Below are 56,008 nucleotides of genomic sequence, written 5' to 3'. Positions count from 1 at the left end.
GCCCGACGGCACCCCCGTCTTCGACGGCCTCGACCTCACGGTCGGCCCCGGCCGCACCGGCCTGATCGGCCTCAACGGGTGTGGCAAATCCACCCTCCTGAAGCTCATCGCCGGCGAACTCCGGCCGCTCGACGGCCGGACCGCCGTCACCGGCACGGTCGGCTACCTCCCCCAGGGCATCGCCCTCGACTCCACCGCCGCCGCCCTCCGCGTGGACCAGGTGCTCGGCATCGCCGACACCCGGGCCGCCCTGCACGCCATCGAGGCGGGCGAGGCCACCGAGGCGAACTTCGCCGCGGTCGGCGACGACTGGGACGTCGAGGAGCGGGCGCACGCCGCGCTCGACCGGCTCGGTCTGGGCCGGATCGGGCTGGACCGCACCGTCGGGGACCTCTCCGGGGGCGAGTCCGTACTGCTCCGCATGGCCGCGCTGCTGCTCGCGCGGCCCGACGTACTCCTCCTCGACGAGCCCACCAACAACCTGGACCTGCGGGCCAGGCGGCGGCTCTACTCGGCGGTGGACTCCTGGTCCGGAGTGATGGTCGTGGTCAGCCACGACCGTGAACTGCTGGAGCGGGTTGACCAGATCGCCGAGCTGCGCGAGGGCGAAGTCCGCTGGTACGGGGGCAACTTCACGGCGTACGAGCAGTTCGTCGCGGCCGAACAGACCGCGGCCGAGCGGATGGTCCGGGTCGCCGAGGCCGACGTACAGCGACAGAAGCGCGAACTGGCGGAATCACACATGAAGTCGGCCCGCCGGCAGCGCTACGGAAAGAAGATGGAGGAGAACGGCCGCGTCCCTCCGATCGTGGCGGGCAACCGCAAACGGTCCGCGCAGGAGTCGGCCGGCAAGCACCGCACCCTGCACACCGAGCGGCTGGCCGAGGCGCGCGAGCGGCTCGACCAGGCGGTCGAGGCGGTGCGGGACGACGACGCGATCCGGATCGAGCTGCCGGCCACGGCGGTGCCCACGGGCCGGCGCGTACTCACCCTGAGCAAGCTGGAACTCGCGCACGCGGGCGGCGTACGGGCTGTCCCGGGCGAGCTGGACCTGCGCGGACCGGAGCGGATCGCACTGGTCGGGCGGAACGGGTCGGGCAAGACCACCCTGCTCCGGACGATCGCCGGGCTGCTCGAACCGGTGGCGGGCGAGGCGGTCACCCATGTTCCGGCACGATTCCTGCCGCAGCGGCTGGACCTGCTGGACGACGGACTGTCGGTGGTGGACAACGTGGCGCAGTTCGCGCCCGAGGCCACCAACAACCGGATCCGGGCGCGCCTCGCGCACTTCCTGTTCCGGGGCGCACGGGCGGAGCAGCCGGTGGGCACGCTCTCGGGCGGTGAGCGGTTCCGGGCGACGCTGGCGGCACTGCTGCTGGCGGATCCCGCGCCCCAGCTGCTGATGCTGGACGAGCCGACGAACAACCTGGACCTGGCGAGCGTGGGCCAGCTGACGGACGCGCTGGAGTCCTACGAAGGGGCGCTCGTCGTGGCCAGCCATGACGTGCCGTTCCTGGAGTCGATCGGCATCACACGGTGGCTGCTGCTCGACGGCGGCCTCCGGCCGACGACGGCGGAGGACGTACGGGCCTCCCTGTGGGACGCCTGACGGAGGTGGCAACACACGGCAACCAAAGGGTGACCACATGACGTAATCGGTGGACCGGACGGGCGCGTCTCATTTTCGCCCGTCCGGACGCCCCCTCACCTGCATACATAACAGAATGTAAAGGGACATAGCGGTGGGCCGGACTTGGCCGCCCTTGACGCCATGCTTAACCTACGGGTTCGTAGGCTACGGAACCGTAGGTAATTCGCTTGTCCCCCCAGGAGCACCCGTGACGATCACTTCTCCCCACCTCGGCAGCTCGGAGGCGTGGACCGACGCGAAGCTTCTGTACGCGCTCGAAGAAGTGGTGGAGAAGGAGCTCAACCGGCACCTGCAGATCACCAAGGACTGGATGCCGCACGAGTACGTGCCGTGGGGCGACGGCCGCAACTTCCCCGGGTTCTTCGAGGACGGCGAGGCCTGGGACCCCAGCCAGTCCAAGGTGACCGAGATCGGCAAGATCGCCCTCGTGGTGAACCTCCTCACCGAGGACAACCTGCCCAGCTACCACCACGAGATCGCCACCCTCTTCGGCCGCGAGGGCGCCTGGGGCACCTGGGTGCACCGCTGGACCGCCGAGGAGGGCCGTCACGGCATCGTGATGCGCGACTACCTGCTCGCCTCGCGCGCCGTGGACCCGGACAAGCTGGAAGCGTTCCGGATGCAGCACATGTCGGAGGGCTTCGAGTCCGACAACCGGCACTCGATGCTGCACTCGATCGCGTACGTGGCCTTCCAGGAGCTCGCCACCCGCATCTCGCACCGGAACACCGGCCACCAGTCCGGCGACCCGGTCTGCGACCGGATGCTGGCGCGCATCGCGGCCGACGAGAACCTGCACATGATCTTCTACCGGAACCTGCTCGGCGCGGCCTTCGAGATCGCTCCGGACCTGACCATGCAGGCCGTCCGCGACGTGGTGGTCAACTTCCGGATGCCCGGACACGGCATGCCCGGCTTCGAGCGGATGGCCGCGCAGATGGCCATCGGCGGCGTCTACAACCTGCGCATCCACCACGACGACGTGCTGGCGCCGGTCCTCCGCTTCCTCAAGGTCATGGAGATCCCCGACCTCGGCCCGGAGGGCCGGCAGGCCCAGGACGAGCTCGGGCTGTACATGGACGGCCTGGACGCGGAGGCCACGAAGTTCGACGAGAAGCTGGCGGCGCGCCAGGCCCGTCTGGCGGCCCGCAAGGGCTGACGACTCCTTCACGCCTCGCTTCACCCGGTGTGACGCTTCACCCGGTGTGACCTGGCCGAATCCCCGTCCCCCTTGGGGGTGACGGGGATTCCGCCGTCCGGCCGTAGCTCTGCCAGGCTTCACCGCCATGACCACTCTCCGGGCGGACTACGACCAGCTCACCCGTTTCACCCAGTCCCTGGACACCTCCCTGACCGCGCTGCGGGACGCACGCCGCGCCCTGGACCACGTCCGGGACGACCAGCTGGGCACGGCCAAGCTGGACGCGGCCTGCGACCGGTTCCAGAAACGGTGGGCCTACGGCGCGAAGCAGCTCTCGCAGCGGGTGAAGGCCGTCCGGGAGGGCGTGAAGGGCAGCGCGGCGGAGTACCGGGCGCTGGACACGGCCATCCGCGACGCCTTCGTACGCGCCTCCGCGGCAGGGCGGGCCGAGCATGGGTGAGGCGCTCGGCTTTGACCCGGCCCCGGGTTCCCCGCCGGCCGTACTGGCCCTCGCGGCGAAGCTGCGTACGTCGGCCTCGTCGCTGGGCGAGGCGGCGCGCGTGGTCGACGCGCTGGTGTCGCGGAGCGACGGATGGCAGGGCGAGGCGGCGACGGCCTTCCGCGAGGTCCTGTCCGACGACCTCCCCCGCTACCTGCGCTCGGCACACGATTCCCTGGCCGAGGCGGGCCGGCGCCTGGCCTCCTGGCACGACGCGCTGGCCGCACACCAGGCGCTGGGCGCGCGCTACGAATCCATGGCGGCCGCGGCCACCACCCCGGACGAGCTGGCCGATGCACGCCGACTGGGCCAGGAGCTCCGCGGCCAGCACGCGGCGGACGCGCGGCGGGTCGCCGAAGCACTGGATTCGGCCACGGACCGGCTGGCGCCGAAGGAACCGGGCGCGCTGCAGCGGATCTGGCGCGAGATCGTCGACGATCCGGCGGACACGTTGTCGAACCTGTCCGCGGTCCTGGGCTTCGTCAGCGCGGGCCTCGCCTTCGTCTGCCCGCCCGCTGCGCTGGCGGTCATGCTGGTGGGCAGCGGCCTGAGCCTGGCCGCGCTGGCCATGCACACGTCGGACCCGAAGTTCCGCAAGCCGTTGAAGGACGGCTTCACCAAAGGGGAATTCGACGCGGACTTCTGGAAGAGCGGCGTGACCCTGCTGGGCGACAGCCTGGGCGCGGTCCCGGGCGTCGCCGCGATCGCCACCGGCGCGAAGGCGGGCGTGGCGGCAACACGCGCGGGCATGGCGGTGCCGGAAGCGAGTGGCCTGACGGCGTTCGGGGACGGGGCACGATCGTTCACCCGAACGACCTGGACCGAGGGCGAGACGATCCGGCGGGTTGAGAACCCGCTGAGCCAGTGGGCCTTGAGGAACGCGAGCTCCGGCACGAAGGACTTCGTCAGTGTCGCCGTTCCCGCTACAGGTGCCCTAACGGCTGGCGGCGGCTACATCCTTGGCCCGAAAGATGCTGTTGAGCAGACGTCCACAACAGTGGACGGGACGCGAGGAGTTCTGGAGGACGCTCCCGCCGCCGCAGCAAAGGCCTCGACCGCGTGGGCAGTAATGAGGGGCTTGTGAACGACGCCTTCCCGCCTCTCTGGTTCAGACTCCCACCGGGCTTCTACGACATTGGACCGGATGATCGCCCCGCCCTGGAAGGGACGGCAGCGCTGGCAAGCGGCCTGGCACAACTGCAAGTTGCACAGCTACTTGAGCAACTGGATTCTCTTGCACAGCAGCAGGTCCTGCATACTGCGATCGGCTTACATCCTGACGATACTTCCGGCCTCTGCAGTTCACTGTTCTCTCTGTCCTGTCGGCGCACGCCTGCTGGAAACGCCCAGCTCGCCGTGGCACGCATCGCGCTTGGCATTGCGAAGTCGCCACTCTGGGAGGAATCGACTTGCCGCTTCGTCGATCTCCCGTTGTCTCCTTCCTGTTGCCTGGCAACCGGAACATTGGCGCTTAAACAACTGGAACGCGCCGTATTCCAATCCCGAGCGGCGCTGGCACATCCTGACGGCCAACACGTGCTGATCTTCGACCTGACAAGCGCCTCCACGGAGTACAAAGAGGCATATACCGACATGCTTGAAGCCATCATCCACACAGCCTCGTTCACCGACCCAACACCGATCGCTCAAACCTCACGCATCTCGGAGCTGCTGCTTTGATGCTCCCTCTCGTCAAGACAGCGTGGGATCACCCTCCCACTGCTGACGGCTATGCCAGGCTGGCACGTCGTCGTGCCATGTGGCTGATCACAACAACCGGTGCTGCTATCGCAGCATGCACCCTGCTGCCCTTCGCGCTTCCTGCAGTCGTCGACATCGCTTGTCTGGGCATCATCATGTCCGCAGTCGTCTTCGCACCGGCGGTGGTGACGGCATTTCTTCGGCGCCAAAGGGTTGCATCCGTGCTCCAGAACTACCCCTGGAATGAGGTTCCGTACGAAGTCCTGCCCCACAATGCTGGCAACCCCACGCTCGTCACCATTATCTTTCGGGACGACTACACCCCGACCTTCCGGGTGTTCCCGTTTCCGGTCACCTTCGATGGGCCCCGCATCTGGTTTGCGGGAGACGCCCGCTACGGCGGGGTCGTGTCGCCCATCGGAGGGCACGCCCCCGTGCGGGTCGTGCCGCACAGGATGCCCGCAGGGCATTGGGGTGGGGGGAACGGCGGCGAGCCCGATGCGCTGGCGGTGCGCGTCGGGCTCGTGCGGCGGCGTAGTGGGAAGGGGACTCAGACCTAGCCGGGAGGCGGGGTCAGCTGCGGCGGGGGCGGAGCAACGAGCGCTCACGCTCCGAGAGTCCGCCCCACACGCCGAAGCGTTCGTCGTTCGCGAGGGCGTACTCCAGGCAGCCGGCTCTTCCCTCGCACGCCCCGCACAGACGCTTCGCGTCCCGGAGGGACGTCCCCGGCTCCGGGAAGAAGAAGTCCGAGCCGGTCTCGGCGCACAGGGCGAGTTCGTACCAGGCAGTGCGTGGCGCTGCCTCCGCAGCGGTCGTGTTCATCGGCATACCCAGATGCTCGCCGCCATGGATGTACGTCTCATCAACGTCTGATCAACAGCCGTCCATCACCCGGACGACCAGCACGCCATCAGCCATCCGGATCAGGGGCCCGCCTGCGGTGTGGCGGTGGCTATCACTGCGAATCGTGCCCCGTTCGGGTCCGCCAGCTTGGCGAAGCGGCCCGCGCCCTCCATGGAGACGGGGGTGAGGCGGACCTTGCCGCCGAGTTCCTCCGCGTGCGCCGCGGTCGCGTCGCAGTCGGCGACCTCGAAGTACGGCGTCCAGTACGGGCGCCCGGTGTCCTCCGCCGGGTCGGCGTGGACGGACACGATGCCGCCGAATCCCGTGTCCGCGGTCGGGGCGGAACCGGCCGGTCTGGCGAACGTGTACGTGCCGCCCTCCAGCTCGGCCTCGGTGATCTGCCAGCCGAGGACCGCACCGTAGAACCCGGCCGCCCCGGCCACGTCCGGCGTGTACAGCTCCGTCCACGACAGCGCGCCCCGATCCACCACCGCGTCCAGGCCCTTCGTACGGCCGGGCTGCCAGATGCCGAAGGCGATGCCCGCCGGGTCGGTGAGGACGGCCGCCCGGCCGTGGTCCGCGACGTCCATCGGCGCGATCAGCACCGCACCGCCCGCGCGCATCGCCGCGGCGGTCGTCGCGTCCGCGTCCCGGCTCTGGAAGTAGACCGTCCAGGACGCTTCGGCCGCCGCATCCTCGGGCAGGGTCATGCCGCCGGCGACCCTGCTGCCGTACAGCCTGAACGTGCCGTAGCCGTCGATCTCCTCGCCGCCCTGGTGGAACTCCCAGCCGAAGAGCTCCCGGTAGAACCCGGCGGCCCGGGCGATGTCCGGCGCGGTCACGTCGACCCAGTTGGGCGCGCCGTCCTTGTAATCCGTGGTCAGCATGATCCGCTCAGCTCCTTCCCGAGTCCCTTCCCGAGTCCCTCCCGAGCACCTCCCGGGCCTTTCCTGAGTCCTTCCCGAGCCAGTCCCCCCGCCCGCGTCCCCTTACGCCCCTCCTATGAGCATGGCACTCGGGACTGACAATGGGGTGGGTCGCGGGTGCGCGGGCCGTGGCCGCCTCAACAGAGTGAACGACCGTGCGTTCGGTAAGATGTCCACATGGCAGACGGACGCGTGGAGCGCGGGAACCAGACCCGGCGGACCGTGCTGGAGCGGACGATGAGCATCGCGTCCGTGGACGGCCTGGAGGGGCTCTCCCTCGGGAAGATCGCCACCGACCTCGGGCTGAGCAAGAGCGGCGTGTTCGCCCTGTTCGGATCCAAGGAGGACCTGCAGCTCGCGACCGTCCGGGCGGCCGTGGAGGTGTTCGTCGGCCAGGTGGTGCGGCCCGTACGCGAGGAGCCGGCCGGACTGTCCAAGGCGTGGCGGCTCTGCGAGCTCTGGCTGGACTATTCCAGGCACCGGATCTTCCCCGGCGGCTGCTTCTTCTACGGGGTCTCCGCCGAGTACGACGCGCGCCCCGGCCCCGTCCGCGACGAGATCGCCAAGGCCCGCACCGATTGGACCCGCTACATCGAGCGGGTGCTGGACGAGGCCCGTACGGCCGGTGACCTCCGGCCGGGGCTGGGCCCGGACGAGCTGCCGCAGACGGCCTTCGAGATCATCGCGCTGATGGAGCTGGCGAACGCCCACTCCGTGCTGTTCGAGAACGGTGCGGCCTACGAACGGGCCGAGCGGGGAATCCTCGCCCGGCTCCGTTCGGTCGCGGCCGCCCCGGACGAGCTGCCGGTCATGCCCGACCGGCCGCAGGGGCCGACTGCTGCCTGATCCCTACGGTCGCGTCGACCACCCCCGCGCCCGTCCCACTCCTCCTGCCCGTCCCACTCCTCCTGCCTGTCCAGCCGCCCGTCCCGGTCTCATCGAGAGGCCGACGGCCGCCGCGGCGAGCGCGGATACGGCGGTCATGAGGAAGACCGGCTCCCAGTGGTCGTCGCGGCCGCCGGTCAGCAGGCCGGCCATGGCGGCGATGCCCAGTGCCCCGCCGAGCTGGCGGGCCGTCATCAGCAGGCCGGTGCCCGCGGCGAAGCGCTGGGGCGGCAGGGTCGCGGAGGCGGCGGTGGACAGGGCCGTGAGGGTGATGCCGATGCCGAGACCACCGAGCAGCCCGGCGGGCAGGAACACCTGGGCGTAGGAGGTGGACGCGTCGGCCCACCCCCACAGCAGCAGGGCGTTGGCGGCGAACAGGAGTGCTCCGGTGGTCACGGCCGCGCCCTGCAGCCGGGCGGGGACCCGGCGGCCCACCACCAGGGCACCCGCCATCGCCAGGACGGCGCCCGGGGTGACCCCGAGCCCGGCCTGCAGGGCGGAGTGGTCCCAGCGGGCGATCAGGTACGAGGGGCCGGTCAGCAGCCACGCGTACATCGCCGCGCCGAACAGCAGGGCGGTGAGGTTGGCGCGGACGAAGACCCGGTCCCGCCACAGGTCGCGGTCGACGGCCGGAGCCGGGTGACGGCGGGAGCGGGTCAGGGCGAGCGCGGTGCACAGCACGCCGGCGCCGAGGAGCCCGAGCACGGCCGGGTCGGTCCAGCCCCAGTCCTCGCCCTGGGTGAACCCGGCGACGGTTCCGCCGATGCCGAGGACCAGGGCGAGCGTGCCGACGGGGTCGGGCAGCCGGTGGGGCGGCCGGGGTTCGCGCGGCAGGATCCGGGCGGCGGCCCAGAGGATGGCGAGGCCGATGGGGAGGTTGACGAGGAAGATGGCCCGCCAGCCCTGGAGTTCGACGAGCAGCCCGCCGGCGCTGGGGCCGACGGCGGCCGCGAGTCCACCGGCGGCACCCCAGGTGCCGAGTGCGGCGGCCCGGCGGGCGGGCGGGGTGTGGGCCAGTACGAGGCCCAGCGCGGCGGGGATCATCCCGGCCGCGGCAGCGCCCTGCAGGGCACGGGCGACGATCAGCAGGTCGGCGTCGGGCGCGAGTGCGGCGGCCGCCGAGGTGGCGGTGAACGCGGCCGTCGAGGCGAGGAAGAGCGTGCGCCGGCCGAGGGTGTCCGCGAGCCGGCCCGCGGCGGCGAGGAGTGCCGCGAACAGGACGGCGTAGGCGCTGACCACCCAGGTCAGCCGGGGCAGGGTGACCTGCGGGAACGCGGCGCGCAGGTCGGGGAAGGCGACGTTGACGACGGTGGCGTCGAGGAAGGCGAGGAAGGTGACGGCGGAGGCCACCGCGAGGATCCCGCCGGGCCGCACCCCCGTGCCGGCCCGGCCGGGGACGGCGCCCGCCGGCGGCGTCTGCTCCCTCGACCTGTCCTTCGACCTGTCCTTCGACCTGCCCCTGGACCTGTCCCTCGACCTGTCCCTCGACATGCCCGATCTCCGCGGCTTCTCTGACGGCCGTGGCTTCGACGGCGTGCCCGTCCTGCGCGGCTCGTGCGATTCCTCGGCCGTTCCGCGGCGTGTCGGCGTACTCATCGGGCGCCCGCCCCGGTTCGGGCTCCCACGAACTCCGCTACCTGGGCGATGACTTCGGGATCGCCCAGGATGCGGCGGTGTCCGAGGCCGGTGGTCACGACGAGGCGGGCACGCGGGCCGAAGGCGGCGGCGATGGCGCGGGACTGGTCGGCGGAGACGGTGTCGTCCTCGGTGTCGTGTACGAGCAGGACCGGTGCGGGCATGCCTTCCGGGCGCCAACAGGCGTCCAGGCGTTCCCGGATGTCGGTCTCGCCGGGCACCAGCCGGTGCCGTACGTGGTGCAGCAGGGCTTCCCGGACCCGGCTGCCCAGCCCGAGGGCGGAGCAGAAGCCGTCGAGCAGGTAGTCGAAGTGCGCCACGCCGCCGATGGCGGCGACCCGGTCGGCGCGCACGCCGTCGCGGAGGGAGAAGAAGGTGGCGAGCACGCCTATGGAGTGGGCGACGACAGCGGAGAAGTCGCCGTGTTCGGCGTGCAGTCCGCGGATGGCGGCGCGCAGGTCGAAGACGCTGGCGGCGTGGCCCCCGGAGGCTCCGTGTCCGGGGGCGTCGAAGGAGACGACGGTGTGGCCCTGGGCGCGCAGGGCCTCGATGACCCCGGCGAAGCGGGAGGCGCGCGAGGACCAGCCGTGCACCACGAGCACCGGCCGGGGTCCGTCGCCCCAGCGGTAGGTGGTGACGTCCACGCCGTTCACGGTGATCTTCCCGACGGCGGCCCGGTCCATGACCGGCTCTTCCTCTGGCCGCAACCGGGACCGGCCCAGGGGGCGGACGAAGGCGCGGAAGGCGATGCGCCCGGCGAGGGCGGGGGGAAGGCGGGAGGCGAGGTTCAGGGTGGTGCTCAGGACTGCAGCGACGGTACGCATGTCCGGCTCTCCGGATCTCCTCATAGTGGCAGGATGGCGAGATATTAGCACGATCGTTCGTGCATTTTTTGGGACACGCACTTGGGCGCTTGGGGGCATGGGCGCTTGCGCGCTCGGACGTAGCGCGCACATCGCGCCCATCGTCCCTCACGGACCCGTCCCGGCCGGTCAGTCCTTCGTCTCGCGCTTCGCGCGGCTCGGCTGGACCCGCTTGGGCTCGCCCGGCATCTTCGGGTAGTCCGGCGGGTACGGCATGTCGCCCAGGCCGTGGTCCTGCTCCTGGCGTTCGGACAGCTCCAGCGCACCGTCGAGGGTGAAGGCGTGCTCCTCCATGTCCGCGTGCAGGTCGCCCAGTTCGGCGTAGCGGGCCGGCATGGTGACGATGTCAAAGTCGCGCGGCTCCACCGAGTCGATCTCGTCCCAGCGCAGCGGGGCCGAGACCGGGGCGTGCGGGCGGGGGCGGACCGAGTAGGCGGAGGCGATCGTGCGGTCGCGGGCCGTCTGGTTGTAGTCGACGAAGATCCGCTCGCCGCGCTCCTCCTTCCACCAGGCCGTGGTGACCCGGCCCGGCATCCGCCGTTCCAGGTCCCGGCCGATGGCGATGGCGCAGCGGCGGACCTCGGTGAAGGTCCAGCGCGGCTCGATCGGAACGAACACGTGCAGCCCGCGCCCGCCGGAGGTCTTCGGCCAGCCGCGCAGGCCCAGCCCGTCCAGCAGGTCGCGCAGCTCGTGGGCGGCGGCCACCGCGTCGTGGAAGTCGGTGCCGGGCTGCGGGTCGAGGTCGATGCGCAGCTCGTCGGGGTGGTCGGTGTCCTCCCGGCGCACCGGCCACGGGTGGAAGGTGAGGCAGCCCAGGTTGGCGGCCCACAGGACGGCGGCCGGTTCGGTGGGGCAGATCTCGTCGGCGGTGCGGCCGCTGGGGAAGGCGATGTGCGCGGTGGGGATCCAGTCGGGGAGGTTCTTGGGAGCGCGCTTCTGGAAGAACGACTCGCCCTCCACACCGTCGGGGTAGCGCTCCAGGGTCGTCGGGCGATCGCGCAGGGCGCGGGTGATGCCGCCGGCCACGGACAGGTAGTACCGGGCCACGTCGAGCTTGGTGAGCCCCCGCTCCGGGAAGTACACCTTGTCCGGGTTGGACAGCCGTACCGGCCGCCCGTCCGCGTCGAGCTCGATGGCATTGCCGGCAGCACCCATGAGCGCCACGTTAGGCGGGTCCGTCGCGGCCCGCACACCGGGCGGGCGCGGAGCGAACGGCGCAGAATCGGGGGCATGGATCTGCCGGTGATGCCTCCCGTGAAGCCGATGCTCGCCAAATCCGTGGCGAAGATCCCGCCCGGCATGCAGTACGAGGCCAAGTGGGACGGCTTCCGGTCGATCGTCCACCGGGACGGCGACGAGGTGGAGCTCGGGAGCCGGACGGGCAAGTCCCTGACCCGGTACTTCCCGGAGCTGGTGGAAGCGGTCCGGGAGAGTCTGCCCGAGCGCTGCGTCGTGGACGGGGAGATCGTGATCGTGCACGACGACCGGCTCGACTTCGACCGGCTGACCGAGCGGATCCACCCCGCCGCGTCCCGGGTGAAGATGCTCTCCGAGACCACGCCCGCCTCGTTCGTGGCCTTCGACCTGCTCGCGCTCGGCGACGAGGCGCTGCTCGACACCCCGCTCGCGGCGCGCCGTACCGCCCTCGTGGAAGCCCTGTCCACCGCCATTCCCCCCGTCCACCTCGCGCCCGCGACCACCGACGCCTCGCTGGCGCAGGAGTGGTTCGAGCTGTTCGAGGGCGCCGGGCTGGACGGGGTGATCGCCAAGCCCCTGGATCTCCCCTACCGGCCCGATGCCCGCCTCATGTTCAAGGTCAAGCACGAACGTACGGCCGACGTCGTCGTCGCGGGCTACCGTTTCCACAAGAGCGGTCCGATTGTCGGATCGCTGCTGCTGGGCCTCCACGACGCGCACGGCGCGCTCCAGCACGTGGGCGTCTGCGCCGCCTTCCCCATGAAGCGCCGGGCCGAGCTCGTCGAGGAGCTCGAACCCCTCCGGATGGCCGACGCCACGGGCCACCCCTGGGCCGCCTGGGCCGACGAGGCCGCGCACGAGAGCGCCCGGCTGCCCGGTGCGCAGAGCCGCTGGACCGGGAAGAAGGACCTGTCCTGGGTGCCGGTGCGTCCCGAGCGGGTCGTCGAGGTCGCGTACGACCACATGGAGGGCGACCGTTTCCGGCACACCGCGCAGTTCCGCCGCTGGCGCCCGGACCGCACGCCGGAGAGCTGTACGTACGCCCAGCTGGAGGAGGTCGTCCGCTACGACCTCTCGGCGATCCTCGGCGGGGACGGCGCGTGAGGGACCGCGCGTGAAGGTCGGTGCGCCGCCGGACGCCCGGCGCCGCACCTTCCGCTCGCGCGCCCGGGAGCAGTCGCTCAGCAGCCCGTGAGCTTCTCCCATTCGCCGCGGCTCGGCCCGCCGGTGTTCGGGACGTAGCCGGGCCGGGCGGCCAGCCAGCGCACCACCCGGGCCCGGACGTCCGGGTCGGCATAGGCGCGTTCGGGCGACTCCAACAGGTGCCGGACGCGGGCGCGGGCCCGCATCACCTCGGGATCGTCCAGCGCGCAGTCGAACAGCGCGGCCCGATCCCGCGCCGCACCGGCCCGTACGGTCCGGGTCGTCCACCGTTCGCCGATCGCCGCGTCGGCGGTGACCTGGAAGTCGAACCAGGGCTTGACGGTGCGCACCGACCAGGCGTGGTGGTCGGCGGCGTACCGCTCCGATCCCGGGTCGAGGTGGGCGGTACGGGCGACCCGCTGCGCCGCCCACAGGGCCAGCGACATGCCCTGGCCGAGGGTCGGGTTGGTGTGGGTGAGGGCATCGCCGACCGGTACGAGCCCGCTGACCACGGGACCGTGTTCGTCGACCAGCGCGCTCCACCGGTTGTCCAGGCCGGCCGTGGCCCTTACGCCGGAGAGCGGCTCGGCGCCGAGTGCGAGCCAGGCGGCACCGGGCGGGAAGGTGCGGGCGACCGCCTCGAAGACGGCCGGGTCGCGGAGGGCGGAACGGGTCGGATCCTCCGTGTGCACGATCAGGGTGACCGCGAACGTACGGTTGTCCGCCGGGAACACCGCGCAACCGGCGAAGGTGCCTCCGGTGACCGCCCACGGCCGGCGCGGGCCCTCCGCGCGTCCGGCGGGGAGCCGGTACCAGCGGCAGAAGTAGGCGAGTCCGGTGGGGTGCCGCTCCACGACGGGCGGGCGGCAGCCGATGTCGGCGAGGCGGCGGTCGGCCGCGCCGCGGCGGCCCGCCGCGTCCACGACCAGGTCGCCGGTGTAGGAGCCGGAGGCGGTCCGCACACCGGTGACCTGGACCCGGGACGTCCCGATCCCGGACGTCCCGATCCCGGACGTCCGGATCCCGGCCGCCGGGGTCCCGGCCGCCTGGAACCCTGCAACCTGGCCCCCTGCGTCCTCACCTCCTGCGCCCCGGACCCCGGCGCCCCCGCCCTCCGCGGCCGGCCGTGCGGCGGCCGTCAACAGGCCCTCCACCGGCTCGCCGTGGCGGATGACCACGCCGTTCTCGGCCCGCAGGGCGGAGACGAGCGCGCTCTCCAGCACGATCCGCCGGGCCTGCAGCATGACCAGGTCCTCGTCGCCGGGACGGGCGGCCGGCCGCTCGTCGAACCAGTCCAGTTCGTGCCGCTCGGTCGCCCCGAGCCGGAGCATCTCGGCGTGTACGTCGGGGAGTTCGGTGCGCAGCACCTGGCGTGCGGCGCCGAGGATCACATGCGGCTGGACGGCCTGCGGGACGGCCGTCCGCCGCCAGCCGAAGAAGTCCCGGTCCAGTGCGGCGCCCGGGGCGCGGCTGTCCCGCTCGAACAGCTCGACGGTGTGTCCGTGCCGGGCGCTGAGCAGCCCGGTGGCGAGCCCTCCGACACCGCCTCCGATCACCAGCACGTGTGCCATGGCGTCCCCCCTGTCCCCCTGGGCGTCCCCGGGGCCGTACGACGATCCGACCGCCAGAGCCTGCGCTCCGCCACCGTGGCCGAAACCCGCGAGTGCGGGTCCGGCCGTACGGCACCCCTCCCGGCCCGGCGGGGCGGAGCGTCCGGCGGCTCACGCGCGGCGGAGGGCGGAACGTATCGCGAACGCGCCGACCAGCTCCGCGACGCCGAGCAGCAGCAGCCACAGGCCCAGCAGCCGGGTCAGGGCGACGGCGGACTCGATCGGCAGGCACAGCACGACGATGCCCGCGACGACGCCGAGGAGGGCGATGGCGAAGGTGAAGCCGCGGTGCGGGAGGTCCTTGTTGACGACCGCCCGGCAGGCGCCGAGCATGCCGGAGACCAGCCACACCACGCCGACGAGGAGGGCGAGGAAGGTGATGGTCTGCTGGGGTCCGCGCAGGCACAGCACTCCGGCCACGACGAACACCACGGCCGCGAGCAGCGTCGGCCACCGTTCGCCGTGCTCCCCCCGGGAGAACGCCGACACGAACCGGAACACGCCCGCCACCAGCAGGTACAGGCCGATGAGGATGGCCAGGACGTGCAGGGTCTCGTTCGGCCAGACCAGGATCAGGATGCCGGCGATCAGGGTCACGAGCGCCGAGCCCAGGGCCCACTTCCACGAGGCCCCCAGCACCGACAGGCTGTCGAGCGGGTCGGTCCGTACGGCCTCGGCCACTTCCTCGAAGGCGCGTTCGGGCGGCGGTTCCGGTCCCTGACCGGGCTCCGGTTGTCGAGGCATGGACATGGTTCCTCCTCCGTCGTGGATGTCAGGCCGTCAGTGGGACGAACGGGTGCAGTGAGTCCTGGCCCTCGTGCACGATCCCGTAGCTGTGCTCCGGCACCTCGTTCCAGGCGCCGGGAAGGTCTCCGAGGGGCTCGGAGACGACGAGCCGGCTCTCGTCGGACACTTCCTGGAGGATCGTGGCCTCGGGGTGCAGGGCGCGCAGGGAATCCACCCTGGTGCTGTAGAAGAGCGAGCGGGCGGTGCCCTCGCTGGCGTAGCGGAAGGCCCACAGCGTCGTGCCGTTCGTCACGGCCACGGTCATCTGCATCGGGGCGGGGATCCCGTGCTCGCGGCCGGTGCGCTCCACCAGTCCGACCATCTTGGCCACCGCCGTCGGCGGGTCGTCCTCCAGGCCGAAGGTCAGGGCGAGGAAGAACATCAGCTCCGAGTCCGTGGTGCCCTCGATGTCCAGGAAGAGGATGGGGCTGACGGCCAGGCAGAGTTCCCTGCGCATCTCGTGGAAGCCGGCGATGGAACCGTTGTGCATCCACATCCAGCGGCCGTGCCGGAAGGGGTGGCAGTTCGTCTGCTGCACCGCCGTGCCCGTGGAGGCCCGGATGTGTGCGAAGAGCATGTGGGACTTCACGTGCTGGGCGATCTCGTGCAGGTTCCGGTTGTTCCACGCGGGGCCGATCTCGCGCATGATCGCCGGGGTGTCGTTGCCGGACTCCGGCGCGTACCAGCCGATGCCGAACCCGTCCCCGTTGGTCGTCTCGACGCCCATGCGGGCGTGCAGGCTCTGGTCGATCAGGGAGTGTTTCGGCTGGTAGAGGAGCATGTCGAGGAGCAGGGGTGTCCCCGAGTAGGCGAGCCACCGGCACATGGTCGATCACTCCTCTTCCGTGGTCGTGAGGGGCATGAAGGCCGCGAGGGTCGTGCTCCGAGCATCGGCGTGGGCCCGGGGCCGTGCATCACCCGCCGAGGGTGATCCCCCACCGATGGGCCCGTGCCTACGCTCGTGGCCGTGTGAGGCGCCCCGGTGTCCTTCCGGGCCCTGCGACAGGAGCTGACGTGACCAGTGAAACCACCGACCCGCTCCACGAGGTGGGTCCCATCGACTACCTGGTTGTCGAGTTCCCGGGCAGCCACCTGACCGGTGAGGGAATGCCGCTGCTGATCGACCTGGTCGACCGCGGCATCATCCGGATCCTCGACCTGGCCTTCTTCATGAAGGACGAGGACGGCTCGGTGCGCGGCCTGGAACTCGCCGATGTGAACGGCGACGGGCAGCTCGACCTGACCGTCTTCGAGGGCGTCGCCTCCGGGCTCATCGGCGACGACGAGCTCGACGAGGCCGGATCCCTCCTCCAGCCGGGGGACTCCGCGGCCGTGCTCCTCTACGAGAACCTGTGGGCCGCGCCCCTGGCCGCCGCGCTGCGCCGGGCCGACGCCAGGCTGATCGCGAGCGGGCGCGTTCCGGTCCAGGACGTGATCGAGGCCCTGGACGCGCTCGAGGCCGCGGGCTGACGCGCTTCTGCGGGCGCTGCCCCCTCCTGACGGGGCTGACACCCTCCCTGACGGGGCTGACACCCTCCCTTCCGGGGCAGACGCCCTCCGTAATTGATTCCGATCCATCCGCTCCGACCAAGGCAGGCAACCATGCCCGGACTCCTCCGCGGCGTCGCACGCACCGCCGTCGTCGCCGGAACGGCCACCGCCGTCTCCAACCGTGTATCCCGCCGGCAGGCCGGCCGCTGGTCGCAGCAGGCGGCCGAGCAGTCCGCTGCCGCCGCCCCGCCTCCCCCGCCCCCTCCTCCCCCGCCCCCCGCTCCCGCCGCGGTCGGCATGGACGACAAGATCGGCCAGCTGAAGGAGCTCTCCGAGCTCAAGGACCAGGGCATCCTCACCGAGGAGGAGTTCGCCGCGCAGAAGGCCCGCATCCTCAGCAGCTGACCGGCCACGAGCGGCCGGAACCAGGCCGCGAGCGGCCGGCCCGGCACCCGCGCGGTTGACACACCCGCTTGCCGGAGTGGCAAATGGGATCATGGCTGATGACGAGGACGACGCACGGGACGAGGGGTTCGCCGAAGTCCTGACCGGCGTGGGGCCGCGGCTGCGGGCCCTGCGCCGGGCGCGCGGCACCACCCTCGCCCGGCTGAGCGAGGCCACCGGCATCTCGCTCTCCACCCTGTCCCGGCTGGAGTCGGGGCAGCGGCGTCCCACCCTGGAGCTGCTGCTGCCGCTCGCCAAGGCGCACCGGGTCGCGCTGGACGAGCTGGTCGGCGCCCCCGAGACGGGGGACCCCAGGGTCCGGGCCAAGCCGGTCGTCCGCAACGGCCGCACCCATGTGCCGCTGACCCGCAGCCTGGGCGGGATGCAGGCGTTCAAGACGATCCTGCCGCCGACGCCCCCTGGCACGCCCCTGCCCGAGCAGCAGGTGCACGAGGGGTACGAGTGGCTGTACGTGCTGTCCGGGCGGCTGCGCCTGCTGCTGGGCGAGCACGACCTGGAGCTGAGCGCCGGCGAGGCGGCCGAGTTCGACACCAGGACCCCGCACATCTTCTTCAACGCCGGGGCACAGCCGGTGGAATTCATCAGCCTGTTCGGGCCGCAGGGCGAGCGCATGCACGTCCGGGCCCGGCCGAAGGACCGCAACCGCAGGGAAGGACCCGGACCCCGATGACGACCGAACCGCCGCACCCGGAACGCCAGCGCGCCGAACGGGCCGACCCCACGCCGCACGCCGTGGTGGGGGTCGGCCTGATCGTGCTGGGTGCCGACGGCCGTGTGCTGCTCGGCCGGGCCCACGACGGCCGCTGGGAGCTGCCGGGCGGCAAGGTGGACCCCGGGGAGGGCTTCGAGCAGGCCGCCGCCCGCGAGCTCGCCGAGGAGACCGCCCTGCGCGTGGACGCGTCGGCGGTCCGGGTGCTCGCCGTGCGGATCGACTCGGTGGCCGGCATCACCCGGGTCACGGCGGCCGCGGTCACCGAGGCCGCCGAGGGCACCCCGGCCGTGACCGAACCGCACAAGATCGCCCACTGGGACTGGTTCGCACCGGAGGACATCCCGCACGCCCTGTACGCCCCCTCGGCGGGCGTCCTCCGCACCTGGCGCCCGGACCTGACCGCCCTCCCCGAGGTGCCCTCGTACGGCTACCCCACCCGCTAGGTGTGTTGTCCGGACAGGTCGGTGCCGCGGGACAGGCCCTGGGCGCGCCGTCCGGGCGGCTTCGCCGCTCACCGGTTCGCCGTCGCCACCACCCTTGGCGCGAAGTTGCCCTCGCCGAGGTCCTCGGCGAGCAGCCGTTTGGCAATGGCGTCGGCCGCCGCGCGCAGTTCGGCGCTGCGCGGCCGGCCGCGGTCCTTCTCCAGCCGGTCGCCCAGCCACTTCGCCCAGGCGTCGGAGATCACCGCGGCCTCCCGCCGCCCCGCCTCCGTGAGCGAGAAGTACGTGGCCTCGTGGCTGAGGTAGCCCTCCTCGACCATCCGGTCGAAGACCGGCAGCAGGACTTCCGGCGGCACCGAGCGCCGCCCGGCGACCAGCCCGAGGGACGCGTGGCCGACGGTCCGGGTCAGCAGGTCCACCTGCATCACCGCCCAGGCGCCGGCGATGTCCAGGCGGGTGTCGGAGGAGTTCACGATCGCGCGGGCGGTGTCCGTGCCCATGCCCCGGATGAGTTTGCCGACCGCGAGCTCCAGCAGCTTCGCCGAGTCCCCGGACGCGGAGGCCGGCGAGGCGAAGCCGTCGCCCAGGTCGGTGGAGGACACCCGGGCGCTGTCGCGCAGTCTGACCTGTTTGAGGAACAGCGCGACCACGAAACCCACGACGGCGACCGGCACGGTCCACAGGAAGACGGTGTGCAGGGCGTCGGCGTAGGCGCCGATGATCGGGGCGGCGGCGGCCGGTTCCAGCGCGTGCACGCCCTGCGGGCTCTGCGCGGCCCCGGCCAGTGCCGCCGGGTCCGTCCCGGTGTTCCGGGCGGCCTCGGCGACGGCGGACCGCAGGGCGGGCTCCAGGCTGCCCGCGTACAGGGTGCCGAAGACGGCCGTGCCGAAGGAGCTGCCGAGGGTGCGGAAAAAGGTGACGCCGGAGGTGGCGGTGCCGAGGTCGGCGTAGTCGACGGTGTTCTGCACGGCGATCGTCAGGACCTGCATGGACAGGCCGATGCCGGTGCCCAGCACGAACATGTACAGGGATTCCAGCCAGGCGCTGGTGGCCGCGCCCATCAGGGACAGCAGGTAGAGCCCGAGGCCCATCACCACCGTGCCGACGATGGGGAACACCCGGTACTGCCCGGTCCGGCCGGTGACGGTGCCGCTGAAGACCGAGGCCAGCAGCAGGCCGATGACCAGCGGAAGGGTGCGTACGCCGGAGACGGTGGCCGAGTCCCCGTCCACGTACTGCAGGTACGTCGGCAGGAAGGTCATCGCGCCGAGCATGGCGAAACCGACAACGAAGCTGAGCACCGAGCAGACCGAGAACACCGGGTTGCGGAACAACCGCATGGGCAGCATGGGTTCGGCGGCCCGGGTCTCGGCCAGGCAGAACAGGGCCAGTGCCAGCACCCCGGCGGCGAGCAGGCCCACGATGACCGGGGACCCCCACGGGTACTCGTTGCCGCCCCAGCTGGTGGCCAGGATCAGCGCGCCGGACCCGATCGCCACCAGCGCGATGCCCAGGTAGTCGATCACCGGCCGGCTCGCCGACCGTACGGAGGGGATGGTCCGGGCGGCGGTGATCACCACCAGGACCGCGATGGGCACGTTGACGTAGAAGCACCAGCGCCAGCTCAGGTGGTCGGTGAACAGACCGCCCAGCAGGGGGCCGATGACGGTGGCGACGCCGAAGACGGCGCCGAGCGCGCCCTGGTACTTGCCGCGTTCGCGGAGCGGGACCACGTCCGCGATCAGGGCCATCGAGGTGACCATGAGGCCGCCGGCGCCGACGCCCTGCAGGCCGCGCCAGAGGATGAGCATCGTCATGTTGCCGGCCAGTCCGCACAGGAACGAGCCGGTGATGAAGACGACGGCGGAGACCTGGAAGACGACCTTCCGGCCGAACAGGTCGCCGAACTTGCCCACCAGCGCGGTGGCGATCGTCTCCGCGAGGAGGTAGGAGGTGACGACCCAGGACATGTGGGCGGCCCCGCCCAGGTCTGCCACGATCGTTGGCAAAGCGGTGCCGACGATGGTCTGGTCGAGGGCGGCCAGCAGGACCCCGAGCAGGATCGTGCCGAAGACGACGTTGCGCCGCCGCCGGTCCAGCACGGGGGGCGCCGCGGCGACGGCCGGGGCAGTGGTCACACCGGCACTCTCACAGCCTTCCGGCTCCGCCGCACGCGGCGCTGCGCCGTACGGCCGATGCGTACGCGGGTGTGCGGGCCGGACACCGGCGCGGGTGCGTACGCCGCACGCCGACGCCGATGCGTACGCCGGGCACCCTGCGCCGGTGCGTACGCCGGACACCCTGCGCCGGTGCGTGCGTCGGACACCGGCGCGGGGTGCGGCGGTCGGGCTCCCGCGCCCGCCCCCGTCAGCGCAGGTAGGCCAGCTCCGGGTGACCCGCCCGGTACCCGTCCAGCAGCCGTCCGGCCACCCTCACCGAGTCCACCAGCGGGTGCAGGGCGAACGCCTTGACGGCCGTGGCCCGGGAGCCGCTGCGGGCCGCCGCCAGCACCTCCCGCTCCACCGCCTTGACCGAGGTCACCAGGCCCACCGCGTGGTACGGCAGCGGTGCGACCGCCAACGGATGGGCGCCGTTCGCGTCCACCAGGCAGGGCACCTCGATCACCGCGGCCTCGTCCAGCACGCCCAGCACGGAGCGGTTGCGGACGTTGAGGATCAGGGTGGCCCGTTCGTCCCGGGCGATGGCCCGCATCAGCGCCAGGGCGACCTGCTCGTAGCCGCCGGACTCCAGGTCCTCGGCCGCCCGCTCGCCCGCGCCGGCCGTCTCCCGGTTCTCGGCCATGTACGTGGCCTCCCGCTCGGCGCGGGTGCGCTCCCAGGAGGCCAGGGCCTCGCCGGCCGCGAGGTCCGCCCGGTCCGTGCCGGCGTAGAAGGCGCCCTGCTGGTCGCGTAGGAAGGCTCCTCGGGTCTGCTCGACCTGCCGGTACGCACGGACCGTCTCGCGGTTGAAGTAGTAGTAGTGGAGGTATTCGTTCGGGACGGCGCCGAGCGAGCGCAGCCATTCCGCGCCGAACAGCCTGCCTTCCTCGAAGGACTCCAGCGCGGTGTCGTCGGCCAGCAGGCCGGGCAGCAGGTCACGGCCCCCGATGTGCAGGCCGCGCACCCAGCCCAGGTGGTTGAGGCCGACGTAGTCGATCCACGCCTCGGCGGGGCGGGCGGCGCCCAGCGCGCGGGCGATCCGGCGGCCGAGGCCGACCGGGGAGTCGCAGATGCCGATGACCCGGTCGCCCAGGGTCTCCTGCATGGCCTCGGTGACCAGCCCGGCCGGGTTGGTGAAGTTGATGACCCAGGCGTCGGGCGCGGTCCGGGCGATGCGCCGGGCGATCTCGCGGGCGACCGGCACGGTCCGCAGGCCGTACGCGATCCCGCCGGCGCCCACCGTCTCCTGGCCCAGCACGCCCTCGGCCAGGGCCACCCGTTCGTCCGTCGCGCGCCCGTCGAGTCCGCCGACCCGGATGGCCGAGAAGACGAAGTCGGTGCCGCGCAGGGCCTCGTCGAGGTCGCGGGTGGCGGTGACGGCGGGCGCGCCGGGCACTCCCCGGGCCTGGTCGGCGAGGACCCGGGCGATGGCGTCGAGCCGGGCGGGGTCGTGGTCGTGGAGGGTGACGTGGGTGACCCGGCCCTCCTCCCGGTCGCCGAGCAGGGCCCGGTAGACCAGCGGGACGCGGAATCCGCCCCCGCCCAGGATCGTCAGCCTCACGGTCCCCACCACCCTTCGTCCACAGCGGCACCAGTCTCGCTCACGCGGCGGCCGGTGAGGGTCATGATCCGCCGGACGGGACCTAGCTAGTGGTCGGCGAGCGGGGGCACGGCGCGCAGCCGGCGGTCGGTCTGCTGCTGGGTGCCGTGGGCGATCGGGGCCGGTCCGGGGGCGTTGCCCTGCGGGGTGGAGAGGACCAGGGTGATCCGGGTGAGTCCCATCGCGTCCAGCATGCGGCTGTTCTCGCACACCACCCGGCAGCGGACCACGCCGCGGCTCGGGTCGGGGTGGCGCACCGCGAGGACGGCGGCGTCGCGCTCGGCGGCCTCGGCGCCGTACGTGCTGAGCCAGTGCGGCACGCCGTAGCGGTAGGCGGCCTCCATGAACGGGTCGCGGGCCACTTCCTGGCGGATGCTGCGCAGGCCCTCGTCTTCGGGGCTCGCGGCGAGCGCGGTGGCGAACTGGGCCAGCAGCGGCACGCACCAGGAGGGCTCGTGGTCCTCCAGCACGGCGGCGGCGTCCGGGTGGAAGAGCACGAACCGCAGGAAGTTGTCGTCCGGCAGTGCGGTGGGGTGCGGGCGGACGGCCTGGAACAGCTGGTCGAAGGCGGAGTTGGTGAGGGCCACGTCCCAGCGGTGGTCGACCAGGAAGGACGGGTACGGGACGGACTCCATGAGGGCGGCGTAGTCGCGCAGGTAGTCGCGCTGCACCGGGTCCTGGGGGAGGCGGTTCTCCTCGGGGGCCCGCCAGGTCGGCGGCGGGTCGCGGTCGACCATCACGCGGAACAGCCAGAAGCACTGGCGCTCGCTCATCTCCAGCGCTTCGGCCAGGGCGAGCAGTTTGCGGTCCGTCCACTCCTTGACGAGTCCGCGCTCCCAGTTGCCGTACGCACGCACGCTGATGCGCAGGCGGGAGGCCATGTCCTCCTGGCTGAGCCCCAGTTCCTCGCGGCGTCGGCGCAGGAGCTCCTTGCGGCGTTCCAGCCGCACTGCGCCCCGTACGGGCTCGTCGCCCACGGGGATGTCCTCACCCGTCGGGGTGTGGGAGAGGCCGTTGGATGGGCTCACCGCTGCGAGATGTGGCACCGAGAGCTCCCCCTTCTCGCGGTCTGGATCTTCGTTTCCGTGTGGCGATCCTGCTACCCACGTCATTCGAGTGTCAACTATTGTGGCAATTCCAGCCCCTTGACAGCAGAATCACGCCACAGCTGTGGCAAGTTCTAGCCCTAGGATGGTTGACCGGCTAGCCTCCAGGGGCCAACCACGTGTCCGAACCGAACTCGCGCGATCTAGGAGAACCACTGGTGACAGACGGCTTCCCGGCTCCCGGGGCGGTGGCCACCGTGCCTCTGGCAGCCACCGCCGCGCGCGTCGCCGAACTCGCGGACAAACTCGGGCGCGACCAGGCCGAGGTCTTCGACCTGCGTCGGCTCTCGGAGGCGTCCGGTGTGCCGGCCGACGTGGTCAAGGCCCTGCTCGACGGCAGGACGGCCGGTGAAGCAGATCTGCAGACCCGGTTCCTGCAGCGCCTGGACCTGCTCCGGCGCACCCGGGTCAAACCCAACGGCCGCCGGTACACCCAGCAGGAGATCGCCGACGGAGCGGCGATGTCCCGCCAGCAGGCCGGCGCCCTCATCAACGGCGACCGGCGCCCCACGATGGAGCACTGTGACGCCATCCAGCGCTTCTTCGGGGTCCATGCCGGATTCCTCACCGCGCACGACGCCGACGCCCTCACCGACGCGCTGCTCCGCACCGAGCAGCAGCTGCTCCAGGACTTCGCGGACCGCGAGCGGGAGAGGGAGAGGGCGCGCGCCGCGGCCTCCGGGCCCGCGGACGACCCGCTGGCCCGCCTGCTCCAGAACCACGGGGTCCGGGGCATCGCCTGGCGGGCCGCCCAACTTCCCAGCGACAAACACCGGGACAAGGTGACCGAGTGGCTGGACCTGCTACTCGAAAGCGTCAAAACGACCGAATCCTGACCCAGTCGAACGTCTGGGTCTGATCCTTCAAATCCTGATCCGGATCCGCTCCGACGGGGAGAACGGTGAGCATAGGCAGAGAGCAGCGGCGGCTGTGCGGAGAGCTGGTTGCCGGCATCAGGCTGTCCGCCCCCGTCGAACCAGTGGACCTCTACGCCGCCCTGTGCGCGGGCATGAGCCGGCACCGCGGCCGCAGGGTGGACTTCCGGATGGCCTCGTTCCCCCCGGGCACGGCCAGTGGCCTCTGGCTCGACATGGCGGACCGGGACCTGGTCGTCATCGAGGAACGCACCGCGCCCGACCACCAGCTGGTGATCCTGGGCCACGAGCTGTGGCACATGAAGGCCGGGCACTGCAGCCACCACGTGGACGGGGCGGCCGTGGCCGCGCGCCTGCTGTCCGACGAGGCCGACATCAGCGAGACCGTCCGCCGGGTCGCCGCGCGCACCCGGGCCGACGTACGGGAGGAGACCGAGGCGGAGACCTTCGGCCTGCTCCTGGGCAGCAAGTGCCGGGCCTGGCTGGCCGGTCCGGCCTGCTACCGGGCTCCGGCGCAGCGCGACGAACTGGCCGACCGGATCGAGGCGTCGCTGGGCTACCGAGGACCCCGGGGCTGATCCTTGAAGGGCCTGGACTTCTACATTCCGGCCGTCGTGCTGGTGGTCGCGTTCACCTGCAGGCTGCCGGAACTCATCCGGCACTGGCGCGATCCGCTGGTGCGTGCCGTCAGCGTGCTCCTGCTGGTGGCCAGTTCGGTGTTCCTCTTCGCCGCCCCGCCCACCATCGGGGCGCTGAACGACCTCACCGGCATACCGAACTTCTCCGCACCGCTGGTCTACTGCATCCTCACCGCCTTCAGCGCCTCCTGCCTGCTGCTCCTGATCAACTGGCGGGGCGGACCGGACGAGCGCACCCGGCAGCTGGGCCGCTGGTGCGCGGGCACCTACAGCACCGTGATCGTGGCGCTCATCGCCCTGTTCGCGCTCGGCGACGCCCCCGTGGAGCGGCTCCGCGACTTCGACACGTACTACGCGACCACCCCCTTCGTCCGCGAGATGATCCTGGTCTACCTGCTCGCGCACACCGTCGCGGCGGTGGTGATGACCGTGCTGTGCCGGCGCTGGTCCCTCCACGTGACCGGCTCGCTGCGGTCCGGCCTGCTCCTCATGGTCAGCGGGTTCATCCTCAACCTCATCTTCGACGCGGCCAAGTTCACCGCCGTCATCGCCCGGTGGACCGGCAACGACCTGGACTTCTTCAGCACCAGCATCGCCCCTCCCGTGGCCTCGTTCTCGGCGCTGCTGATCGGCATCGGCTTCGTCCTGCCGCTGCTGGTCCAGCGGCTGTCCGTGACCTGGCAGACCTGGGTGACGTACCACCGGCTCGGCCCGCTGTGGCGGGAACTGCGCACGGTGGTCCCGGTCGGCTCCCGGTCGGTGCGCATCTCCCTCTGGTCGCCGGCCGACCTCCGGGTCACCCAGCGGGTCGCGGACATACACGACGGCTTCCTCCACCTCGACCCCTACTTCGACCACGTGCTGCGCGACCGCACCCGCGCGGCCGTACTGGCCGCCGGCGCCGACGGCCGGCTGGCCGAGGCCACCGCGGAGGCGGCCATGGTGGCCGCGGCCGTCCGGGCCCGGGCCGCCGACCCGGAAGAGCGGATCATTGGCTTGGCCGACGCCTATACGTCGGCCTCCTCCGAGGGGCCGCGCGACCTGGTGGGCATCTCGCTCGCCCTGCGCTCCCCCCTGGTGGAAGATACCCGCCGACGCGCGGCCAGTACGGAAAGCAGCACCCCATGACTGATACGCCCTGGCAGGAACAGCAGCACCTGCCGCGACCGGCCGACGCGACGCGACGCGCGACGCGGCGGCCCGGAACTGCCGGGCAGGCCGTGGTGATCGGCGGAGGTCTGGCGGGCATGCTCGCCGCGGCCGCCCTCGCCCCCCACGCGGAACGGGTCACGGTCATCGAGCGCGACCGGCTGCCGGACGGCGCCGCACCGCGGGCCTTCCTGCCCCAGGCCCGCCACGCCCACCTGATGTGGTCCGGCGGCGCCCGGGCGGTCGACGACCTGCTGCCCGGGTTCACCGACCGGCTGCTGGCCGCCGGCGGCCGGCGGATCCCGCTGACCTCCGGCATGGTGGCGCTCTCCCCCGGCGGCTGGTACCGCCGTTGGCGTCCCACCCACTTCATGCTGGCCGCGACCCGGGACCTGCTGGACGGGATCGTCCGCGACCAGGTGCTCGCCCTGGAGCCGGTACGGGTCCTGCAGGGCGCCAAGGTGACCGGCCTGGACGGCGACGGCGGCCGGATCACCGGCGTCCGCGTCCGGCTCCCGGGCACGGCGGACGGGACGGCCGGCGGGGCGGCGGACGGGGCGGCCGAGGTGATCCCGGCCGACCTGGTGGTGGACGCCTCCGGACGAGGCACCGGCAGCCCGGAGTGGCTGCGGGAACTCGGTGTGCCCGACATCCGTGAGGAGCTCGTCGACTCGGGCCTCGTATATGCCAGCCGCATGTACCAGGCACCGCCGGGCACCGAGGACTTCCCCGTGGTGAACATCCAGACCGTGGTCACCCGTGACGGGCAGCCCGGCAGGGGCGGGGTGATCCTGCCCGTGGAGGGCGGCCGGTGGCTGGTCACCCTGTCCGGCACCAAGGGCGGGCAGCCGACCGGCGACCCCGACGCCTTCGACGAGTTCGCCCGTTCGCTGCGCCACCCGCTTGTCTCCGAGCTCATGGAGTACGCCGAACCGGTCTCGGAGATCAGCACCTTCGGCAACACCGCCGACCGCCGCCGGTACTACGAGAAGTGCCGCACCTGGCCGGAGGGCTACGTGGTGCTCGGCGACGCCGTCGCCGGCTTCAACCCGGTCTACGGCCACGGAATGTCGGTGGCCGCCCAGGGTGCCCGCGCCCTCCGGGCGGAACTGGACGCCGGCGGACTGCGGAACCCGGGCCTGGGCCGGCGCACCCAGCGCGCCGTCGCCCGTCCCGTCTCGGTGGCCTGGGACCTCGCCACCGGCCAGGACGTCTTCTACCCGGGTGCGGTCGGCAAGCAGCCGACCGCCGGGGACCGGATCCTCGCCCGCTACGTCGACCGCCTGATCCACACGGCCACGGCGGACTTCGAGGTGGCCACCGCGCTCACCGACGTGATGACCCTGGAGGCGCCCAGCAGCACCCTGGTCCGCCCGGGCGTCCTGCTGCGCACCCTGCGCGGGCCCCGGCTGCCGCCGCTGACCGGACCGCCGCTGACCGAACGGGAGCTGGCGTTCACCCGGGCCGCCGACGCGGGGGCCACGGAGGTCGGCTAGCACCCGGCCGCCCGCCCGTCGGCCGTCCGGTCCCCGCCCCGGCAGCGGAACGGAGTCGGACGACCGGACGGGCGGGCGATCGGTCGGGCGGGCGATCGGGCTACAGGCCGGCGGCGGCGAGCGCGGCCGCCGGGAACAGGTCCTGGAACGGAGCCGCCGAATCGATTCCGTCCCGCCCGTAGGGTGCGTCGAAGCTCCACACCAGGAACAGCAGGAACACGATCAGCGCGGTGAAGAGCCCGGCCAGCAGCAGCTCGCGGCTCGACTTGCGGATCTGCAGCGTGAAGATCAGACCGATGGTCACCACTCCCCCGGTGAACAGCCCGAACCACACCATGCCCGGCAGCGTCCGGTCCGAGCTGCGGGAGTGCCGGGCGTCGTCGGCGGCGGCGATGTGGTCCAGCAGCGGCTGGTACGTCTGCGCCTGGAGCTCGTTGGCCGGGCTCTGGTGGGTGACGTCGGTGCGCAGCTTCGCGAGCAGCGTGGCGCCCTCGTCGGAGAGGGCCTGACCGGAGGTCAGCCGGGGCCAGTCCACGGAGACGGTGTGGGCGACGTAGGCGTCCACCTCGCCGCGGATCCGGTCACGGACGGGCCCGGGGTAGACGTCGGCGCGCTGGGTGACCTCGTACAGGGACTGGGCCTCCTGGCGCACGCTGTCCTCGGCGGCGTTGCGCGCCTCCCACACCCCGGCGATGGCGAGTCCGAGCACGATCGCGTAGACCACCCCGACCATCATCACCATGTATTCCATGACGTCGGGGGTTTCGCTGGTGTCCTCCTCCTCCGTGACCCGGCGGTGCCGGATCGCGGTGAAGGCGAGGACGACGGCGCAGCCGAGCGCCATGGCGATGGCCAGGACCAGCCATTCGGACACGGGGGAACTCCTGTTCTGGGGGTGGCCGCCGAGGTGAGGTGGCCGGGATGGGGTGGGTGGGGTGGCCGGGCTCAGGCGCCGCGGCTCCTGGAGCGCGGTCGCAGGGCCGCGGCCGCCAGCACGGCCGGGGTGGTGACGACGACCATGAGCATCACGGTGGACAGGCCGTCGGGGCCGCGGCGCTGCAGCGCGACGGAGCGGTAGTAGGGGCGCCACAGCAGCCGGGCGGGCTCTGCCGCCGACCGTGCGGGGGGCGGGGACGCCGCGGGAGCCGGTGCCTCCGGGGCCTGCGCCTCGGGCGCCGGTACGTCGGGCAGGCCGGGCAGCCCGGGGGCCGGTGCGGAGTGCGGCACCGGGCCGGGCGCCGGCTCCGGGTCGGGCGCGGGCCCTTCGGGGCGGGGCTCCGGGGAGACCGGCTGCGGGGCCGGCCGGTCGGGGACGCGCGGCGGCACCGCGCGGGGCGGGGCCACGACGACGGCCGGGGGCTGCGGACCGGGGCCGGGACCGGGACGACAGGCGCCCTCGTCCCCGGCCGTGTCCGCGTGCGTGTGCGTGTCCCGGCGCGCAACGGCGACGACGTCCGCAGCCGCGTCCGGCCCCTCGACGACGCAGACCGCCCCCTCCGGGCCGGACACGTCCACCGTCACCCGCCCGGGGGCAGGGACGGGAACCGGGACGGGGGCGGGAGCGGGCACGGCGGGGACCGGGCCGGGAGCCGGGGTGTCGTCGGCGGGGGCGCCGCAGGGCCCGGGCTGCGCCGCGGCAGCCGGGCCCGGGGAAGCCGGTGGGCCCCACACCGCCTCCGGGCCCGCCGGCACGGACGGGAACCCCGCGGCCGCCGGGCGCGGCCGGTGGTACACGAGCACCCCCCGGCCCAGGGACCAGCCCTGGTGCACCTTGTCCACCGCCACGCACGTACCGCCGGCGGGTCCGTTCGTGGACACCCGCACCCGCCCGGGCTCGACCAGGGCGGCGGTGCCGTCCGCCCGGGCGATCGGCTGGCCGGCCGGATCCCCGTCGGCTTCCGCGGCGGCCGCCGCGAACCCGTGCAGCGGGCACAGGAGCACCGCCAGACCCGTCCCGGCCCACAGCCGCCAAGCGGTCACCGCGCGTCCACCCGTCTCCTCGGATCCCCTGTCGTACGGTCCCTCCCGGTGAAGAAACGATCACGACGCCATGACGACACGCCCCGTGCCCCGGGCGGGGTCACGGCCGCGGCGTGCGTCCGCTCCGGCTCAGCCGATCGAGAAGAGCGGGCCGGTGAGCATCAGGCCCAGGTCGTGCCCGGCGTAGGCGAAGAAGGCGAACAGCACCAGGGCCGCGCCGCCCAGCGAGACGTCCTTGAGGAAGTGGATCCGGTCCGCCATCCGGTTCTGCGGGTCGCTCTCCCGCCAGAAGGCGTGCATGACCAGGGCCGTCGGGAAGCAGAACGCGGCCAGCGCCAGCGCGCCGAGGTCCGCCCAGACCCCGAGGAGCACCATCAGCCCGCCCGCCGCCATCAGCAGGCCGCTGCCGAAGGTGGCCGCCCAGGCCATCGGGACGCCCTTGGAGGCGGCGTATCCGGCCATGGCCTTGGTCTGTGTCAGGTGCCCCATGGCCGAGGCCAGGAAGAGCACGGTGAAGAGCACGCGTCCGATGAGTACGACGACGTCCATCGCAACCTCCGATGTGACCGCGCGATGTCACCGCACGTGTGCCCCGTATGCCGGATTTCATCCACCCTTCGTCGATCCGGGGCGTGCTCGGTGCGCGGAACCCTGCGGACGGGGGTGACGTAGGCTCGGGTTCGCCCCCGCCCTCCGCACCGAAGGACCGTACGCATGCCCGAACCGCCCGTCGCGCTCGGGCAGGTGCTGCGGAGCGGACCCCGCCGGTTCCTGCTGTCCGCCTGGCCGCTGCGCTGCTGGGCCCTGATGGTGTCCGGCGCGGTGGTCGGGTACGTGGCGCTGACCGTGCTGGCCGTGCTGGTCGGCCTCGGCCTGCTGCTGTCGCCGCTGGGCATCGGGCTGGTGCTGCTCACCGCGGCGGTGTCCGGCGCGGTGCCGCTCGGCGCGCTGGAGCGGAGACGGCTGCGGCTGGTCGAGCGGGAGCCCGTGCCGGACCCGCACGCCTCGCTCTCCGGGGCCGGGCCGCTGGCCTGGCTGCGGACCCGGCTGCGGGAACGGGCCACCTGGCGGGAACTGGGATACGCCGCCCTGCTGGGGCTGGTGTTCGCCCCGGCCGGCTTCGGGGTGGCCGTGCTGCTCGCGTTCTCCGGCATCCTGGTCGCCACCCCGGTGATCGTGTGGGCCCTCGCCCCGGAGCCGGTGATGCTGGTTCCCGGCCGGGCGCTCTCCGGACCTCTGGAGGGGCTGGCCGGCACCGCCGCCGGACTGCTGGGGCTGGCGGTGGCGGCGTACGCGGCCGCCCTGCTCTCGGGCGCCCAGACCGGGGTGGCGCGGATGCTGCTCGGGCCGCGCGAGGAGGACGCCCGGGTGCTGGAGCTGACCCGGTCCCGGGTGCGGCTGGTGGACGCCTTCGAGGCCGAACGGCGGCGGATCGAACGGGACCTGCACGACGGGGCGCAGCAGCAGCTGGTGGCGCTGAGCATGACGCTGGGCCTGGCGGAGCGGGAGCTGCGCGGGGTGCCGGGGACGGCCGGGGCCGCCGAGCTGGTGGCCCGGGGCCGGTCCGAGGCCAAGCAGGCGCTGGCCCAACTGCGGGAACTGGTCCGGGGCATCCATCCGCAGGTGCTGTCCGACCACGGGCTGGCGGCGGCCGTGGCGGAGGTGGCCCTCCGGCATCCGGTGCCCGTCACGGTCGACCTGGACCGGGTGCCGAGGCTGCCCGGACCGGTCGAGGCCACCGCGTACTTCACGGTGACGGAGGCCCTCGCCAACGCGGCGAAGCACAGCGGAGCGTCGCGGGTCGAGGTCGGCGGCCGGGTGGCGGGCGGCACGCTGAAGATCACCGTCACCGACGACGGGCGCGGCGGCGCGGATCCGGCCGCCGGGGCCGGACTGGCGGGCCTGGCGGACCGGTTGGCGGTGCTGCGGGGCAGACTGGTGGTGTCGAGCCCGGTGGGCGGGCCGACGGTACTGCGTGTGGAGGTTCCGTGCTCCGGCTGATCCTGGCCGAGGATTCCGTACTGCTGCGGGCGGGACTCGCGGAGGTGCTGACCCGCAGCGGTCACGAGGTGATCGCCGCCGTCGGTGACGCGGAGTCACTGGTGCGGGCGGTGGCGGAGGAACGGCCCGACGTGGTCGTCACCGATGTCCGGATGCCGCCCGGCTTCGCGGACGAGGGGCTGCGGGCCGCCCTCGAACTGCGGGCCTCGGACCCGGCGTTGCCGGTGCTGGTGCTCTCCCAGTACGTGGCGACGGCGTACGCCGCCCGGCTGTTCGGCGGCGGTACGGGAGGGCCCGGCGGGGCCGCCCCGGTGGGCGGGCTCGGCTACCTCCTCAAGGACCGGGTCGGCGAGGTCGACGAGTTCCTCGACGCGCTGGAGCGGGTGGCCGCCGGTCAGACGGTGCTCGACCCGGAAGTGGTGCGGGTGTTGATCGGGCACCGCTCGGCGGAACGGCCCCTGGCCCGTCTCACCCCGCGCGAGCGCGAGGTGCTGGCACTGATGGCGGAAGGGCTCAACAACCAGACCGTCGCGGCCCGCCTGTTCGTCACCGAGGCCGCCGTCGTCAAACACGCGAGCAGCATCTTCACCAAGCTCGACCTCGACCCCGCGGAGGGCAACCGCCGCGTCCTGGCCGTACTGGCCCACCTGCGGGGCTCCACGACCACCTGACACCCCGCCCCGGTGGGGGCAGGCGTCCCGCCCCCCGGTGTCGCTCAGCAGCCGTACCCCGCCCAGCGGATCCCCGCTCCGGCCCCGGCCCCGGCCGGCCAAGCCCCCCCCCACCGCGCACTCCGCAGGAGATGGTGCCAGGCTGGATGAAGGCGCGCCCGCCCCACAGACCGGCCGGCCACACGCGCCCACACCGCGCACACGCAGCAAGCACCTGCGCGGCGCCCCGCCTCACGCAACCCGTGGAGCAAAGCCATGACCCGTGCACGCACCACCGGCGCCACCCACCACGCCCGCCGCCTCATCGCGGCCGCCGCTCTGGCCGGCTGCATGGCCACGGCCGGACCGGCCGCGGCCGCGGCCGCGCAGGAAGCCGCCGTCACTCCGCCCCCCGCCCCGCCCGCCGCGCCGTGCCGCAGCAGCCAGCTCGTGGCCAACAGCGCCGAGAGCGTGGGCGCCACCGGGTGGCGGTTCACCTTCCTCAACGAGGGCCCGGAGGCCTGCACCCTCAAGGGCTATCCCACCCTCGCTGTCGCCGGTCAGGGCTCACCCGACCGCAACAAGCCCCTCACCGTGCGCCGCCAGGGCACCCCCCGTACGGTCAAGCTGCAGGTCGGGGGCATGACCGCGACCACCGTCACGTTCGTACCGGTGCTCGGCGAGGCCGACGGGTACTGTGCCTCCGGCGCCGATCCGACCGTCGCGCCCTCGATGGTCGTGGGCGTCGCGGGCGGCCGGTTCCAGGTGGGCCTCGACGACGGCGGCAACTTCGCGCTCTGCGGCTCCGCGGTCCGGGCCACCGCCTTCCGCCCGGCCTGACCCACAGCCCCGCGGGCGACGACGCGGGAAACGGCAGGGCTCCGTGCCCCGTCGGCCCAGCGCGCCCAGAGCACCAGCAGGACCGGGAGCGCCAGATAGCCGAACCGCCCGGCCGGAGCCAGCAGGAAGGCGACCGTCAGCCCGGCCGCGAGCCGGTCCGCCGCGGCCACCACGGTCCGCGGCGGCCGGCGCAACAGCGACAGCCCCACCGCCGCCCCGCCCAGGGCCAGCAGACCGACCGTCAGCCACCAGCCGTACGGCAGGAGTTCGGCGATCAGCCGGCCGGGCAGCGGGCTGCTCGCCGGCGTCGGTACGCCGGCCCGCCCGGTCGGGAACGCGAACACCTGGCGCACCAGCTCGTGCGGCTGCAACAGCACCGCCGGCAGCACGAGTACGGCCGTCCCGGCCACCGCCGGCACCCCGCACCGCACCGCCGCACGCCGCCCGTGCACCGCGGCCAGCAACACCACGGCGACCGGCACCGCCGGCCAGGCCGTCCACTTCAGCGCGCACACCCCGGCCAGCACGGCTCCGGCGAGCACCGGCCGCCCGGCCGCGGCAGCGGCCAGGGCCAGGCAGCACAGCCCGGCCAGCGGCAGGTCCACCCCGCTGACCGCCAGCGGCAGCGCCACCACCGGCGAGGCGACCAGCGCCGGGGCGGCGCCCCGTATGCCGGATCCGCGCGTCCCGGCCCCGTACCCGCCCAGCAGCCGGCGCCCGCCCCACATTCCGCCGAACAGCGCCGCCGCGCACCAGATCCGGGCGTCGCCCAGCAGCCGCGGCACCCAGCCGTCGGTGCCGAGCACGGCCCGGGGCAGGCCGAGCAGGGCCATGCCCGGCAGGTACGGGTCGTAGTCCGCGACCCGCTCGGGCCCGTCCACGTAGGGGCTGCCGGACTCCAGCAGCAGCCGGCCGGACCGCTCGATGACGGCCACCTCGGACTGGCCCTGCCCGGTCAGCACCAGGTACAGCAGCGGCACGGCGACGGCACCGAGCAGCGCGGACCCGAGCGCGGCCCGGGGGCGGCGCAGCACGGTCGCGCAGGCCGCGGCCAGGTATCCGGCACCCGCGCACCAGCCCCACAGACGGTGCGACGGCAGGCCCGAGACGAGGGGGAAGGACAGCGCCCACCCTGCCGCGAACAGCCAGCCGGCGACCCACCACGAGGACGACCGGGAGCAACGGGAGGAGTTCATGGGCCCATTGGAGCCGCCGGGCCCCGGCCCGGTCTGTACACCCAGGCGGACACTTCGGGGTCGGGTTTCCCCTACCCCGGTGGACTCCGGCCGGACGCGAAAGCGCAGGGGCGCGACCCGGATCCCGGATCGCGCCCCTGCTGTGGTCCCTGTTGGGGCCCCTTGCTCTGTGGTTGCTTGCTGCGGTCCCTGCCGCGTCAGCCGGCCTCGGCGCCGCCGAAGCGCTCGCGGTAGGACTCCAGGTCCTCCTCCGTGATCCGGGCGAAGAGCACCGGCGGCACGGTGAACGGCGTCCCGGCCGGGACCGCGTCCAGCGCCTTGGCCTGCTCCGGGGTCACCCAGGTCGCGGTGTCGCCGGCCAGGTCGAACGAGGAGCGCATGGCGCGCGCCGAGGCCGGGATGAGCGGCTCGGAGACCACCGAGTAGAGGTGGATGAGGTTCATGGCGGTGCGCAGGGTGAGTGCCGCGCCGTCGAGGTCGGTCTTGACCTCCAGCCAGGGGGCCTTCTCGTCCAGGTAGGCGTTGCCGGCGGACCACAGGGCGCGCAGCGCGGCCGCGGCCTTGCGGTACTGGAGGGCGTCCATGTGGCCCTCGTACTCGGCCAGCAGCTCGGCGATCTGCTCGCCCAGCTTCGCCTCGGCCTCGCCGGCGGGGCTGCCGGCCGGGACCTCGTCGCCGAACTTCTTTCGGGAGAAGGTCAGTACGCGGTTGACGAAGTTGCCGAGGGTGCCGCCGAGGTCCTTGTTGACCGTGGCGGTGAAGTGCTCCCAGGTGAACGACGAGTCGTCGGACTCGGGGGCGTTGGCGATCAGGAAGTAGCGCCAGAAGTCGGCCGGGAGGATCTCCAGCGCCTGGTCGGTGAAGACGCCGCGCTTCTGCGAGGTGGAGAACTTGCCGCCGTAGTACGTCAGCCAGTTGAAGGCCTTGACGTAGTCGACCATCTTCCACGGCTCGCGCACGCCCAGCTCGGTGGCCGGGAACATGACCGTGTGGAACGGGACGTTGTCCTTGGCCATGAACTGCGTGTAGCGGACGTCCTCGGCCTCGAACCACCAGGCCTTGTGGTCGCGGTGCTCGCCGTCGGTGGGGGCGGCGTCCGCCCACTCCTTCGTCGCGCCGATGTACTCGACGGGCGCGTCGAACCAGACGTAGAACACCTTGCCCTCGGCGGCCAGTTCGGGCCAGGTGTCGGCCGGCACCGGGACGCCCCAGTCGAGGTCGCGGGTGATCGCGCGGTCGTGCAGGCCCTCGGTCAGCCACTTGCGGGCGATGGAGGAGGCCAGCTGCGGCCACTCCTCCTCGTGCTGCGCGACCCACGCCTCGACCTCGTGCTGCAGCTTGGACTGGAGCAGGAAGAGGTGCTTGGTCTCGCGGACCTCCAGCTCGGTGGAGCCGGAGATCGCCGAGCGCGGGTCGATCAGGTCGGTCGGGTCGAGCACGCGGGTGCAGTTCTCGCACTGGTCGCCGCGGGCCTTGTCGTAGCCGCAGTGCGGGCAGGTGCCCTCGACGTAGCGGTCGGGGAGGAAGCGGCCGTCGACCGGCGAGTAGACCTGCCGGATCGCGCGCTCCTCGATGAAGCCGTTCTGCTGCAGCTGCCGCGCGAAGTGCTGGGTGATCTCGCGGTTCTGCTGCGAGGAGCTGCGGCCGAAGTAGTCGAAGGACAGCTCGAAGCCCTGGTAGACGGCCTTCTGGGCGTCGTGCGCCTGCGCACAGAAGTCGGCGACGGAGAGCCCGGCTTCCTTGGCCGCCAGCTCGGCGGGGGTGCCGTGCTCGTCGGTGGCGCAGATGTAGAGGACGTCGTGGCCGCGCTGGCGGAGGTACCGGGAGTACACATCCGCCGGAAGCATCGACCCGACCATGTTGCCCAGGTGCTTGATCCCGTTGATGTAGGGAAGCGCGCTGGTGATCAGGTGTCGAGCCATCCTCGGATGCTCCATTCATATATGCGGTGTGTTACCGGTCGCGAAGGGACTCATCGTATCGAACCGCGGGGCTGCAGCGGTCCGCGGTCCACCGGTCGGAACCGATCATCCAACGATCATCACCGAACGTAATGCCACCAGTGTTCTTCACCGCACACTCCGTGACCCCCGCGCGTTGACATGGTGGAGGCCCATGCCTCCCGTGCCCCGAGGGGAAGGTGGAACGTTGACCGATGGCGGACCGGAGGAGTCCAGTGGGGCCGTGGGTTTGCCCAGCCGGCGACAACAACGGCAGCCCATGCCCATGAGTCAGTGGCAGCCGAGCGCACGACTGTCGTACTGGGCCTTCCATACGGATCGGCGGCCCGCGTACATGAGATTCGCGTACCTCCAGCTCGGCTCGGACGCGGATGCGGAGAACGCGGTCGACGCCACATTCGAAGCGATCATGAACGAGTGGCTGCGGATGCTTCACATGGACCGACTGGAGGCTTACGCCTGGACGGTGCTCAAACACCGGATCGTCGACCAGCAACGCAAACGGGACCGGCATTCGGCGCCGATGGACATCACCGCCTTCGAGGCGGCACTGAGGGAGGCGGTCGTCGATCCGTACGAGGTGCTGACCGACACCATCCGGTTCTACTCCGCGGTGTCCCGCCTGGCCGAGCGCCAGCGGGACGCCGTACTGCTCCGGTACGGACTGCACTGCACCACCGGCGAGGCGGCCGCGGTGATGGGCGTGGAGGAGGCCGTTCTCCGCTCCCACCTCAGCCAGGCCCTGCGGCGGCTCGCACGACTGCTCGACACGCCCGGTTCCGGGGTGCGGGTCGGGGAGCGGGAGTCATGAACGACCGGTACCCGCCGCACGGCGCCCCCCGGCCACGCTCGCTCGCCGAGTTCCTGGCCCGGGCGGGAGTCCGCGACCGCTACCCGCACTACGATCTCGCGGCCGCCGAGGCGCGGCTCCTGCGCGCCCGGGCCGGCCGGCCCGGGTCCTGCGCACGCCTGTCCGGCGCTGCCGACCCCGGTGCCGGTCCCGGCCCGGACCCGGCACGGGCCGCCTGGAGCGACCCGGCACAGGACACCCCGGTGGACGCCGAGCGCGCCTGGCGGGACCTGAAGGCCGTCGCGATGGCCGCGGTGTGCGCGCCCGGGGCGGCCGCCGTACTGACCGCTTTCGTCAACGGCGACCACACCGACCTGGAGGGAGCCCAGGTGTTCGCCTGCCTGCTGCACCTGGCGGGGCTGCGGGACGGGGCCCGGTTCTGGTGGCAGTACACCGCCGGATCCGGCAGCGAGCAGGGCGCGTACTGCCTGTTCCTCGACCACTCGCGCCGCGGCGAGCACGACGACGCAGGGGTCTGGGCGAGGGAGCTGGTGCGCGGCGGCTTCACCCCGCCGACCACCCGCGAGGCGCGTGAGCCCCTGGTCCACGGCCAGACCGCCGTCCGCCGCTACGTCGTCCAGCTCGACGACATCGACGTGGGCCCGGTTCCGCTCCCCAGGCGCGGCCTGGAACGGGCCCTGGCCGCACTGGTCCCGATGACCGCACCGGCCTCGGCGGCACGTACGACCATGAACACCACGAGCACCACGAGCACCACGAACACAGCCGCAGAAGACGCACGAGGCGACACGGAAATCCCAAGCCCAACACCGTCACCGTCACCGTCACCGTCATCGGCATCGGCATCGGCATCGGCATCCACACGGAACAGGCACGCCGGCCCGCCGCGCCCCCGCCACTCCCCCGGCCCGCTGCGTCACCCGGCGCTGACCGCCGGCGCGCAACGGACCTCGGTGGGCGACGCGGGCAGCCGATCGGAGGAGGAGGCCCGGCACGCGCTGGACCTCGTGCACGCCCTGCAGCGTCACCCCCAGGGCGTACGCGGCGACCGGCTGGGCCGGGAGACCGGCCTCACGGGCCCCGGACTCCGCCGGATGCTGGCCATGCTCTGCGAGGAGCAGTTCGCCCACCGCACCCCGGACGGGATCTTCGCCCCGGGACCCGCCCTGGCCCGGCTGGCCGCGCCCGGCGGACACGGCCTGGCGGCCCAGCTCCAGCACACCCTGGCCCTGGCCCGGGACAGCACCGGGGCGGCCGTGTACCTGAGCCGGTACGCGGACGGCGAGGTGCGGATCACCCAGATGGCGGACGGCCCGGCCGCACCGCCGGTGGACGAGTGGTTCGACTTCAGGATGGCCGCGCACGCCAGCGCGGTCGGCAAGTGCCTGCTCACCCAGCTCGACCACGACGGCCGGGCCGACCACGTGGCCCGCCACAAGCCGGCCCGGCTGACCGCCCGGACGATCACCGACAGCAGGGTGCTGTTCACCGCCCTGGACTCGGTGGCCCCCGGGGACCCCGTCTTCGACCTGCGGGAGTACTCCCCCGGCGTGGTCTGCTCGGCGGTACCGATCACCACCGGTGACGAGGCCGGCTGCCTGGCCCTGTCCATGCCGGCCGCCCACGCCCACCGCCTGCACTCGGCCACCGCGGCCCTGCGCCACAAGACGGTGCCGGTCCTCCTGGCCCTCCTGCTGACCGGTGCCTTACCCCCGGACGCGGCCCCCGCCGCCCGGACCGGCCCGGAAGCCCTCCGCCACCTCCGCAGCGTCTTCCGTACGCCGCTGCCGGCGCGGGACCCGTCGGCCGCGGGAGGCCCCCACCTGGTGAGCGACCCGTCCTCGGAGACGGCCTACCTCTTCGACGCCCCGGACCCGGGCCCCGAAGAACCGCCCACCCTGGCCCTGCCGCACACCTTCACCCCCTTCACCCCGTACGCCCACACCGAGCACCTGCTCGTCCTGGGCATGTGAGGGCCGGCCCCCGCGGGGATCATCCCCGCGGGGGCCGGTACGCCGGCGCGGCCGGCCGGAACGCGGCGGAAACGCAAAAGAACCCCAGCAAAAGCTGGGGTTCCTGCTGGTGTCCGAGGGGGGACTTGAACCCCCACGCCCGATAAAGGGCACTAGCACCTCAAGCTAGCGCGTCTGCCATTCCGCCACCCGGACCGGTGGTCGGCCCCGGTTTCCCGCGGCGACATGGACAACAATAGCAGGGGTTTCAGGTGGTCCTCGACCACATATTCCGTGGTCAGCTGGCATGCGCGGGGGCAGCGCCGGCTGTCCGGACGGTGATACCGGCTGGACACGGGGAGTGCGGACCGGTCGGATACCTCTCGACCATTGATCCGGGGGGAGCCACACCGATGGAAACCGAGCACCGCGTCAGCACGCTGGAGCTCTTCTTCGACCTCGTCTTCGTCTTCACCGTCACGCAGCTGACGGTGCTGCTCGCCGATGACCTCAGCCTGCGGGGTTTCGGGCAGGTCGTGTTGATCTTCACCGTGCTGTTCTGGATGTACGGCGGCTACGCGCACCTGACGAACCAGGTGCCGCCGGACCGGGCCGGCCGGCGGGTGGCGCTGATGGTGGCGATGGGCGCGTTCCTGGTGTGCGCGCTGGCCGTGCCCACCGCGTTCGGCGCGGGCGGGATCGCCTTCGGGCTCGGCTACCTGCTGGCCGTCCTGGTGCACGGCGCGCTGTACACGCAGGCGCACGGCCTCGGCGTGGTGTGGTTCGCGCTGCCCAATGTGCTGTGCGCGGCGGCGGTGACCGCGGCCGGGGCCTTCGACGGGTGGCCGGCCTTCGCCCTGTGGATGCTGGCGCTGCTCCTGCAGTTCGCGACGCCGGTGCTGATGCGCCGGGTGACGACCCCCGGGCAGGGCCGGCAGGAGGACGACACCGCCTCCGGGGAGACCGTCGGGGAGCAGCTGGGCGGGATGAGCGCCGCGCACCTCGTGGAGCGGCACGGGCTGCTGCTCATCATCGTCTTCGGCGAGTCCGTGATCGCGATCGGCATCGGGGTGGGCGGGCTGCCGCTGACCTTCGGGATCGCGGGAGGCGCCTTCCTGGCGCTGGCGGTGGCGTCGTCGCTGTGGTGGATGTACTTCGTGGGCGACGAGGGCCGCGCGGAGGAGGTCTTCGCGGAGACGCAGCCGGAGCGGCGTTTCAAGCTGGCGATCCTGGCGTACTACTACGCCTTCCTGCCCATGCTCATCGGCATCGCGGTGTTCGCGGCGGGGGTGAAGAAGGCCTGCGGACACCTGACCGACCACCTGGCCGCCGGGCCGGCCGTGGCCCTGGCCGGCGGTGTGGCGCTGTTCCTGGCCGGGAACATCCTGTTCCGCCGGGCGCTGCGGATCGGGTCCGTCGGCCACCGGGCCGTTGCACTGGTGCTCGTCCTCGCCACGGTGCCGGCCGGCATGCGGCTGAACGCCACCTCGCAGCTGGTGGCGCTGGTGCTGGTGCTGGTCGGCGCGCTGCTCACGGAGACTCGGGCCACCGCCCGGGGGTCCGTGGCCCTGGCCGGGCCGGCCGGCTGACCGGCGCGGGCCGTCGTACGCAGGCCGTCGTACGCGTGCCGCCCCTGCGGGACGCGTACGGCCGGCCGGCGGGGTCAGGGCCAGGCAGGGTCAGGGCCAGGCGGGGTCAGGGGCAGGCGATGACCTGGCCGGCGTAGGAGAGGTTGCCGCCGAAGCCGAAGAGCAGGACCGGCGCCCCGGACGGGATCTCGCCGCGTTCCACCAGCTTGGACAGGGCCATCGGGATGCTGGCCGCCGAGGTGTTGCCGGAGTCGACGACGTCCTTGGCGACGATCGCGTTCACCGCGCCGATGCGGGCGGCGAGCGGCTCGATGATGCGCAGGTTCGCCTGGTGGAGCACCACGGCTGCGAGCTCCTCGGGGGCGGTGCCGGACTTCTCGCAGACCTTGCGGGCGAGGGCGGGCAGCCTGCTGGTGGTCCAGCGGTAGACGGACTGGCCCTCCTGGGCGAAGACCGGCGGGGTGCCCTCGATGCGGACGGCGTGTCCCATCTCGGGGACCGAGCCCCACAGCACCGGGCCGATGCCGGGCGCCTCGTCGGGGCCGCACGCCTCGACCACCGCGGCACCGGCGCCGTCGCCGGTCAGCACGCAGGTGGTGCGGTCGGTCCAGTCGGTGACCTCGGTCATCTTGTCCGCGCCGATCACCAGCGCGCGGGTGGCCGAGCCGGCCCGGATGGCGTGGTCGGCGGTGGCGAGGGCGTGGGTGAAGCCGGAGCAGACCACATTGAGGTCCATGACGGCGGGCGCCCCGCCCATGCCGAGGCGGGCGGCGACCCGGGCGGCCGTGTTCGGGGACCGGTCGATCGCGGTGGAGGTGGCGACGATGACCAGGTCGATGTCGTCCGGGCCGAGACCGGCACCGGCCAGGGCCTTGCCCGCAGCCTGCGCGGCGAGGTCGTCGACCGGCTCGTCGGGGCCGGCGACGCGCCGGGTCTTGATGCCGACGCGGGACCGGATCCATTCGTCGCTGGTGTCGACCAGGGCCGCGAGGTCTTCGTTGGTCAGAGCCTTGGCAGGCTGGTAGTGCCCCAACGCCACCACGCGTGAACCGGTCATGGGCGCATTTCCCCCTCGTACGACAGTCAGGACGGTCCAGCTTGGCCTGCTACCGGTGGGTACGGGTGCAGGTGAACCGACAGGATTCGACCACCCGAATTGGAGAGTCCCGAGGCACTTCCTGGCGTAAAGGAGAATGGGGGCGGGACCGCGCACGCCTGTGGGGCCGGGCGCGACGAGGAACGGACGGACTGATCGCCATGGGACGGGTCACCGAACGCAGGCGCGTGGTGCGCGTCCGGAGCGGAGCCGTCGGGGTGCGCCCCGACACGCTCGTGGCGGAGGAGCCGCTGGAGATCCGGCTCAACGGCCGGCCGCTGGCCATCACCATGCGCACGCCGGGCGACGACTTCGCGCTGGCGGTGGGCTTCCTGGTGAGCGAGGGCGTGCTGGGGGCGACCTCGGACGTCGCGGCCGTCACCTACTGCGAGGGCGCGGGCGAGGACGGGTCCAACACCTACAACGTGGTCAACGTCCGGCTCGCCGACGGGGTCCCCGTCCCGGACATCTCGCTCGAACGGAACGTGTACACCACCTCCTCCTGCGGACTGTGCGGCAAGGCCAGCCTGGACGCGGTGCGTACGGCGAGCAGGTTCGCCGACGGGCTGGCCGAGGACCCCGTACGGGTCGGGGCGGAGCGGCTCGGCGGGTTCCCGGACCGGTTGCGGGCCGCGCAGAAGGTCTTCGACCGCACGGGCGGACTGCACGCGGCGGGGCTGTTCACGGCCGGCGGCGAGCTGCTGGAGCTGTGCGAGGACGTGGGCCGGCACAACGCGGTCGACAAGGTGGTCGGACGGGCGCTGCGGAACGGCCGGCTGCCGCTGGCCGGGACGGTCCTGCTGGTGTCCGGCCGGGCCTCGTTCGAGCTGGCGCAGAAGGCCGTGATGGCCGGCATACCGGTCTTGGCGGCCGTGTCCGCGCCGTCCTCGCTGGCGGTGGACCTGGCGCTGGAGAGCGGTCTGACCCTGGTGGGGTTCCTGCGCGGCGGGGACATGAACATCTATGCGGGTGAGCAGCGGATCCTGCTGGAGCAAGGGCAGGAGCAGCGGCAGGAGGCGGGTTCCCCGGCCGGCCCCGGGGCGGGCTGACCTGCTCACCCGGGCCGGGGCGAGCAGGCCGGGGCGAGGCGGCCGCTCCCGGTCAGCGGCGGCGGGAGCGCCGCTTGGCCGGTTCCGGAGCCGGGGGTTCGATGCGGTGCAGGTCCAGGGCCGGGGGCGGGGTGGCGGTGCCCGGGCCGCCCGCGAGGGCCCAGTCGATGACCTCGTCGGTGGCCGTGTCGTCCAGGACCCAGCCGAACCAGGCCGCGCGGGCCCCGCGCCGCCGGGCCTCCGTCGTGGGCTGCACGACGATCACGTTGGCCTGGGCGCACGGCCCGAGGCAGTCGACGGTACGGACCGCCAGCCGGCCGTCGGAGGCGTCCGCGGCGGCCTGGAGGCGGGCCAGCTGGGCGGCGTGGTCGGTGCCGGGGTTCTTGCGGACGGTTCCGCAGCAGCACCCGCGGCAGACGACGAGGGTGCAGGGACGCGGGCCGTGTGCGGCGAGGGGGCGTATCCAGGTCACTACCGCACGGTAGCGGTTGCCGACCCCTCCGGGTCGCGGCGGGGCGGGAGTTGGGAGTCCGCGCCGGGCCGGTCCGCCGCGGCTTCGGCCCCGGCGGCCTCCTTGACCTCGGTGGTCTCTGTGGCCTCGGCGGCCTCTGCGGCTTCGAGGGCCTGGGCCCTGCGGCGGGCCAGGACCGCGCAGACCATCAGCTGCATCTGGTGGAACAGCATCAGCGGGAGCACGGCCAGGCTCGCCTGCGCCCCGAACAGCACGCTGGCCATGGGAAGTCCGGCGGCCAGGCTCTTCTTGGAGCCCGCGAACTGTATGGCGATGCGGTCCTCCCGGCCGAAGCCGAGGCGTCCGGCCCCGTACCAGGTGACCAGGAGCATCACGGCGAGCAGTGCGCCCTCGACGAGGACCAGTCCACCGAGTCTGGCGGGGCTGACCTGCTGCCAGACCCCCGCGGCCATGCCCGCGCTGAAGGCGGCGTAGACGACGAGCAGGATGGAGCCCCGGTCGACGTAGCCGAGGACCTTCTTGCGGCGGGTCACGAAACCGCCGATCCAGGGGCGCAGCAGCTGGCCCAGGACGAACGGCAGCAGCAGCTGGAGGACGATCTTCAGCAGGGAGTCCGGGGAGAGGCCGCCCGTGCTGCGGCCGAGCAGGGCGGCGGCCAGCAGTGGGGTGAGCACGATCCCGACCAGGCTGGAGAAGGATCCCGCGCAGATGGCGGCGGGAACGTTGCCGCGGGCGATCGAGGTGAACGCGATCGAGGACTGGATGGTGGACGGGACCAGGCAGAGGAAGATCAGCCCGTTGTGGAGGGGGCCGTCGAGGAGCCCGGGGACGAGGGCTGCGGTGGCCAGGCCGAGCAGCGGGAACACGGCGAAGGTGCAGGCCAGGACGGTGAGGTGGAGGCGCCAGTGGCGCAGGCCCTCCAGGGCCTCGCGGGTGGAGAGCCGGGCCCCGTAGAGGAAGAAGAGGAGGGCCACGGCGCCGGTCGCGGCCGCGCTCGCGAGGCCGGCCGCGGCTCCGGCCGCGGGGACCAGGGCGGCGAGGCCCACGGTGCCGACGAGGGCCAGGATGTACGGGTCCAGCGGCAGCCAGGCGGGGATCTGCGGGCGGCGCATATGAGGTGCTCAGCTCATCCGGTCGGGGAGCGGGCGGGCGCCCCGCGGCGGGGTGCTGCTCCATGGGTGGGTCCCCTCCATGGTCGCGGGGCGGGCTGTGATCGGGAACCCCGTTCACGGCTCTGACTGCCATCACGGATCGCGATGAGCGGCGTAGGGTGGGCGGTGTGTACGACCCCGTTCAGCTGCGGACCTTCCTCACGGTGGCGCAGACGCTCAGCTTCACGCAGGCCGCCGCGCGGCTCGGCGTACGGCAGTCCACGGTCAGCCAGCACGTGCGGCGGCTGGAGGAGGCGACCGGGCGGCCGCTGTTCCTGCGGGACACGCACAGCGTGGAGCTGACCGAGGACGGCGAGGCGCTGCTGGGGTTCGCGCGGACCATCCTGGCGGCGCACGAGCGGGCGGCGGCGTTCTTCGCCGGGACCCGGCTGCGGGGGCGGCTGCGCTTCGGCGCCTCGGAGGACTTCGTGCTGACCCGGCTGCCGGAGATCCTGGAGGGTTTCCGGCACGAGCATCCCGAGGTGGACCTGGAACTGTCGGTGGAGCTGTCGGGCACGCTCCACGAGCGGCTGGACGAGGGTCGCCTGGACCTGGTGCTGGCCAAGCGGCGCGGGCCGGGCGACGAGCGGGGCCGGCTGGTGTGGCGGGACCGGATGGTGTGGATCGGGGCGGAGGGGTTCCGGCTGGACCCGGACCGGCCGGTGCCACTGATCGTCTTCCCGCCGCCGGGGATCACCCGGGCGCGGGCGCTGGAGGTGCTGGAGCAGGAGGGGCGGGCCTGGCGGATCGCGTGCACGAGCGGAAGCCTGAACGGGCTGGTCGCGGCGGCGCGGGCGGGGCTGGGCGTGATGGCGCACACGCGGGGGCTGATCCCGCCGGGGCTGGTCCGGGTGCCGGGGCTGCCGGAGCTGGGGCCGGTGGAGTTCGCGCTGCTGCGGGGGCGGGGCGGTACGGGCGGGGCGGCGGCGGAGGCTCTGGCCGCGGCGATCCTCTCGGGCGGGGACCGCCTGAGCCGCCCCGCGTAGCGGCCGACGCCGCCTGCGGGGTCCGGCCTCGCCCCGCGCCGGCGGGCGGGGCTCGGCGGCCGGATGCCGCCGCCGTGCGGGCAGGCGTGCCGCAGGGCGATGGGAGTCCCCCTGCCGGAGCGAAGCCGAGAGCCTGGGGGTGGGCCTCCCCCGGACGGAGTCTGGGGGGAGGTGGGCACACGGCGAATCCGGCGCCCGCGCCCTCGGCCGTCAGGACCCGGCCGGTTGGCCCGGGCGCGGTACGACCTCGAAGGGGGTGTCGACCGCCCACAGGAACGTCCCGGCGGGGAGGCAGTTCTCCTCCCGGACGGTCCCGAGGCCGTCGCAGTGTTCCGCCTTGAGCGTGAACAGGACGGTGGACGTGTGCAGGCCGACCGCCAGGGACTTCAGCGGCGGTGACACGGCGGCGGAATACGAGAGCCCGGAGGTGGGGTCGACGAAGCCGGTCCGCAGGACTTCCTTCCGCTTGAAGGTGATGCTCTTCTCCTGTGCCGTGCCGCGGTCCTGGATGTAGGTGGCGCTGACGAACTTGGAGTTGAAGTCGTCGATGGGATCGGGCCGGGACGGCCGGTAGCCCTCCGGGTAGACGGCCCCGGCGGCGCCGGGCGCCGTGAACCACGGCGAGACGGTCCGTACCCACTTCTCGCCCTGGACGGCCGTCCGGCAGGTCGAGGGGCCGATGATGCGGTACTTGACGCCGTAGAGCTCGTTCAGGTCCGAGCCGTCCATGGTGACGCAGTGCGGAACGGACGGCCTCGCGGCCGGAGCGGCGGCCGGAGCGGGGACATCGGCCCCGGTGGCCGTGCCCGCCGCCACGGTCGCCAGCAGGCACGGGACGACGACGGCCACGGCGAGGGTGCGGGCTCGGTTCACCGGTGATCACCTTTTCGGATCGGCAGGGGATTGACGTCAGCCGATCACGGGGGCGGGCGGCGGGGTCGGCGGCAGGGCCGTGCGCGGAGCCGGACGGCCCTGCCGATCACCCGTGCGGCGGGCAGCCCGAGCCCGCCTTCGTCGCCGTGTGGCGGCGGCGTGAGCCTGCCGTCGTTCCCGTGCCGCGGCGGCGTGAGACCGCCTTCGTTCCCGTACCGCGGGCGGCGTGAGCCCGCCTTCGTTCCGGTGCGGAGGGGAGCATCGCGGGCCCGACCTGACGTAACCCTGCCGCCGTGAGTGGATCTCGTGGAGGTTTTCGCCGAACAGTGCTGGTGGGGGCGGGCATGCCGATAGCGTCACCGGTCCGATACGGAGAGGAGCCGGGGCCTTGCGCGAATACAGCGTTCCACCCGTGGTCACGGCGGCGCCCGCCGGAGGGCTGGCCGATGCCGTCTTCCAGCATGCCCGGCAGGACCCGTCCGGGGTGGCCCTCGGCCGGAAGACGGAGGGGGTCTGGCTGGATGTGACCTCCGGTCAGCTGTGCGCGGAGGTCCTGGCGCTGGCCAAGGGGCTGCTGGCGCAGGGCGTGCGGTTCGGGGAGCGCGTCGCGGTCATGGCCCACACCCGGTACGAGTGGACCCTCTTCGACTTCGCGCTGTGGGCGATCGGCGCCCAGCCCGTGTCGGTCTACCCGACCTCCTCGGCCGAGCAGGTGCACTGGATCCTGCGCGACTCGGAGTGCGTGGCCTGTGTGGTCGAGGACGAGGACCAGGCGATGACGGTCGGCTCGGTCATCGACCGGCTGCCGCAGCTGCGGCGGCTGTGGCAGCTGGACACCGGTGCGGTGGGGCGGCTGGTCGCGGACGGCGCGGAGGTGGACGAGGAGGCGGTGCACCGGCACCGCCGGGCGGTCACGCCCGACTCCGTCGCGACGGTGATCTACACCTCGGGGACGACCGGCCGGCCGAAGGGCTGCGTGCTCACCCACGGCAATTTCATGTACGAGGCGGACACGATGGTGAAGCGGTGGGAGTCGGTGTTCGGGGGCGGGCCCGGCGGGGCGGCGTCCACGCTGCTGTTCCTGCCGCTGGCGCACGTGTTCGGGCGGATGGTGGAGGTGGCCGCCGTACGGGCGCGGGTCAAGCTCGGGCACCAGCCGGTGCTGGCCGCGGCGGAGCTGCTGCCGGACCTGGCGGCGTTCCGGCCGACGTTCGTCCTGGGCGTGCCGCACGTCTTCGAGAAGGTCTTCGCGGCGGCGCGCCGTACGGCCGAGGCGGAGGGGCGGGGCGGTCCGTTCGAGCGGGCCGTGGAGGTCGCCGTGCGGTACGCGGAGGCGCGTGAGCAGCGGGCCTTCCGTACGGGGCCGGGGCCGTCGGCGGCGCTGCGGATGGAGCACCGGATGTTCGAGAAGCTGGTGTACGGGAAGGTGCGGGCGGCGCTGGGCGGCCGGGTGCGGCACGCCATGTCGGGGGGTTCGGCGATGTCGCGGCGGCTGGGGCTGTTCTTCGAGGGGGCCGGGATATCCGTGTTCGAGGGGTACGGGCTGACCGAGTCCAGTGCGGCGGCGACCGCGAATCCGCCGGGCGCGACGAAGTACGGGACGGTGGGGACGCCGATCCCGGGGTCCTCGGTGCACATCGCGGACGACGGGGAGGTGTGGCTGTACGGCGCCCACGTGTTCGCCGGGTACCTCAACGACCCGCGGTCGACGGAGGCGGTGCTGCACGGCGGGTGGCTGGCGACGGGGGACCTGGGGCGGCTGGACGCACAGGGGTACCTGACGATCACGGGCCGGAAGAAGGACATCCTGGTCACGTCCAACGGCAAGAGCATCTCGCCGGCCCCTCTGGAGGAGCGCGTGCGGTCGCACCCGCTGGTGTCGCAGTGCGTCCTGGTCGGCAACGACCGGCCGTACGTCGCCGCGCTGGTCACCCTGGACCCGGAGGCGGTGGCGCACTGGCTGTCGATGCGGCGGCGTCCGCAGATGACGCCGGCCGAGCTGGTGCAGGACGTGGAGCTGGTGGCGGAGGTGCGGCGGGCGGTGGTGGCGGCGAACACCCTGGTCTCGCAGGCGGAGTCGATCCGGGACTTCCGGCTGCTGCCGGAGCAGTTCACCGAGGAGCGGGGGCTGCTGACCCCGTCGCTGAAGCTGAAGCGGCGGGCGATCGAGACGGCGTACGAGGCCGAGGTCGCGGAGCTCTACCGGCGGGCGGGGCGCAGGGCGGACGTCGCCGACCGCCGTCGATAACGGTTTCTGACTGATCGTCACTCCGGCTGTGCAACTTCTTGACGGTCCGTCAGGTCACGCACAGAATGCGGGAATTCCGACCGGAGGGGTGTACCCGACATGTTGCGACCGATCCGCACCCTGGCCGCCGCTGCAGCGGCCCTGGCGCTCGTCTCCGCCTGCAATTCCGCTTCGAGCAACGGCACCGGCCCCGACAAGGGCGGTGCGTCCTCCGGTCAGTTCTACCGCGGCGTCACCGACGACTCGATCAAGGTCGGCGGCATCGTCTCGATGACCAGCAGCAGCGGCTACAGCAAGAAGGACACCGACCTCGGCGCCCGCGCCCGCTACCAGCGGGCCAACGCCGAAGGCGGCGTCAACGGCCGGAAGATCGACTACATCGGCGCCGAGGACGACGGCCAGGACCCGGCGAAGAACCTGGCCGCGGCCCGCAAACTCGTCCAGCAGGACAAGGTGTTCGCGATCTCCCCGATGAGCTCCGTCACCTTCTCCGGCGCCGACTTCCTCCAGCAGGAGAAGGTCCCCACCTTCGGCTGGGGCACCCTGCCCTCCTTCTGCGGACCCACCTACATCTACGGGTTCAACGGCTGCCTGGTGCCCAGCCCCGGCGGCACCATCAACCAGACCTGGCCCGAGGGCATCGCCACCGTCCTGGGCGGCGCCAAGGGCAAGTCGGTCGCCGTCATCGCCAACGACAGCGACGCCGGCAAGTTCGGCATCCGCACCTTCCGGCAGGGCTTCGCCGCCGCCGGCTTCGAGGTGGCGTACGCGAAGGCGGCCGTGCCCGCGACCGCCGTGCCCAGCGACTGGTCGGCGTACGTGAAGGACATCCTCTCCAGCAACGGCGGCGGGGCACCGGACGCGGTCGTCTCGGTGATGCAGACCCCGAACAACATCGGCCTGTTCACCGCCCTCAAGCGGGCCGGCTACAAGGGCGTCATCTCCGACCCGACCGACTACGACCCCGGGCTGCTCGCCAAGGACGCGACCCGGCAGGCCCTCGACGGGGTGCACGTGCTGCTCCAGTTCGAGCCCTTCGAGTCCAAGTCCCCGGCGATGGAACGGTTCAAGGCCGACATCAAGGCCGCGGCGGGCGGCAAGGACGTCCCCCTCAACATGCACATGCTCACCGGCTACATGTCGGCCGACCTGTTCCTCGCCATCGCCCAGAAGGCGGGCCGGGACCTGAGCGTCGCCCACTTCCAGAACGCCGCGGGGAGCTTCTCCGACACCGGCACCCTGGTCGGCGACCGGAGCCTGCCCAAGGGGCAGAAGGACAGCTTCGGCTGCGGGGCGCTGGTCCAGCTCAGGAACGGGACGTACGAGGTGTCCGTCCCGTTCAAGTGCCACCGGCCCATCCCCTTCCAGTAGCGCGGGCGGGGGGTCACCGGGATGGGGGATCTGCTCGTCTTCGTGCTGAGCGGACTGGTCTCCGGCGCGCTGTACGCCCTGCTCGCGACCGGGCTGGTGCTGTCGTACTCGGCGTCCGGGCTGTTCAACTTCGCGCACGGGGCCACCGCGTACGTGTCCGCGCTCGTCTTCTACGAGCTGCACTCGGGCCTGGGCCTGCCCGCCGTGCCGACCGCCCTGCTGGTGGTGCTCGTCCTGGCGCCCGGCCTCGGCTGGGCGCTCGACCGGCTGATGTTCCGCAAGCTGGCGCGGGTCGGCGAGACCGCACAGATCGTGGCCACCATCGGCCTGCTGGTCGCGCTGCCCGCGGCCGGACTGTGGGCGGTGGAGCTGCTGGCGGACGCCGGGGCGCCGGTGCTGCCCGCCGAGAACCAGTTCGGGCTGCCGGGGGTCGGGCCGAGCCCGGCGAAGTCCTGGCAGCTCACGGACGGCGTCGGCATCGACTCCGACCAGCTCATCACCTGGGTGGTGACGGCGGTGATCGCGGCCGCGCTGTGGGTGCTGCTGCGGCACACCAGGCTCGGGCTGCGGCTGCGCGCGGCCGTGGACAACCGCTCGCTGACCGAGCTGCGCGGGATCAGCGCCGACCGGCTGTCCTCGGTGGCCTGGATGATCGCGTCCGGGCTGGCGGGGCTGGCCGGGGTGCTGGCCACCCCGCTCCTGGGCCTGTCGGCACACGACTTCACGCTGTTCCTGTTCGTGTCGGCCACGGCGGCGGTCATCGGGCGGTTCGCCTCGGTGCCGCTGGCGTTCGCGGGCGGGCTGGGGCTGGGCGTCCTGCAGAACCTGGTGGCCGGGTACGCCTCCTTCGCGGAGGACGTCACCGGCTTCCGGACCGCCGTCCCCTTCCTCATCCTCTTCGGCGGACTGCTGGTCCTGACCCGGCGGGCCCGCGCCGCGGGCACGGCGGCCTCCGACCCGCCGCCGCTGGACCACCTGGCCGGGGCCTCGTGGGCGCGGCGGTGGGGGGCGTGGGCGGTGGCCGCGGTGCTCCTGGCCGCGTCCTTCTACACGGTGACGACCCCCTTCTGGAGCGGGCTGCTCGCCCAGGGCCTGGCGATCGGCCTGGTCTTCATGTCCTTCACGGTGGTCACGGGCCTCGGCGCGATGGTGTCGCTGGCCCAGGCCACCTTCGTGACCGGCGCGGCGCTGGTGGCGGGCCTGCTGATGAGCCGCGGCTGGCCGTTCGTGGCGGCGCTGGCGGTGGGCACGTGCGTCGCGGCGCTGCTGGGCGCACTGGTCGCCCTGCCGGCGCTGCGGCTGGGCGGGCGCTCGCTGGCCCTGGCCACGCTGGCGCTGGCGTTCCTGGCGGACCAGGTGCTGTTCCAGCTGCGCTGGCTGCGGAACGGCGACTCGGGGTGGGCGATCCCGCGGCCGGTGATCGGGCCGGTGGACCTCGGGGACGACCGGGCGCTGGGGGTGGCGCTGGTGCTCGTCACCGCCGTGGCGGCGGCCGGTCTGACGGCGCTGCGCGGCTCGCCGATGGGGCGGGCGATGCTGGCGGTGCGGTCCGCGCCGGCGGCGGCGATGGCCTCGGGGGTGTCGGTGCTGCGGACGAAGCTGCTGCTGTTCACGGTGTCGGCAGGGCTGGCCGGCTTCGGGGGCGTGCTCTACGCGTCGTACAACACGCGGATCACGGCCACCGACTTCACGGCGATGACCGGGCTGGTGTGGCTGGCGGTGGCCGTGGCGGCGGGGCTGCGGAGGCCGCAGTACGCGGCGGTGGCGGGGCTGGTGTTCGCGGCGGTCCCGACGCTGTTCGGGGACTGGGTGACCGACTCCGCGCACCTCCCGGTGATCCTCTTCGGCCTGGCCGGCCTGGCGCTGGCGAACGACCCGGACGGCTACTGCGCGGCGATCCCGGTCCGGCTGGCGAGGCGCCGCGCGGCGGTGGCGGGGCGGGTGGCTGCGCCTGCCGGGCCCGTGCCCGGCCCGGCGGCCGTGCCCGCGCCTTCGCCCGCGACGGGGCTGCCGCCGGGGCCGGTACCTGCCCCGGCGCGTGTGGCTGCTCCTGCGCCTCCGACTGCCGCGTCGTCTTCCGCGCCGGTGGCTGCTTCGGGGCCCGTGCCCGGCCCGTCGGCTGCGCCCGAGCCTTCACCCATGGCGGGCCACCCGCCCGCCCACATGCCCGTCCCGAGGCCGGGGCCTGGGCCTGGGCCGGGGCCGGGGCCAGGGCCCGTGGCCGGCCTGGGCTTCGCGCCGGGCGCAGGGGCGGGCGGCCCTGCGGGGCATTCCCCCACCCCACCCCTTCCCGAAACCGGGGCCACGGCCCCGGACCCCGCACGGGGCTCCGCCCCGGACCCTGAGCAGGGCTCCGCCCCGCACCCGCTGGGGGCTGCGTCCCCGAACCCCCACACCGCCGGCATGGGCGGCGGCGAGAAGACCGGCGCCCGGGCGGATGCCGGGGGACGCCGGTCCGCGGGGGCGCGGACGCCCGAACACCCACGCGGGCCCGCCCCGGATCCCGCGGGGGCGCCGGCCCCGAGCCTGTACGCCGTCGGCGTGGGCGCTGCGCTGGCGTTGGAAGGGGTCAGTGCCGGGTACGACGGCGGGGTGGTGTTGCACGGGGTGGACCTTGCCGTGCGGCGGGGTGAGATCCTGGCGCTGCTCGGGCCCAACGGGGCCGGGAAGACCACCGCCTGCCGCGTCGCGGCCGGCCTGCTGCCCGCCACCGCGGGCACCGTCCGTATCGCCGGCCGCGATGCCACCCGCGACGGCACCGTACGCCGCGCCCGGGCCGGCGTACTGCTCGCGCCCGAAGGCCGCGGCATCTTCCCCGCGCTCACCATCGAGGAGAACCTCGCCCTGTACCTGGATGACGCCGCCGCCCGCGGCGCCGTCTACGACCGCTTCCCCCGCCTCGCCGAGCGCCGCACCGTACCCGCCGGTTCCCTCTCCGGCGGCGAGCAGCAGATGCTGGCCCTCGCCCCGCTCCTGCAGCGCCCGCCGGACGTGCTCATCGCCGACGAGCCCTCGCTCGGCCTCGCCCCGCGCATCGTGGACGCCGTCCACTCGCTCCTGATCGAGCTCCGCGCGGCCGGCACGGCACTGCTGCTGGTGGAGGAGAAGGCCGCCGACGTCCTCGGCATCGCCGACACCGTCGCCTACCTGTCCGAGGGCCGGATCTCCTGGTGCGGTCCCCGCGCCGAGGTGGAGGCCGACCGGCTCACCGAGGCGTATCTGGGGATGAGCCGATGAGTGGCCCCGACAGAGGTCCGTACGTGCTGGAAGCCGCCGGGGTCAGTGTCCGGTTCGGCGGGGTCAGGGCCCTGACCGGGGTGTCACTGGGGCTGCGCGCCGGGGAGGTGTGCGGGCTGATCGGCCCGAACGGGGCCGGCAAGACCACCCTGTTCGACGTACTGTCCGGGATCCGGCGGCCCGACGGCGGCCGGATGCTCCTCGACGGAACGGACATCACCCGCCGCTCCCCCGTCTGGCGGGCCCGGCACGGCATGCGCCGCACCTTCCAGCGGCAGCAGCTGTTCGGCCAGCTCAGCGTGGCCGAGAACCTCCTCGTCGCCCAGGAGTGGCGCGGCGCCGGACTCCGCGGCCGACGAGCCCGGGACCGGGACCGGCGGGCCCGGGCCGCGGAGGTCCTGGCCGGCTGCGGGCTCACCCCGCTGGGGGACTCCTACGCCGCCGGCCTTCCGGTGGGCCGGGCCCGGATGGTGGAGCTGGCCCGCGCGCTGGCCGACCCGCCTCGGGTGCTGCTCCTGGACGAACCGGCCTCCGGCATGTCCGCACCGGAACGGGAGCGGCTGGCCGCCGTGGTGCGGCGGCTCGCCGGGGACGAGGGCTGCGCGGTGCTGCTGGTCGAGCACAACGTGGCCTTCGTCATGGAGCTGTGCGCGCGCGTGGTGGTGCTGGACCTCGGCACCGTGCTCGCGGAGGGCACCGCGGCAGAGGTCCGGGCGAACCCACTGGTCCGGGAGGCGTACCTGGGAGGCACGGCCTGAGGTGCCGTCGCCTGCGGCCCGGTCGCCGGACATCGAGTCGCCCGGAACGGAGTCGGAGGAATATCCCGGTCGGGGGGCCGGTTGGCCTTCTCCGTACGCCGTACCCCCGTACCCGCGTACGTCTGACCGTCCGACCGTCCGTCTCTTCGACCGACCGCACCCGAAGGAACGTCCCGCCGTGAACCAGGCGCCCCAGGTCCCCACCGTCACCCTCAACAACGGCACCCTCATGCCCCAGCTCGGCTTCGGCGTCTGGCAGGTGCCGGACGCCGAGGCCCAGCAGGTCGTCGGAGCCGCGCTGGAGGCGGGTTACCGCAGCATCGACACCGCCTCCGTCTACGGCAACGAGGCCGGGACCGGCCGGGCCGTGGCCGCGTCCGGCCTGCCCCGCGAGGAGCTGTTCGTCACCACCAAGCTCTGGAACGGCCCCGCCGAGACGTGGAAGCGCGACAGCGTGCTGCGCGCGTTCGACGAGTCCCTCGCCAAGCTGGCCCTCGACCACGTCGACCTGTACCTGATCCACTGGCCGCGCCCCATGCGCGACGACTACCTGGCCATCTGGCAGACCTTCGAGGAGATCGCGGAGAGCGGCCGGGCCAAGGCCGTCGGCGTGTCGAACTTCCGCCCCGAGGACCTGCGCCGCCTCCGCGAGGTGAGCCCGCTCGTCCCGGCCGTGAACCAGGTGGAACTGCACCCGCTGTTCCCGCAGGAGGAGCTGCGCGCCGTCCACACCGAACTCGGCATCGCCACCGAGGCGTGGTCCCCGCTCGGCCAGGGCAAGGAACTGCTGGCGCTGCCCGAGGTCGCGGCGGTGGCACGGAAGCACGGGCGTACGGCCGCTCAGGTGGTGCTGCGCTGGCACGTCCAGCACGGCGTCATCGCGATCCCGAAGTCCGTCACCCCGTCCCGGATCCAGGAGAACCTGGACGTGTTCGGCTTCGAGCTTGACGCCGAGGACCTGGCCGCGCTGGACGCGCTCGGCGCGAGCGCGGCGGGCCGCCGCATCGGCCCCGACCCGGCCGTCTTCGACGTCTGAAGGGGGCGCCGGTGCCGACGGAGGGCGTGTACCTGCTGCGCAACGCGGGGAACGGCCTGGTTCTGGAAGTTGACGGCGGCCGCTCGGGCAGCGGTGCGCGGGTCCGGGTAGGAGACCTGACCGAGGCCGCGGGCACGGCCGCGCAGCGGTGGCGGCTGGTGCCCGTGCACAGCGGGGGCGGGGTCTTCCACGTGGTGCACGAGGCGAGCGGCAAGCGGCTGGACGTGGCGGGTGCCTCGACGGAGAGCGGCACCCGCGTCCAGCTGTGGAAGGCCAACGGCTACGGCGCCCAGGAGTGGCTGGTCGAGGAGCACCTCGACGCTCCGGGTGTGGTGTCGCTGATCGCGTGCATCAGCGGCCTGCCGCTGGACGTGGACGGGGACGGCTGGGCCCGGCAGTGGGAGGAGACCGACTCCCCTACGCAGGGCTGGCGCCTGGAACCCGCCTGACGGCCTGCCGGCCCGCCGGACCGACGGCCTGCCGGTCTTGCGGGCCTGGCGGTCTGCGGGCCTGTCGGCCGGACTGCCTGCCGCCTGCCGTACGGTCACCGCTCGTGGCACCGGGCCGAGAGAGGCCGGGACGGGACGGGCCGGCTCAGCCCGTCCCGGTGCCCGCGGCCGCCCGGTAGCGGCCGGGGGTGGTGCCGAACTCCCGGTTGAAGGCGTGCGAGAACGCGTACGGGGTCCCGTACCCCACCCGCCGGGCGACGGCCGCCAGCGGGTCCTGGGTGTCCCGGAGCAGCGCGGCGGCCGAGGTCAGCCGCCACCAGGTCAGGTACGCCATCGGCGGCCGCCCCACCAGGGCGGTGAACCGGCGGGCCAGCGTGGGGCGGGAGACACCGGCCTCCGCGGCCAGCCGGTCGTTGCTCCAGGGGGCGGAGGGATCCGCGTGCAGGGCGCGCAGGGCGGAGGCCACCACCGGGTCGCCGAGCGCGGCCGGCCAGGCACCGGCCGTGCTCTCGGCCGTCCACGCCCGGATCATGTAGACCAGCAGCAGGTCGAGGAGGCTGGGCACCGCGATCGAGGCTCCGGGCCGACCGGTGTGCAGTTCCCTCCCCAACAGATCGATGGCGGACCGGAGTTCGGTCCGTCCGCCACCCACCCGGTGCGGCAGGTGAACGACCTGCGGGAGTTCCGCCATGAGCGGGTGCTCCCGGCTGCGGTCGAGCCGGTACTTCCCGCACAGCAGCTCCGTACCGTCGGCCCCGGCCGGAGCACCGCCCCCGACGCCCGGGCCTGCCCCAGCGCCGGCCCCCGGCGCCCCCGGCGCACCCGGCACCCACGACACCGACGGCTCCGGCTGATCCCGCCGCTCCCGCCGCTCCCGCCACACCTCGAACGGCACGGCCCGCGCCACGGTGTCCGCGTCCGCGGCCGAGTCGGCGATCACATGCCCGGTCCCCTGCGGCAGCAGTACGGCGTCCCCCGGGCCGAGCGTGACCGGGGTCCCGCCGTCGGGGAGCAGCCAGCAGCCGCCCTCCAGGACGACGTGGAAGCCGGCGCCCTCGTACGGGGCGAGCCGCGTGCACCACCGCCCGCCGATCCGGACCCGGTCGGAGGAGGGGCGCCCGATGCGCACGGCGGAGATCGCGTCACTCACCACGTCCATCGGGCCACGCTATCCGCCCGGCGGCGCCGGTCATAACGTCCGGGCCGCCCTCCGCATCAACACCGAGACGTACGCGTATTTACTTGAGCACAGAGGGCATTGAGATGCTCAACCGTTCCGCCGTAACGTCGG

50 protein-coding genes, 1 tRNA gene and 1 pseudogene (1 of these 52 running past the window's edge) are annotated in these 56,008 nt (G+C 73.2%); 30 read left to right on the top strand and 22 right to left on the bottom strand.

Annotated features, from left to right (window positions below):
* The 6 genes from AB0O36_RS02210 to AB0O36_RS02185 form a co-directional block, all read left to right on the top strand.
* Positions 1-1,609: the 3' portion of an ABC-F family ATP-binding cassette domain-containing protein gene (locus tag AB0O36_RS02210; RefSeq protein ID WP_365103262.1), read on the top strand. The gene continues 29 nt to the left of window position 1, outside the view; only the last 1,609 of its 1,638 coding nucleotides appear in the window; its start codon lies off the left edge, out of view; it ends in the stop codon at positions 1,607-1,609.
* Between the two features lie 229 nt (positions 1,610-1,838).
* Positions 1,839-2,810, top strand: a complete 972-nt coding sequence (locus AB0O36_RS02205; protein ID WP_365102785.1) for an acyl-ACP desaturase — start codon at positions 1,839-1,841, stop codon at positions 2,808-2,810.
* A gap of 127 nt (positions 2,811-2,937) precedes the next feature.
* A complete protein-coding gene (locus AB0O36_RS02200; RefSeq protein WP_365102783.1) occupies positions 2,938-3,252 on the top strand; it encodes a hypothetical protein in 315 nt (104 codons plus the stop codon).
* Entirely contained in the window at positions 3,245-4,375 is a 1,131-nt protein-coding gene (locus AB0O36_RS02195; protein ID WP_365102781.1) for a hypothetical protein, read from the top strand. Before AB0O36_RS02200 ends, AB0O36_RS02195 begins: the two co-directional genes overlap by 8 nt.
* Positions 4,372-4,971 (top strand): hypothetical protein, encoded by a 600-nt coding sequence (locus tag AB0O36_RS02190; RefSeq protein WP_365102778.1) that lies wholly within the window; start codon positions 4,372-4,374, stop codon positions 4,969-4,971. The genes AB0O36_RS02195 and AB0O36_RS02190 overlap by 4 nt, the downstream gene beginning before the upstream one ends.
* Positions 4,972-5,048: 77 nt before the next feature.
* On the top strand, positions 5,049-5,552 hold the full coding sequence (locus AB0O36_RS02185) for a hypothetical protein (RefSeq protein WP_365102776.1): 504 nt from the start codon (positions 5,049-5,051) through the stop codon (positions 5,550-5,552).
* A gap of 13 nt (positions 5,553-5,565) precedes the next feature.
* Here the strand turns inward: AB0O36_RS02185 and AB0O36_RS02180 are convergent, their stop codons facing one another.
* Both AB0O36_RS02180 and AB0O36_RS02175 read right to left on the bottom strand, forming a co-directional pair.
* Positions 5,566-5,820, bottom strand: coding sequence for a WhiB family transcriptional regulator (locus AB0O36_RS02180; RefSeq protein ID WP_365102775.1), 255 nt, complete (start codon positions 5,818-5,820; stop codon positions 5,566-5,568).
* 95 nt (positions 5,821-5,915) lie between these two features.
* Entirely contained in the window at positions 5,916-6,722 is an 807-nt protein-coding gene (locus tag AB0O36_RS02175) for a VOC family protein (protein WP_365102773.1), read from the bottom strand.
* Positions 6,723-6,938: 216 nt separating this feature from the next.
* On the opposite strand from AB0O36_RS02175, the gene AB0O36_RS02170 reads away from it, so the two are divergent.
* Positions 6,939-7,607 (top strand): TetR/AcrR family transcriptional regulator, encoded by a 669-nt coding sequence (locus AB0O36_RS02170; RefSeq protein WP_365102771.1) that lies wholly within the window; start codon positions 6,939-6,941, stop codon positions 7,605-7,607.
* 3 nt (positions 7,608-7,610) lie between these two features.
* Here AB0O36_RS02170 and AB0O36_RS02165 read toward each other — a convergent pair whose 3' ends face one another.
* From AB0O36_RS02165 to ligD, 3 genes are all read right to left on the bottom strand, one after another.
* Positions 7,611-8,996 (bottom strand): DHA2 family efflux MFS transporter permease subunit, encoded by a 1,386-nt coding sequence (locus AB0O36_RS02165; RefSeq protein ID WP_365102768.1) that lies wholly within the window; start codon positions 8,994-8,996, stop codon positions 7,611-7,613.
* A gap of 242 nt (positions 8,997-9,238) precedes the next feature.
* Entirely contained in the window at positions 9,239-10,105 is an 867-nt protein-coding gene (locus AB0O36_RS02160; protein WP_365102765.1) for an alpha/beta hydrolase, read from the bottom strand.
* Between the two features lie 168 nt (positions 10,106-10,273).
* Positions 10,274-11,299: a non-homologous end-joining DNA ligase gene (gene ligD / locus AB0O36_RS02155; RefSeq protein WP_365102763.1), complete on the bottom strand. Its 1,026-nt coding sequence runs from the start codon at positions 11,297-11,299 to the stop codon at positions 10,274-10,276.
* A 75-nt stretch (positions 11,300-11,374) separates the two neighbouring features.
* Between ligD and AB0O36_RS02150 the strand changes: the two genes are divergently transcribed.
* On the top strand, positions 11,375-12,445 hold the full coding sequence (locus tag AB0O36_RS02150) for an ATP-dependent DNA ligase (protein WP_365102760.1): 1,071 nt from the start codon (positions 11,375-11,377) through the stop codon (positions 12,443-12,445).
* A gap of 77 nt (positions 12,446-12,522) precedes the next feature.
* On the opposite strand, the gene AB0O36_RS02145 is transcribed toward AB0O36_RS02150, so the two are convergent.
* The 3 genes from AB0O36_RS02145 to AB0O36_RS02135 all read right to left on the bottom strand — a co-directional run bounded on the left by AB0O36_RS02145 (position 12,523) and on the right by AB0O36_RS02135 (position 15,706).
* Positions 12,523-14,055 carry an NAD(P)-binding protein gene (locus AB0O36_RS02145; protein ID WP_365102758.1) on the bottom strand — a complete coding sequence of 511 codons (1,533 nt, stop codon included), beginning with the start codon at positions 14,053-14,055 and terminating at the stop codon, positions 12,523-12,525.
* Positions 14,056-14,205: 150 nt separating this feature from the next.
* Positions 14,206-14,844, bottom strand: a complete 639-nt coding sequence (locus AB0O36_RS02140; protein ID WP_365102755.1) for a DUF308 domain-containing protein — start codon at positions 14,842-14,844, stop codon at positions 14,206-14,208.
* A gap of 22 nt (positions 14,845-14,866) precedes the next feature.
* Positions 14,867-15,706 carry a class II glutamine amidotransferase gene (locus AB0O36_RS02135; RefSeq protein ID WP_365102753.1) on the bottom strand — a complete coding sequence of 280 codons (840 nt, stop codon included), beginning with the start codon at positions 15,704-15,706 and terminating at the stop codon, positions 14,867-14,869.
* Between the two features lie 188 nt (positions 15,707-15,894).
* Here AB0O36_RS02135 and AB0O36_RS02130 point away from each other — a divergent pair, with 188 nt between their 5' ends.
* The 4 genes from AB0O36_RS02130 to AB0O36_RS02115 all read left to right on the top strand — a co-directional run bounded on the left by AB0O36_RS02130 (position 15,895) and on the right by AB0O36_RS02115 (position 17,991).
* Positions 15,895-16,350 carry a DUF6325 family protein gene (locus tag AB0O36_RS02130; protein ID WP_365102751.1) on the top strand — a complete coding sequence of 152 codons (456 nt, stop codon included), beginning with the start codon at positions 15,895-15,897 and terminating at the stop codon, positions 16,348-16,350.
* A 132-nt stretch (positions 16,351-16,482) separates the two neighbouring features.
* Positions 16,483-16,776, top strand: coding sequence for an SHOCT domain-containing protein (locus tag AB0O36_RS02125; RefSeq protein WP_365102749.1), 294 nt, complete (start codon positions 16,483-16,485; stop codon positions 16,774-16,776).
* Positions 16,777-16,867: 91 nt separating this feature from the next.
* The gene (locus tag AB0O36_RS02120) at positions 16,868-17,506 is read left to right on the top strand and encodes a helix-turn-helix transcriptional regulator (RefSeq protein ID WP_365102746.1); all 639 of its coding nucleotides are present in this window, start codon (positions 16,868-16,870) and stop codon (positions 17,504-17,506) included.
* Positions 17,503-17,991, top strand: a complete 489-nt coding sequence (locus AB0O36_RS02115; protein WP_365102743.1) for an NUDIX domain-containing protein — start codon at positions 17,503-17,505, stop codon at positions 17,989-17,991. The genes AB0O36_RS02120 and AB0O36_RS02115 overlap by 4 nt, the downstream gene beginning before the upstream one ends.
* Before the next feature lie 68 nt (positions 17,992-18,059).
* Here AB0O36_RS02115 and AB0O36_RS02110 read toward each other — a convergent pair whose 3' ends face one another.
* The 3 genes from AB0O36_RS02110 to AB0O36_RS02100 all read right to left on the bottom strand — a co-directional run bounded on the left by AB0O36_RS02110 (position 18,060) and on the right by AB0O36_RS02100 (position 22,775).
* Positions 18,060-20,126, bottom strand: coding sequence for an MDR family MFS transporter (locus AB0O36_RS02110; protein ID WP_365102741.1), 2,067 nt, complete (start codon positions 20,124-20,126; stop codon positions 18,060-18,062).
* A 229-nt stretch (positions 20,127-20,355) separates the two neighbouring features.
* Entirely contained in the window at positions 20,356-21,708 is a 1,353-nt protein-coding gene (locus AB0O36_RS02105) for a 6-phospho-beta-glucosidase (protein WP_365102738.1), read from the bottom strand.
* A gap of 86 nt (positions 21,709-21,794) precedes the next feature.
* On the bottom strand, positions 21,795-22,775 hold the full coding sequence (locus AB0O36_RS02100; protein WP_365102735.1) for a helix-turn-helix domain-containing protein: 981 nt from the start codon (positions 22,773-22,775) through the stop codon (positions 21,795-21,797).
* Positions 22,776-23,011: 236 nt separating this feature from the next.
* On the opposite strand from AB0O36_RS02100, the gene AB0O36_RS02095 reads away from it, so the two are divergent.
* The 4 genes from AB0O36_RS02095 (at position 23,012) to AB0O36_RS02080 (ending at position 27,011) form a co-directional block, all read left to right on the top strand.
* Complete coding sequence (locus tag AB0O36_RS02095; protein ID WP_365102732.1) at positions 23,012-23,689, top strand: helix-turn-helix transcriptional regulator; 678 nt, start codon at positions 23,012-23,014, stop codon at positions 23,687-23,689.
* Positions 23,690-23,754: 65 nt separating this feature from the next.
* Positions 23,755-24,306 (top strand): toxin-antitoxin system, toxin component, encoded by a 552-nt coding sequence (locus tag AB0O36_RS02090; RefSeq protein WP_365102730.1) that lies wholly within the window; start codon positions 23,755-23,757, stop codon positions 24,304-24,306.
* Between the two features lie 3 nt (positions 24,307-24,309).
* The gene (locus AB0O36_RS02085) at positions 24,310-25,494 is read left to right on the top strand and encodes an MAB_1171c family putative transporter (RefSeq protein WP_365102728.1); all 1,185 of its coding nucleotides are present in this window, start codon (positions 24,310-24,312) and stop codon (positions 25,492-25,494) included.
* The gene (locus tag AB0O36_RS02080; protein WP_365102726.1) at positions 25,491-27,011 is read left to right on the top strand and encodes an FAD-dependent oxidoreductase; all 1,521 of its coding nucleotides are present in this window, start codon (positions 25,491-25,493) and stop codon (positions 27,009-27,011) included. The genes AB0O36_RS02085 and AB0O36_RS02080 overlap by 4 nt, the downstream gene beginning before the upstream one ends.
* Before the next feature lie 100 nt (positions 27,012-27,111).
* Here the strand turns inward: AB0O36_RS02080 and AB0O36_RS02075 are convergent, their stop codons facing one another.
* The 3 genes from AB0O36_RS02075 to AB0O36_RS02065 form a co-directional block, all read right to left on the bottom strand.
* Positions 27,112-27,885, bottom strand: a complete 774-nt coding sequence (locus tag AB0O36_RS02075) for a hypothetical protein (protein WP_365102724.1) — start codon at positions 27,883-27,885, stop codon at positions 27,112-27,114.
* 71 nt (positions 27,886-27,956) lie between these two features.
* Positions 27,957-28,991 (bottom strand): hypothetical protein, encoded by a 1,035-nt coding sequence (locus AB0O36_RS02070; RefSeq protein WP_365102721.1) that lies wholly within the window; start codon positions 28,989-28,991, stop codon positions 27,957-27,959.
* Positions 28,992-29,120: 129 nt separating this feature from the next.
* Complete coding sequence (locus AB0O36_RS02065; RefSeq protein WP_365102719.1) at positions 29,121-29,540, bottom strand: DoxX family protein; 420 nt, start codon at positions 29,538-29,540, stop codon at positions 29,121-29,123.
* A 165-nt stretch (positions 29,541-29,705) separates the two neighbouring features.
* On the opposite strand from AB0O36_RS02065, the gene AB0O36_RS02060 reads away from it, so the two are divergent.
* The 3 genes and pseudogenes from AB0O36_RS02060 to AB0O36_RS02050 form a co-directional block, all read left to right on the top strand.
* On the top strand, positions 29,706-30,992 hold the full coding sequence (locus AB0O36_RS02060; protein ID WP_365102716.1) for a sensor domain-containing protein: 1,287 nt from the start codon (positions 29,706-29,708) through the stop codon (positions 30,990-30,992).
* Positions 30,980-31,663, top strand: coding sequence for a response regulator transcription factor (locus AB0O36_RS02055; RefSeq protein WP_365102714.1), 684 nt, complete (start codon positions 30,980-30,982; stop codon positions 31,661-31,663). The genes AB0O36_RS02060 and AB0O36_RS02055 overlap by 13 nt, the downstream gene beginning before the upstream one ends.
* Positions 31,664-31,918: 255 nt before the next feature.
* A pseudogene (locus tag AB0O36_RS02050) lies at positions 31,919-32,311 on the top strand (DUF4232 domain-containing protein); the annotation flags it as partial.
* Here AB0O36_RS02050 and AB0O36_RS02045 read toward each other — a convergent pair.
* Both AB0O36_RS02045 and metG read right to left on the bottom strand, forming a co-directional pair.
* On the bottom strand, positions 32,203-33,678 hold the full coding sequence (locus tag AB0O36_RS02045; protein WP_365102711.1) for a hypothetical protein: 1,476 nt from the start codon (positions 33,676-33,678) through the stop codon (positions 32,203-32,205). The pseudogene AB0O36_RS02050 and the gene AB0O36_RS02045 sit on opposite strands and share 109 nt — an antisense overlap.
* A 197-nt stretch (positions 33,679-33,875) precedes the next feature.
* Positions 33,876-35,600: a methionine--tRNA ligase gene (gene metG, locus AB0O36_RS02040; protein ID WP_365102709.1), complete on the bottom strand. Its 1,725-nt coding sequence runs from the start codon at positions 35,598-35,600 to the stop codon at positions 33,876-33,878.
* Between the two features lie 373 nt (positions 35,601-35,973).
* Here metG and AB0O36_RS02035 point away from each other — a divergent pair, with 373 nt between their 5' ends.
* Positions 35,974-36,450 (top strand): sigma-70 family RNA polymerase sigma factor, encoded by a 477-nt coding sequence (locus AB0O36_RS02035; RefSeq protein WP_365102707.1) that lies wholly within the window; start codon positions 35,974-35,976, stop codon positions 36,448-36,450.
* The gene (locus AB0O36_RS02030) at positions 36,447-38,423 is read left to right on the top strand and encodes an IclR family transcriptional regulator C-terminal domain-containing protein (protein WP_365102704.1); all 1,977 of its coding nucleotides are present in this window, start codon (positions 36,447-36,449) and stop codon (positions 38,421-38,423) included. The genes AB0O36_RS02035 and AB0O36_RS02030 overlap by 4 nt, the downstream gene beginning before the upstream one ends.
* Positions 38,424-38,530: 107 nt before the next feature.
* On the opposite strand, the gene AB0O36_RS02025 is transcribed toward AB0O36_RS02030, so the two are convergent.
* Positions 38,531-38,618, bottom strand: a tRNA-Leu gene (locus AB0O36_RS02025).
* A gap of 197 nt (positions 38,619-38,815) precedes the next feature.
* On the opposite strand from AB0O36_RS02025, the gene AB0O36_RS02020 reads away from it, so the two are divergent.
* Positions 38,816-39,991, top strand: a complete 1,176-nt coding sequence (locus tag AB0O36_RS02020; protein ID WP_365102701.1) for a low temperature requirement protein A — start codon at positions 38,816-38,818, stop codon at positions 39,989-39,991.
* A 106-nt stretch (positions 39,992-40,097) separates the two neighbouring features.
* Here the strand turns inward: AB0O36_RS02020 and AB0O36_RS02015 are convergent, their stop codons facing one another.
* Positions 40,098-41,048, bottom strand: a complete 951-nt coding sequence (locus AB0O36_RS02015; protein WP_365102698.1) for a beta-ketoacyl-ACP synthase III — start codon at positions 41,046-41,048, stop codon at positions 40,098-40,100.
* Between the two features lie 200 nt (positions 41,049-41,248).
* On the opposite strand from AB0O36_RS02015, the gene fdhD reads away from it, so the two are divergent.
* Positions 41,249-42,136, top strand: coding sequence for a formate dehydrogenase accessory sulfurtransferase FdhD (gene fdhD / locus AB0O36_RS02010; protein ID WP_365102696.1), 888 nt, complete (start codon positions 41,249-41,251; stop codon positions 42,134-42,136).
* A gap of 52 nt (positions 42,137-42,188) precedes the next feature.
* On the opposite strand, the gene AB0O36_RS02005 is transcribed toward fdhD, so the two are convergent.
* Together AB0O36_RS02005 and AB0O36_RS02000 are read right to left on the bottom strand one after the other, a co-directional pair.
* The gene (locus AB0O36_RS02005; protein WP_365102693.1) at positions 42,189-42,608 is read right to left on the bottom strand and encodes a (2Fe-2S) ferredoxin domain-containing protein; all 420 of its coding nucleotides are present in this window, start codon (positions 42,606-42,608) and stop codon (positions 42,189-42,191) included.
* On the bottom strand, positions 42,608-43,720 hold the full coding sequence (locus AB0O36_RS02000) for a bile acid:sodium symporter family protein (protein WP_365102691.1): 1,113 nt from the start codon (positions 43,718-43,720) through the stop codon (positions 42,608-42,610). Before AB0O36_RS02000 ends, AB0O36_RS02005 begins: the two co-directional genes overlap by 1 nt.
* Positions 43,721-43,887: 167 nt before the next feature.
* Between AB0O36_RS02000 and AB0O36_RS01995 the strand changes: the two genes are divergently transcribed.
* On the top strand, positions 43,888-44,745 hold the full coding sequence (locus tag AB0O36_RS01995; protein WP_365102688.1) for a LysR substrate-binding domain-containing protein: 858 nt from the start codon (positions 43,888-43,890) through the stop codon (positions 44,743-44,745).
* A gap of 210 nt (positions 44,746-44,955) precedes the next feature.
* Here the strand turns inward: AB0O36_RS01995 and AB0O36_RS01990 are convergent, their stop codons facing one another.
* Positions 44,956-45,618: a hypothetical protein gene (locus AB0O36_RS01990; RefSeq protein WP_365102686.1), complete on the bottom strand. Its 663-nt coding sequence runs from the start codon at positions 45,616-45,618 to the stop codon at positions 44,956-44,958.
* Between the two features lie 388 nt (positions 45,619-46,006).
* Between AB0O36_RS01990 and AB0O36_RS01985 the strand changes: the two genes are divergently transcribed.
* The 6 genes from AB0O36_RS01985 to AB0O36_RS01960 all read left to right on the top strand — a co-directional run bounded on the left by AB0O36_RS01985 (position 46,007) and on the right by AB0O36_RS01960 (position 54,717).
* Positions 46,007-47,866: a long-chain fatty acid--CoA ligase gene (locus AB0O36_RS01985; RefSeq protein WP_365102683.1), complete on the top strand. Its 1,860-nt coding sequence runs from the start codon at positions 46,007-46,009 to the stop codon at positions 47,864-47,866.
* Between the two features lie 99 nt (positions 47,867-47,965).
* Entirely contained in the window at positions 47,966-49,237 is a 1,272-nt protein-coding gene (locus AB0O36_RS01980) for an ABC transporter substrate-binding protein (RefSeq protein WP_365102680.1), read from the top strand.
* Positions 49,238-49,258: 21 nt separating this feature from the next.
* Entirely contained in the window at positions 49,259-52,474 is a 3,216-nt protein-coding gene (locus tag AB0O36_RS01975; protein ID WP_365102677.1) for an ATP-binding cassette domain-containing protein, read from the top strand.
* A complete protein-coding gene (locus AB0O36_RS01970; protein WP_365102675.1) occupies positions 52,471-53,232 on the top strand; it encodes an ABC transporter ATP-binding protein in 762 nt (253 codons plus the stop codon). The genes AB0O36_RS01975 and AB0O36_RS01970 overlap by 4 nt, the downstream gene beginning before the upstream one ends.
* A gap of 229 nt (positions 53,233-53,461) precedes the next feature.
* Entirely contained in the window at positions 53,462-54,268 is an 807-nt protein-coding gene (locus AB0O36_RS01965) for an aldo/keto reductase (protein ID WP_365103260.1), read from the top strand.
* Between the two features lie 11 nt (positions 54,269-54,279).
* Positions 54,280-54,717, top strand: coding sequence for an RICIN domain-containing protein (locus AB0O36_RS01960; RefSeq protein WP_365102673.1), 438 nt, complete (start codon positions 54,280-54,282; stop codon positions 54,715-54,717).
* A 145-nt stretch (positions 54,718-54,862) separates the two neighbouring features.
* Here AB0O36_RS01960 and AB0O36_RS01955 read toward each other — a convergent pair whose 3' ends face one another.
* The gene (locus AB0O36_RS01955; RefSeq protein WP_365102670.1) at positions 54,863-55,876 is read right to left on the bottom strand and encodes an AraC family transcriptional regulator; all 1,014 of its coding nucleotides are present in this window, start codon (positions 55,874-55,876) and stop codon (positions 54,863-54,865) included.
* Between the last annotated feature and the right edge of the window lie 132 nt (positions 55,877-56,008).

Origin of the sequence: Streptomyces sp. NPDC089799 (assembly GCF_040684755.1) — a bacterium.
In the GTDB taxonomy this organism is placed as follows: domain Bacteria; phylum Actinomycetota; class Actinomycetes; order Streptomycetales; family Streptomycetaceae; genus Streptomyces.
Note: the sequence above shows the minus strand (reverse complement) of the source record. Positions and strands in the feature narration are given on the sequence as shown.

Coding starts and splice junctions, on each gene's coding strand:
- AB0O36_RS02115 (WP_365102743.1), top strand. CDS start 17,503: ATGACGACCGAACCGCCGCACCCGGAACGCCAGCGCGCCGAACGGGCC.
- AB0O36_RS02060 (WP_365102716.1), top strand. CDS start 29,706: ATGCCCGAACCGCCCGTCGCGCTCGGGCAGGTGCTGCGGAGCGGACCC.
- AB0O36_RS02015 (WP_365102698.1), bottom strand. CDS start 41,048: ATGACCGGTTCACGCGTGGTGGCGTTGGGGCACTACCAGCCTGCCAAG.
- fdhD (WP_365102696.1), top strand. CDS start 41,249: ATGGGACGGGTCACCGAACGCAGGCGCGTGGTGCGCGTCCGGAGCGGA.
- AB0O36_RS01965 (WP_365103260.1), top strand. CDS start 53,462: ATGCCCCAGCTCGGCTTCGGCGTCTGGCAGGTGCCGGACGCCGAGGCC.
- AB0O36_RS02000 (WP_365102691.1), bottom strand. CDS start 43,720: ATGCGCCGCCCGCAGATCCCCGCCTGGCTGCCGCTGGACCCGTACATC.
- AB0O36_RS02200 (WP_365102783.1), top strand. CDS start 2,938: ATGACCACTCTCCGGGCGGACTACGACCAGCTCACCCGTTTCACCCAG.
- AB0O36_RS01970 (WP_365102675.1), top strand. CDS start 52,471: ATGAGTGGCCCCGACAGAGGTCCGTACGTGCTGGAAGCCGCCGGGGTC.
- metG (WP_365102709.1), bottom strand. CDS start 35,600: ATGGCTCGACACCTGATCACCAGCGCGCTTCCCTACATCAACGGGATC.
- AB0O36_RS02160 (WP_365102765.1), bottom strand. CDS start 10,105: ATGCGTACCGTCGCTGCAGTCCTGAGCACCACCCTGAACCTCGCCTCC.
- AB0O36_RS02125 (WP_365102749.1), top strand. CDS start 16,483: ATGCCCGGACTCCTCCGCGGCGTCGCACGCACCGCCGTCGTCGCCGGA.
- AB0O36_RS02120 (WP_365102746.1), top strand. CDS start 16,868: ATGGCTGATGACGAGGACGACGCACGGGACGAGGGGTTCGCCGAAGTC.
- AB0O36_RS02195 (WP_365102781.1), top strand. CDS start 3,245: ATGGGTGAGGCGCTCGGCTTTGACCCGGCCCCGGGTTCCCCGCCGGCC.
- AB0O36_RS02035 (WP_365102707.1), top strand. CDS start 35,974: ATGAGATTCGCGTACCTCCAGCTCGGCTCGGACGCGGATGCGGAGAAC.
- AB0O36_RS02175 (WP_365102773.1), bottom strand. CDS start 6,722: ATGCTGACCACGGATTACAAGGACGGCGCGCCCAACTGGGTCGACGTG.
- AB0O36_RS02145 (WP_365102758.1), bottom strand. CDS start 14,055: ATGGCACACGTGCTGGTGATCGGAGGCGGTGTCGGAGGGCTCGCCACC.
- AB0O36_RS02020 (WP_365102701.1), top strand. CDS start 38,816: ATGGAAACCGAGCACCGCGTCAGCACGCTGGAGCTCTTCTTCGACCTC.
- AB0O36_RS02135 (WP_365102753.1), bottom strand. CDS start 15,706: ATGTGCCGGTGGCTCGCCTACTCGGGGACACCCCTGCTCCTCGACATG.
- AB0O36_RS01980 (WP_365102680.1), top strand. CDS start 47,966: ATGTTGCGACCGATCCGCACCCTGGCCGCCGCTGCAGCGGCCCTGGCG.
- AB0O36_RS02185 (WP_365102776.1), top strand. CDS start 5,049: ATGTGGCTGATCACAACAACCGGTGCTGCTATCGCAGCATGCACCCTG.
- AB0O36_RS02065 (WP_365102719.1), bottom strand. CDS start 29,540: ATGGACGTCGTCGTACTCATCGGACGCGTGCTCTTCACCGTGCTCTTC.
- AB0O36_RS02170 (WP_365102771.1), top strand. CDS start 6,939: ATGGCAGACGGACGCGTGGAGCGCGGGAACCAGACCCGGCGGACCGTG.
- AB0O36_RS02030 (WP_365102704.1), top strand. CDS start 36,447: ATGAACGACCGGTACCCGCCGCACGGCGCCCCCCGGCCACGCTCGCTC.
- ligD (WP_365102763.1), bottom strand. CDS start 11,299: ATGGGTGCTGCCGGCAATGCCATCGAGCTCGACGCGGACGGGCGGCCG.
- AB0O36_RS01955 (WP_365102670.1), bottom strand. CDS start 55,876: ATGGACGTGGTGAGTGACGCGATCTCCGCCGTGCGCATCGGGCGCCCC.
- AB0O36_RS02180 (WP_365102775.1), bottom strand. CDS start 5,820: ATGCCGATGAACACGACCGCTGCGGAGGCAGCGCCACGCACTGCCTGG.
- AB0O36_RS01975 (WP_365102677.1), top strand. CDS start 49,259: ATGGGGGATCTGCTCGTCTTCGTGCTGAGCGGACTGGTCTCCGGCGCG.
- AB0O36_RS02080 (WP_365102726.1), top strand. CDS start 25,491: ATGACTGATACGCCCTGGCAGGAACAGCAGCACCTGCCGCGACCGGCC.
- AB0O36_RS02045 (WP_365102711.1), bottom strand. CDS start 33,678: ATGAACTCCTCCCGTTGCTCCCGGTCGTCCTCGTGGTGGGTCGCCGGC.
- AB0O36_RS02150 (WP_365102760.1), top strand. CDS start 11,375: ATGGATCTGCCGGTGATGCCTCCCGTGAAGCCGATGCTCGCCAAATCC.
- AB0O36_RS02140 (WP_365102755.1), bottom strand. CDS start 14,844: ATGTCCATGCCTCGACAACCGGAGCCCGGTCAGGGACCGGAACCGCCG.